Origin of the sequence: Bacteroides mediterraneensis, assembly GCF_900128455.1 — a bacterium.
Lineage (GTDB): Bacteria > Bacteroidota > Bacteroidia > Bacteroidales > Bacteroidaceae > Phocaeicola > Phocaeicola mediterraneensis.
Map to the genome: position 1 here is coordinate 2578257 of NZ_LT635783.1, position 57671 is coordinate 2635927.

At 49.2% G+C, this 57671-nt stretch carries 41 protein-coding genes (2 of these 41 cut by a window edge); 6 read left to right on the plus strand and 35 right to left on the minus strand.

The window, feature by feature from the left end:
- A protein-coding gene (locus BQ7480_RS11010; RefSeq protein WP_072542890.1) for a M16 family metallopeptidase crosses the window boundary here: on the minus strand, positions 1-894 show its 5' portion. Its footprint begins 399 nt before the window's first position; the window shows 894 of its 1293 coding nt (coding positions 1-894); the start codon lies at positions 892-894; its stop codon lies off the left edge, out of view.
- Positions 891-1652, minus strand: a complete 762-nt coding sequence (kdsB, locus tag BQ7480_RS11015; RefSeq protein WP_072542891.1) for a 3-deoxy-manno-octulosonate cytidylyltransferase — start codon at positions 1650-1652, stop codon at positions 891-893. The genes BQ7480_RS11010 and kdsB overlap by 4 nt, the downstream gene beginning before the upstream one ends.
- Before the next feature lie 402 nt (positions 1653-2054).
- Here kdsB and BQ7480_RS11020 point away from each other — a divergent pair, with 402 nt between their 5' ends.
- Together BQ7480_RS11020 and BQ7480_RS11025 are read left to right on the plus strand one after the other, a co-directional pair.
- Positions 2055-2516: an alanyl-tRNA editing protein gene (locus BQ7480_RS11020; RefSeq protein ID WP_072542892.1), complete on the plus strand. Its 462-nt coding sequence runs from the start codon at positions 2055-2057 to the stop codon at positions 2514-2516.
- Positions 2517-2528: 12 nt separating this feature from the next.
- On the plus strand, positions 2529-3452 hold the full coding sequence (locus BQ7480_RS11025) for a DNA/RNA non-specific endonuclease (RefSeq protein WP_072542893.1): 924 nt from the start codon (positions 2529-2531) through the stop codon (positions 3450-3452).
- A 27-nt stretch (positions 3453-3479) separates the two neighbouring features.
- Here the strand turns inward: BQ7480_RS11025 and BQ7480_RS11030 are convergent, their stop codons facing one another.
- Genes BQ7480_RS11030 through BQ7480_RS11045 form a run of 4 tightly spaced genes read right to left on the minus strand, consistent with a single transcriptional unit; the run spans position 3480 to position 9688 of the window.
- On the minus strand, positions 3480-3980 hold the full coding sequence (locus BQ7480_RS11030; RefSeq protein WP_072542894.1) for a hypothetical protein: 501 nt from the start codon (positions 3978-3980) through the stop codon (positions 3480-3482).
- Positions 3981-3991: 11 nt separating this feature from the next.
- Positions 3992-5374: a TolC family protein gene (locus BQ7480_RS11035; protein WP_072542895.1), complete on the minus strand. Its 1383-nt coding sequence runs from the start codon at positions 5372-5374 to the stop codon at positions 3992-3994.
- A 42-nt stretch (positions 5375-5416) separates the two neighbouring features.
- Complete coding sequence (locus BQ7480_RS11040; protein ID WP_072542896.1) at positions 5417-8560, minus strand: efflux RND transporter permease subunit; 3144 nt, start codon at positions 8558-8560, stop codon at positions 5417-5419.
- A 9-nt stretch (positions 8561-8569) separates the two neighbouring features.
- Positions 8570-9688: an efflux RND transporter periplasmic adaptor subunit gene (locus BQ7480_RS11045; RefSeq protein ID WP_072542897.1), complete on the minus strand. Its 1119-nt coding sequence runs from the start codon at positions 9686-9688 to the stop codon at positions 8570-8572.
- A gap of 223 nt (positions 9689-9911) precedes the next feature.
- Here BQ7480_RS11045 and BQ7480_RS11050 point away from each other — a divergent pair, with 223 nt between their 5' ends.
- The gene (locus BQ7480_RS11050) at positions 9912-10808 is read left to right on the plus strand and encodes a helix-turn-helix domain-containing protein (RefSeq protein ID WP_072542898.1); all 897 of its coding nucleotides are present in this window, start codon (positions 9912-9914) and stop codon (positions 10806-10808) included.
- 18 nt (positions 10809-10826) lie between these two features.
- Here the strand turns inward: BQ7480_RS11050 and BQ7480_RS11055 are convergent, their stop codons facing one another.
- The 11 genes from BQ7480_RS11055 to BQ7480_RS11105 all read right to left on the minus strand — a co-directional run bounded on the left by BQ7480_RS11055 (position 10827) and on the right by BQ7480_RS11105 (position 31392).
- Positions 10827-11501, minus strand: a complete 675-nt coding sequence (locus BQ7480_RS11055) for an ABC transporter ATP-binding protein (RefSeq protein ID WP_072542899.1) — start codon at positions 11499-11501, stop codon at positions 10827-10829.
- A gap of 52 nt (positions 11502-11553) precedes the next feature.
- Complete coding sequence (locus BQ7480_RS11060; RefSeq protein WP_072542900.1) at positions 11554-13926, minus strand: ABC transporter permease; 2373 nt, start codon at positions 13924-13926, stop codon at positions 11554-11556.
- A 23-nt stretch (positions 13927-13949) separates the two neighbouring features.
- Positions 13950-15497, minus strand: coding sequence for a TlpA family protein disulfide reductase (locus BQ7480_RS11065; protein ID WP_072542901.1), 1548 nt, complete (start codon positions 15495-15497; stop codon positions 13950-13952).
- Positions 15498-15530: 33 nt separating this feature from the next.
- Positions 15531-17843, minus strand: a complete 2313-nt coding sequence (locus tag BQ7480_RS11070; RefSeq protein ID WP_072542902.1) for an ABC transporter permease — start codon at positions 17841-17843, stop codon at positions 15531-15533.
- Positions 17844-17883: 40 nt separating this feature from the next.
- Entirely contained in the window at positions 17884-20292 is a 2409-nt protein-coding gene (locus BQ7480_RS11075; RefSeq protein ID WP_083581804.1) for an ABC transporter permease, read from the minus strand.
- Between the two features lie 15 nt (positions 20293-20307).
- On the minus strand, positions 20308-22656 hold the full coding sequence (locus BQ7480_RS11080) for an ABC transporter permease (RefSeq protein WP_072542904.1): 2349 nt from the start codon (positions 22654-22656) through the stop codon (positions 20308-20310).
- Between the two features lie 20 nt (positions 22657-22676).
- Positions 22677-25061, minus strand: coding sequence for an ABC transporter permease (locus BQ7480_RS11085; RefSeq protein WP_072542905.1), 2385 nt, complete (start codon positions 25059-25061; stop codon positions 22677-22679).
- Between the two features lie 38 nt (positions 25062-25099).
- On the minus strand, positions 25100-27478 hold the full coding sequence (locus BQ7480_RS11090) for an ABC transporter permease (protein WP_072542906.1): 2379 nt from the start codon (positions 27476-27478) through the stop codon (positions 25100-25102).
- A 55-nt stretch (positions 27479-27533) separates the two neighbouring features.
- Positions 27534-28487, minus strand: a complete 954-nt coding sequence (locus BQ7480_RS11095) for a tetratricopeptide repeat protein (RefSeq protein WP_072542907.1) — start codon at positions 28485-28487, stop codon at positions 27534-27536.
- A 208-nt stretch (positions 28488-28695) separates the two neighbouring features.
- Positions 28696-29946: an efflux RND transporter periplasmic adaptor subunit gene (locus BQ7480_RS11100; protein WP_072542908.1), complete on the minus strand. Its 1251-nt coding sequence runs from the start codon at positions 29944-29946 to the stop codon at positions 28696-28698.
- A gap of 12 nt (positions 29947-29958) precedes the next feature.
- A complete protein-coding gene (locus tag BQ7480_RS11105; RefSeq protein WP_235816734.1) occupies positions 29959-31392 on the minus strand; it encodes a TolC family protein in 1434 nt (477 codons plus the stop codon).
- Between the two features lie 214 nt (positions 31393-31606).
- Here BQ7480_RS11105 and BQ7480_RS11110 point away from each other — a divergent pair, with 214 nt between their 5' ends.
- Both BQ7480_RS11110 and BQ7480_RS11115 read left to right on the plus strand, forming a co-directional pair.
- On the plus strand, positions 31607-32974 hold the full coding sequence (locus BQ7480_RS11110) for a sigma-54-dependent transcriptional regulator (protein WP_072542909.1): 1368 nt from the start codon (positions 31607-31609) through the stop codon (positions 32972-32974).
- On the plus strand, positions 32971-34245 hold the full coding sequence (locus tag BQ7480_RS11115) for a sensor histidine kinase (RefSeq protein WP_072542910.1): 1275 nt from the start codon (positions 32971-32973) through the stop codon (positions 34243-34245). Before BQ7480_RS11110 ends, BQ7480_RS11115 begins: the two co-directional genes overlap by 4 nt.
- A gap of 17 nt (positions 34246-34262) precedes the next feature.
- On the opposite strand, the gene BQ7480_RS11120 is transcribed toward BQ7480_RS11115, so the two are convergent.
- The 9 genes from BQ7480_RS11120 to ruvX form a co-directional block, all read right to left on the minus strand.
- Positions 34263-35414, minus strand: a complete 1152-nt coding sequence (locus BQ7480_RS11120) for a lactonase family protein (protein ID WP_072542911.1) — start codon at positions 35412-35414, stop codon at positions 34263-34265.
- Between the two features lie 13 nt (positions 35415-35427).
- Complete coding sequence (locus tag BQ7480_RS11125; RefSeq protein ID WP_072542912.1) at positions 35428-36189, minus strand: EFR1 family ferrodoxin; 762 nt, start codon at positions 36187-36189, stop codon at positions 35428-35430.
- Between the two features lie 378 nt (positions 36190-36567).
- The gene (rplT, locus tag BQ7480_RS11130; protein ID WP_072542913.1) at positions 36568-36918 is read right to left on the minus strand and encodes a 50S ribosomal protein L20; all 351 of its coding nucleotides are present in this window, start codon (positions 36916-36918) and stop codon (positions 36568-36570) included.
- Between the two features lie 105 nt (positions 36919-37023).
- Positions 37024-37221, minus strand: coding sequence for a 50S ribosomal protein L35 (gene rpmI / locus BQ7480_RS11135; protein WP_072542914.1), 198 nt, complete (start codon positions 37219-37221; stop codon positions 37024-37026).
- A gap of 69 nt (positions 37222-37290) precedes the next feature.
- On the minus strand, positions 37291-37872 hold the full coding sequence (infC, locus tag BQ7480_RS11140; RefSeq protein ID WP_072542915.1) for a translation initiation factor IF-3: 582 nt from the start codon (positions 37870-37872) through the stop codon (positions 37291-37293).
- Positions 37873-37975: 103 nt separating this feature from the next.
- Positions 37976-39916: a threonine--tRNA ligase gene (gene thrS, locus BQ7480_RS11145; protein ID WP_022354171.1), complete on the minus strand. Its 1941-nt coding sequence runs from the start codon at positions 39914-39916 to the stop codon at positions 37976-37978.
- Between the two features lie 74 nt (positions 39917-39990).
- The gene (locus tag BQ7480_RS11150; protein ID WP_072542916.1) at positions 39991-41997 is read right to left on the minus strand and encodes a tetratricopeptide repeat protein; all 2007 of its coding nucleotides are present in this window, start codon (positions 41995-41997) and stop codon (positions 39991-39993) included.
- On the minus strand, positions 41994-42548 hold the full coding sequence (gene def, locus BQ7480_RS11155; protein WP_072542917.1) for a peptide deformylase: 555 nt from the start codon (positions 42546-42548) through the stop codon (positions 41994-41996). The genes BQ7480_RS11150 and def overlap by 4 nt, the downstream gene beginning before the upstream one ends.
- A 25-nt stretch (positions 42549-42573) precedes the next feature.
- Positions 42574-42990, minus strand: a complete 417-nt coding sequence (ruvX, locus tag BQ7480_RS11160) for a Holliday junction resolvase RuvX (RefSeq protein ID WP_072542918.1) — start codon at positions 42988-42990, stop codon at positions 42574-42576.
- Between the two features lie 184 nt (positions 42991-43174).
- On the opposite strand from ruvX, the gene guaA reads away from it, so the two are divergent.
- A complete protein-coding gene (gene guaA, locus BQ7480_RS11165; protein ID WP_072542919.1) occupies positions 43175-44728 on the plus strand; it encodes a glutamine-hydrolyzing GMP synthase in 1554 nt (517 codons plus the stop codon).
- Between the two features lie 59 nt (positions 44729-44787).
- Here guaA and BQ7480_RS11170 read toward each other — a convergent pair whose 3' ends face one another.
- The 9 genes from BQ7480_RS11170 to BQ7480_RS11215 form a co-directional block, all read right to left on the minus strand.
- A complete protein-coding gene (locus BQ7480_RS11170; RefSeq protein WP_072544003.1) occupies positions 44788-46158 on the minus strand; it encodes an MATE family efflux transporter in 1371 nt (456 codons plus the stop codon).
- A 326-nt stretch (positions 46159-46484) separates the two neighbouring features.
- Positions 46485-47486, minus strand: coding sequence for a virulence RhuM family protein/type II toxin-antitoxin system death-on-curing family toxin (rhuM, locus tag BQ7480_RS11175; protein WP_072542920.1), 1002 nt, complete (start codon positions 47484-47486; stop codon positions 46485-46487).
- Positions 47487-47900: 414 nt separating this feature from the next.
- Complete coding sequence (locus BQ7480_RS11185) at positions 47901-50117, minus strand: alpha-L-rhamnosidase-related protein (RefSeq protein ID WP_072542922.1); 2217 nt, start codon at positions 50115-50117, stop codon at positions 47901-47903.
- A 157-nt stretch (positions 50118-50274) separates the two neighbouring features.
- Positions 50275-50709, minus strand: coding sequence for a PepSY-like domain-containing protein (locus BQ7480_RS11190; protein WP_072542923.1), 435 nt, complete (start codon positions 50707-50709; stop codon positions 50275-50277).
- Between the two features lie 104 nt (positions 50710-50813).
- The gene (locus BQ7480_RS11195; protein ID WP_072542924.1) at positions 50814-52082 is read right to left on the minus strand and encodes a sensor histidine kinase; all 1269 of its coding nucleotides are present in this window, start codon (positions 52080-52082) and stop codon (positions 50814-50816) included.
- Positions 52079-52756: a response regulator transcription factor gene (locus BQ7480_RS11200; RefSeq protein ID WP_022353288.1), complete on the minus strand. Its 678-nt coding sequence runs from the start codon at positions 52754-52756 to the stop codon at positions 52079-52081. The genes BQ7480_RS11195 and BQ7480_RS11200 overlap by 4 nt, the downstream gene beginning before the upstream one ends.
- An 85-nt stretch (positions 52757-52841) precedes the next feature.
- The gene (gene glgP / locus BQ7480_RS11205) at positions 52842-55409 is read right to left on the minus strand and encodes an alpha-glucan family phosphorylase (RefSeq protein WP_072542925.1); all 2568 of its coding nucleotides are present in this window, start codon (positions 55407-55409) and stop codon (positions 52842-52844) included.
- Positions 55410-55430: 21 nt separating this feature from the next.
- Entirely contained in the window at positions 55431-57104 is a 1674-nt protein-coding gene (locus tag BQ7480_RS11210) for a glycogen/starch synthase (protein ID WP_072542926.1), read from the minus strand.
- A 237-nt stretch (positions 57105-57341) separates the two neighbouring features.
- On the minus strand, positions 57342-57671 hold the 3' portion of the coding sequence (locus tag BQ7480_RS11215; RefSeq protein WP_022353285.1) for a hypothetical protein. The gene runs 132 nt beyond the window's last position; the window shows 330 of its 462 coding nt (coding positions 133-462); its start codon lies off the right edge, out of view; its stop codon occupies positions 57342-57344.

Consider the following 57671-nt stretch of genomic DNA (forward strand, 5'->3'; position numbering starts at 1 on the left):
GCGGATGTTCGACATCAGCCGGCTGCCGAAATAGCCGCCGAACAACGTGACCAGCACCCGCAATTTCAGATAGTCCGGATGCTTGCGGTCGAGCGAGAAACCTCCCATGCGGAGGGAACTCTGCAAGGCATCCTCCTTCTCCACGAAAATCCGTTTGCGGGTATCCTTCACGATATCCCATGTCCGCTCCACCTTGTCCGACGTACAGCTGCCCCACGGAGCCTCTCCCCAATGGTGCTCAATGCATCGGATAACCTCCGGCGTCACCTTGCCCGACACATACATCGAACAGTTGCCCGAATGATAATGCCGGTGATAAAACTCCTTCAACGCCTCCACCTGGATACGTTCATAATCTTCCAGCTCCGCATACCGGCCCAAAGGATGCGCGGTGCCGAACAACGAACGGTTCAGCTGCTTGCGGGCCAGCACATCCACCCGCTGGTTGTTCACCAGGAACTGCTGGCGGTTGATGTCGCAGATAATCCGGAACTGTTCCTCCGGGAATACCGCCTCCTTCACCATTCCGGCCACAATCTCCAACGTCTGGTCGAGGTATTTGGTCAGCGTGTAAAGCGTGACAAACCCACAGTTGACAGAAGAAGAAAGTTCCAGCCAAGCCCCGTAATAATCCAGCCGCTCGGCAATCTCGCCCGAGGTCATCCGTACGGTTCCTTCGCGCAACATGCGGTTGGTAAACACTGCCTGAAGCGGCTGCGACTGGTCGAGCTGTCCGCTCCGTACCAGCAAGTCGAAACGAATCACGTCTTCATTGCCCGCCGAAAGCACATACAGCGGCATGCCGTTGCGCATGCGGTGCAGTTCCGGCTGCAAGATGGAGAAATGCTCCAGTTGGCGGATGGCAGGAGCCACACTACGGTCGAGCTGCGTCATAGAGCCTCCCCGTGATTGCGCAGGAATTCCTCGGCACGTGCCAGGTCCTGCGGGGTGTCAATACCGATAGTCTCCACCTCACTGAGGCCCACCTTGATGGAATAGCCGTTCTCCAGCCAGCGCAACTGCTCCAGCGATTCGGCCAGTTCCAGTGACGACTGTGGAAGGGCGGTAATCTCTTTCAGTACCGAAGCCCGATAGGCATACAGTCCGATGTGCTTGTAATATGTGTGTCCGGCCAGCCACTCCTGCTTGTCGCGGTTGCGCTGGTAAGGAATGATGGAACGGCTGAAATAAAGGGCATTCATCCACTTGTCCACCACCACCTTCGGCGAATTGACATTCTCCAGCGCATCGAATCCGTCGGCCGGTGTAAACGGTTTCACCAAGGTGGCAATCTGGGTCGTCTCCTCGTCGAAGCACGCCTTCACGGCTTCCAGCTGCGAACGCTGGATGAAAGGCTCGTCGCCCTGAATGTTCACCACCACGTCGTAGCCGCTGCCCACCTTGCAGTAGGCTTCGTAACAACGGTCGGTTCCACTCTTATGGTCGACGGAAGTCATCACCACTTTTCCACCGAAGGCTTTCACGGCCGCTTCGATACGTTCGTCGTCCGTAGCCACGTATGCTTCGTCCAGCACACCGGCCACTTGCTCATAGACTCTCTGTATAACGGGTTTGCCTCCCAGCGGAGCCAGCGGTTTGGCCGGGAAGCGTGTAGATGCATATCTAGCAGGAATAATTCCAATAAATTTCATGATAATAATATTTGAGGTTCATCACGCAAAAATAATAAGATTTTTCCGAAACCTGAAAAGATAATCACCTTTCCCTCCCCCCAAAGACCCTAAACCTGCACTACAGACCATACAAAAATAGTTTTCTCCCACAAATCGGGTCATTCCTGGTCCCGGCTGTTCTTCCCCGAAAAACACTGCCCCGAAAAAAAATGGAAAGTACTGAGAAACAGGGCATCCAGATACGTGAATCAGGTCTCCCCAAAACGCACTTACGTTTTAATCAAAACGCAAGTACGTTTCAAGTAAAACACAAGTGCGTTTGCCTTCAAACGCAAGTGCGTTTTTTTCAGCCCTCAAAAGCCCTCAAAAGTCGACAAATCTCTTCAGATTTTCTATCTTTGCCGCCAAATCAAATAAATTATGGAACAAACCACTCAACTTAACGAACACCACAAGCAGGAATATCCTCCCATGCATACCTGCGAACACATCGTCAACCGCACGATGGTGAATCTTTTCGGATGCGGACGGGCGGTATCGGCCCACATCGAACGGAAAAAAAGCAAACTTGATTTCGCGCTTCCACAGGCTCCCTCGGACGAAGACATCACCCGCATTGAGAATACGGTCAACGAAGTCATCGCCCGTCATCTGCCGGTTACCACGGAATTCACCACCCAAGAAGATGCCGCCGGACGCTTCGACTTGAAACGCCTGCCCGAAGGGGCCTCCGACACGGTGCGCGTGGTACACGTGGGCGACTACGACGAATGTCTGTGCATCGGACTGCACGTAGAGAATACCTCAGAAATCGGTACGTTCAAAATCATCAGCCACGACTACAAGGACGGCATCTTCCGGATGCGTTTCAAACTGGTTTAAACCGCACGTACTATGGCAAAGAAAAAAAGAGGCTCTTCCACCGGCTCGTTAAAAGGGTTCATCCTCCTGCTGCTGATTCTCGGTGGAGGGGTATACTTCTACCAGAACCAGCAAAACCTGCCCGAAGCAAAAGGGCTGGAAAAAGGAATCTCGGAAACCTTGGAAAAGGCCCGGGAAAAAGTATCGCAACGGGGCACCAAGAACGCGACAGAAGAAGCCGCTCCGCCGTCGGCCACGAACCGCATCAGCAGCAAACTGGAGATTCCGGTCGTGCTGAAGAAACGGGAGGAAATCCAGCTGCAACGCACGGGCTACACGGTGTCGTACAATAATTTCTACAAGACGCCCAACTGGGTGGCCTGGGAACTGACCCGCCAGGAAACGAAGGGAGACGAGGAACGGAAAAACCGCTTCGTACCCGACCCGGACCTGCCTGAACCGCGCGTGGAGCATGCAGACTATACGCACTCCGGTTACGACCGGGGGCACATGGCACCGGCTGCCGATATGAAGTGGAGCAAAAAGGCGATGGAAGAATCGTTCTACATGAGCAACATCTGTCCGCAGAACCAGAAGCTGAACCGTGATGACTGGGGCGATTTGGAAGAACTGTGCCGCAGCTGGGCACGAAAATATGGCACGGTGTACATTGCCTGCGGCCCGATTTACGACCAGAAACAGCCGAAGCGTATCGGAGAGCATCGGGTGGCCGTACCCGACCGGTTCTTCAAGGTGGTATTGATTTACAACCGGAAAAATCCCATCGCCATGGGCTTCCTGTTCGACAACAAGGCCCATCATCAGGCCCTGCAGAAATACCTGGTACCGGTCGATTCTGTAGAAAAAGTGACGGGCATGGATTTCTTCTCCAAGCTGCCCGATGACGTGGAAAACCGTATAGAGGCCGAGCTGCCGGCACTGCCTTCAGGAAGATGAAGACAGACCGGCCACCGGTCACTCTGTTTATTCTTCCGCCTTGTATTCTTCAATGCAAAAACGGTCGATGGTGCAATGCACGGAATCGTAGCTGGAACGATAGGCCACCACCTTTACGGCCATTCCATCGTTGGCCTCCAGCAGGTACTCGTTCGTTCCGGTCGTATTCATCCGGTACCACATGCCGTTCTGCCCGTATAATATCCGTAAAGGATTTTCCAACGTATAATCCCAGCTGATACGGTAAAGTCCGGTTTCTCCCTTGTGGAAGGAGAAAGTGCAGGAATTCTCATCGTAGTCCAGGTAATCCAGCGAAGTGACTTCGTCCTTGTAGAAGTTCAATACAGCCGCTTCGTCCAAGGTATCATATTCGAGCCGGATATAATTCTCCGGCTCACATTTGTATCTGAAAGTTTCTCCCAAATGCAGTTTGGGAAGTGGAGTGTAACTGTTCACGTCGTCTTTTTCGCATGCAAACAAGAAAAACAAGGCACACAGGCACATTCCCACATATAGCAATTTTTTCATTGCGCGTTATTTTATTCCTCTTCACATCCCCCACCCAATGCATGGTAGAGGGTTATCACACTTTTAATCTCTGAGTTCCGGTCGGCCACCAGCGATAACCGGGCCGTCAGCAACGACTGGCGGGCCGTCAGTACCTCCAGGTAATTTATCGTCCCATGCTCCATCAACAGCTCCGTATCGTGCAGGGCATCCGATAAGTGCCCCACCTGCTGCTGGTCGAGCTCCGTTTTCCGCCGGGCCGTCTGCCACTGGTTCAGGGCATTGTTCACCTCCGTACCGGCATCCAGCAACGTCTGCTGGAACTGAAGCAAAGCCTCTTCCTGCTGCGCCTTACTGATTTTCAGGTTGGCTATCAGTTGCCCGCGCTGAAAGAGGGGTTGTACCAGGGAGCCCACCGCCTGTAGCAGCCAGGCCCCCGGGTTCGTCACCAACGCTCCTCCGCTGTTGGTCCATCCGGCCGCACCGCTCAACGTCACACTGGGATAGAAGCTGGAACGTGCCTGATTGGTGGCATAAAAGGCCTGCTTGAGCGTGGCCTCTGCCTGCCTTACGTCGGGACGACCGGCCAGCAAATCCAGCGGCACCCCTACCGACAGGGTCTGCGGGAAATTCACCTCGCTGAGTGTGCCGCGTGCAATGTGCTGCGGAGTCCAGAAAAGCAGACTGCAAAGACTGTTCTCCATCTCGGTCACCTGTTGCCGCAAGTCGAGCAAAGACGCTTCCGTATTCAAACGGGAGGCCTCTGCCTGATTCACCGTCGCACGGTCGGCCTGTCCGGCCCGCATCAGGGCATTCAGGCTACGGATGTATTCTTTCCAGCTTTCCACTGTTTCTTCCGTCACAGCCACCTGCTCATCGAGCATCAGCAAAGTGTAATAACTTTCCGCCACCGTGGCAATCAGCTGGGTCTGTACCGCCTGCCGATACGCCTCGCTCTGTTCCAATGCCGCCCGTTCTTTCCGTTTGGCATTGGTCAGCTTCCCAAAGAAATCCAGTTCCCAACTGGCAGAAGCTCCCAACGTGTAGGTTTTGGTGGGTTTGCTCCCGTCGTAACTGCTCAACGCCCCTTCCGGGTCCAGCTGTGCAGACGGCAGGTAGGCCTGCTTGGCCGAAACCAGGGAAGCCCGTGCTTCCTCCACTTTCAGGCGAGCCACGTTCAAATCCGTATTGGCCTCCAGAGCCCGTCCAATAAGCTGTTGCAAAGAAACGTCGGTAAACAATTCCTGCCATTTCAAATCCCCCAGTGAGGAGGTGGTATCCACCTCCTCCGGGAGCGTTCCAAACAGTCCGTCGGTTTGCACTTCCGGCTGCTGGTATTTGGTATAGATGCCGCACCCGGTCAGCATACTGCCCAGGCAAACGAGCATTCCTAAATGACTTATATTTTTCTGCATATCAAAATCGTCTTTAGTAGATTAACTATTTCCGCCCGGACCTCAGGCATCCGTATCCTCTTCTCTATGTCGGCGCGGCATCACCTTTTCCTCAATCACTTGGAACACGGTAAATAACACCGGCACCACAAACAGCAGGGCTACCGTACCGACCAGCATTCCTCCTACCGTACCGACACCCAACGAACGGTTTCCGTTGGCTCCGGCCCCCGTAGCGACAATCAGCGGGAACAAGCCGATAATCATGGTCAGCGCCGTCATCAGAATCGGACGCAAACGGACTCCGGCAGCCGCCACGGCAGCCTGCACAATGCTCATTCCCTGCCGGCGACGGGCAGAAGCATATTCAGTCAGCAAGATGGCTGTCTTTGCCAGCAAACCAATCAACATAATCAATCCGGTCTGCATGTAAATGTTGTTCTCCAATCCGAAGCACTTGGCAAACAGGAAGCTTCCCATCAGTCCGAAAGGCACGGCCAGAATCACCACCATCGGGATAAAGAGACTCTCATACAGTGAGCACAGAATCAGGTAGATGAACACGATACAGATAATGAAGATAATCACGGTATTTCCCGTACTGCCGGATTCCTCACGCGTAATACCGCTGAACTCATACCCATAGCCGGTAGGCAAAGTCTGCGCTGCCACCTCCTCGATGGCTGCAATGGCATCTCCCGAACTGTATCCGTCGGCCGGCATTCCGTTCACCGGAATGGAAGTGTACATGTTGAACCGTGTCAGCGTTTCTGCCCCGTACACCTTGGTCAGGGTGATGAACTGTCCCACGGGTGCCATGGCCCCGCTTTCGGTCCGTACGAACATGTTGTTGAGCGACTCCTTGTCCAGACGGTAATCCTTGCGTGCCTGAATCATGACACGGTACAGCTTGGAGAAACGGTTCAGGTTGGAGGAGTAATTACCACCGATGTATCCGGAAAGCACACTCAACACATCGGACGTGGTGACACCAGCCCGCTGGCACTTCGCAGCATCCACCTCTACCATATACTGCGGGAACTTCGTATCGAAAGTGGTGTAGGCCATGGAAATTTCAGGACGCTTGTTGAGGGCCGCAATGAAATTCTGGGTGTACTTCTGCAAATCGTCCACACTGCCTCCGGCACGGTCCTGCACATACATCTCGAAACCGCTACCCATACCGTATCCCATGATGGTGGGCTGGGCGAAGGCAAAAATCTTGGCCGACTTGATGTCTGCCGTATGCTGATAGATGGCAGAAATCACCGCATTGATATTGTCCTCTGCTTTCTCCCGTTCATCCCAATGCTTCAGCTTGATAATCAGCATTCCTCCCGAAGCGGCCTGTCCGCCCATCATGCTGTAACCTGTCACATTGGAATACGTCTTTATCTGCGGAATCTCACGGATACGCTTGTCAATCATTTCCATCGTCTTGCGGGTCTGTGCCAGACTGCTTCCGGGAGGGGTAGTCACATTGACAAAGACCGTACCCATGTCCTCATCCGGTACCAGTCCCGTCTTTGTGGTCCGCATGAAGAAAACCAACAAAGCACAAACTGCCACCAAGGAAACCCAAGCAATCCATTTCCGCCGCAGGAAGAACGAAACGCCATTTTTGTATTTCAGCACCAAGCGGTTGAACGAGGCCTCAAAGGCATGGTGGAAACGGGAAGAAAAGCTCAATTTCTCGCCCGTCGTCTTGTCCATGTGAGGCGTCATAATCAGGGCACACAATGCCGGACTGAGGGTCAAGGCATTGATGGCCGAGATACCCACTGCCACCGCCATGGTCAGACCGAACTGCGTATAGAACACCCCACTGGTGCCTCCCATGAACGAGGTAGGAATAAATACCGCCATGAACACCAGCGAGGTAGTGACAATGGCTGCAGAGATGCCGTCCATGGCAGCCACCGTCGCCTTATAAGGAGAGCGGTAACCTTCGTCAAACTTGGCCTGCACGGCCTCCACCACCACGATGGCATCGTCCACCACCGTACCAATCACCAGTACCAGGGCAAAGAGGGTCAGCAGGTTCAGACTGAATCCGGCCACATAGAGGAAGGCAAACGTACCCACCAGCGACACGATAATAGAGATTGACGGAATGATGGTGGAACGTACACTCTGCAAGAAGAAATAAACCACCAATACCACCAAAATGATGGCTTCAATCAAGGTCTTCACCACCTCATGCACCGACGCATCCAGGAAGTCTTTCGTACTCATCAGGTCGGTCAGCACCAGCCCTTTGGGCAAGTCTTTCGAGATTTCTGCCATCAAAGCATCCACCTCCTTCACAATCTCGTTGGCATTCGAGCCGGCGGTCTGCGAAATCATACACGTAGCACCGGGGTGGCCCGCAATCTGGCTGTTATAGGCATAAGTCTGGGCACCCAGTTCCACTTCGGCCACATCCTTCAGGCGGAGCACTTCACCTGTCGGCAAGGCCTTGAGTACCATGTTGCCAAACTCTTCTGCCGTTTCATACCGACCCCGGTACTTGAGCGTGTATTGAAATGTATTTTCAGAATCCTCGCCCAGCGTACCTGTAGCCGCTTCCACGTTCTGGTCGTCGAGCAAAGCGATGACATCGGCCGGCACCAGCTGATGCTGGGCCATCTTCTGGGGATTCATCCAGATACGCATGGCATAATCCCCTCCCATCACGTTCACATTTCCGACTCCCGTGATACGGGAAAGACGAGGTTCTACGTTAATCTTGAAATAGTTGTTGATAAAATTTTGGTCGTAACTGTCGTCGGGACTGTACAATGCCAGAATCTTCACCATACTGTTCTGGCGTTTCTCCACGGTAACTCCCACTTTGGTCACTTCCGCCGGCAACAGTCCTTCCGCTTCCGACACACGATTCTTCGTGTTGACAGTTGCCATGTCCGGATCGGTTCCCTGCGCAAAATACACCGTAATGGAAGCCGACCCCGTATTGGTCGCCGTGGAAGTCATATACGTCATGTTCTCTACCCCGTTGATGGCTTCTTCCAGCGGAGCGATAACACTCTTCAGCACCGTTTCCGCATTGGCACCGGTATAAGTGGTCGACACCATGATGGTGGGCGGTGCAATGTCGGGATACTGCTCCATGGGAAGATTGCTCAGACCGATGATTCCCAATATCAGAATCAGCACGGAAATGGCACACGACAAGATAGGCCGGTCGATAAAAGTCTTCAGTTTCATGGCACCCTCCTATTTTTCAGTATGTACGGAAAGTATCTGCGTATTTTCCTGAATCAATCCTGCCCCTTCGGCCACAATCACGTCGCCTTCCTGCAAGCCACTCTCCACAATGTATTCCTGCCCGTTGTTCAGCGGGAAGACCGTCACCTGAGCCGATTCGGCTTTACCTTCCTTGTTCACCTTATACACATACACCTTGTCCTGGATTTCAAAAGTGGCTTCCTGCGGAACCACCATCACATCGTTCTTGGTATAAGGCAGTACCAGCGTAGCCGTACTTCCATTGCGCAACATGCCTTCCGGATTGGGGAACACAGCCCGCAGACTGATGGCTCCGGTCTCCGTATCGATGGTACCGCTGATGGCATCCACCGTACCCTCATGGGCATACGTCGTACCGTCGCTCAGCAGCAACGACACTTTAGGCATGCCCGCCAGCGCCTTTTCCACGCTTCCATACTGGCGGACCAGCGACAATATCTGGTTTTCCGTAAGAGAAAAATACACATAAATTTCCTCGTCGTCGGAGACCGTCAGCAACGGAGTGGTGATGGACGAATTGACCAAGGCCCCTACTCGATAAGAAGACATGCCTGCCACTCCGTTCACCGGGCTGCGTACTACGGTATAAGAAAGGTCGTTGCGGGCATTGGTCTCGGCTGCCTTAGCCTGTGCCAGACTGGCTTCTGCTTCCAGCAAGGAATTCCGTGCCGTCTGGCGGTCAAAATCAGAAACCACCTTTTCCTTGAAAAGTTCCTCCTTGCTGTCCGAGGTCAGACGGGCCGTAGCTACCGCCGCTTCCGCACTCTTCACATTGGCCACTGCCGTCTGCAAGGCTGCCTGATAGGGCACCTGGTCGATAACAAAGAGCACCTGCCCTTTCTGCACCTTGGCCCCTTCCTTCACGCAAATGTCGGTAATCGTACCGCTCACCTGCGGACGGATTTCCACACTCTGCCTTCCTTTCATCACCGCCGAATAGCTGTTGGTGAGAAGACGATTTTCTTTTTTTACGGTCATGGTCTTGTATCCGCCCTCCTGCGAAGTACCGGCCGACTGTGTACAAGCCGTCAGCAGTCCCAGCAAAGTCACAAGACACGTTCCGACAAAAACAAATGCTTTTTTCATCTTGTTCTCTTTTTAGTTGATTTGACTCATTCTGTTGTTATAGCAAGCGCAAATTTAGAAGCCTGCCCTATCAAGACACTTGTCCCAATCCTAAGAACATTTGTCTGAATCCTCTCTTTAGCATTTATTCTGTTTACGATTTCTAAAACATACAAAAAGACTTTCAGACATAGATTTATGTACGTACTTTAGACGCGCAAATACAATACAACCATACAATAAGATGAGAGAATATGCTTTTACCAAATGGCTGAAGCCATTGTCTTCCAAAGGGGAAAAAGAGGAAGGAATGATTTACAACGAGCTGATGGGCCTTTTTCATGTACAAGGCGAAGAGGTTTTCCGGAAGGGTACCATCGATACCCAGCACACGGTTTCCCTGCTCATGCTAAAAGGAGAACTCAGTCTGCAAATGCCCGAGGGGCGCATGGCTATCCAGGCTCCCGCCTACATTGAGTTTATCGAACCTCACCAATGGACCGACCTGAAAACCGATGCCCAGTTTGAAGGTTGCCTGCTCATTACCCGCCGGGAACTCTTCCTGCAAGCGGCAGAATGTATCCGACCGAGGGTTACGCCTTACATTTACCGATATGTACAAGCGCCCTTCCTTACGCTAAAGGAAGACGACATCACCCGTATCCGTGTCCTGTTCGATATCCTGCGGCACACCCTTGCACAGACAGAAAACAATTTTCAGCATGAAATTCTGGAGAACACGCTCCGTTCCCTGGTACTGGAAATCTGGAACATCATTTTCCGTACCTATAAACAGGAAAGCGAAGAAGAGCCCGTCCTCCCATGGGACGAAACGCTTCCCCGCTTTCTTTACCTGATGCATACCCACTGCCGCTTTCATCACACTGTGAGATGGTATGCCGACCAGCTTTGTGTGTCGCCCGACGCCCTGTCGGCCAAACTGAGAAAGGCCTACCGTAAATCGGCCAATCAGCTCATCAATGAAAGTCTGATGGAAGAGGCCAAAATCTGCCTCCTCAATCCGGCCTATACCGTACAGGACGTGGCCGAAAAACTCTGTTTCGCCGACCAGGCCGCATTCAGCAAGTTCTTCAAGCGTCACAGCGGCATGTCGCCCGGTCGGTTCAAGAAACAGTTATAGAAAAACACAACCTGCTCCTTACAGGTTGACTTCCGTCACCACCTGTCCGTCGAAGAGGTTGATCACGCGGTCGGCAAAACCGGCATCGTGCTGCGAGTGTGTCACCATCACGATGGTAGTGCCTTCCTTGTGCAACTCGGTCAGCAGCCCCATCACTTCCCGTCCGTTCTTGGAATCCAGGTTACCGGTAGGTTCATCGGCCAGAATCAGTTTCGGGCCCGACACTACCGCACGGGCAATGGCCACACGCTGTTGCTGACCTCCCGACAACTGCTGCGGGAAGTGCTTGGCCCGATGCGTAATCCCCATCCGTTCCATGGCTGCCTCCACCTTCCGCTTACGTTCTGCCGAAGGCACTCCCAGATACAGCAAGGGCAGTTCGATGTTCTCATATACGTTCAGTTCATCAATCAGGTTGAAGCTCTGGAACACGAAGCCAATCACGCCCTTACGCAAGGAGGTACGCTGCGATTCGGTGTAGCTGCCTACTTCCACCCCATTCAGGTAATACTTTCCTCCGGTGGGGTTGTCCAGCAGTCCCAAGATGTTCAGCAAAGTAGATTTTCCACAACCGGAAGGGCCCATAATGGCCACGAATTCCCCTTCTTTTACTTCGATACTTACATTATTCAATGCCCAAGTTTCCACCTCATCCGTGCGGAACACTTTCTGTAAATTTTCTGTTTTAATCATACGCTTAAAATTTAATTGAATCACATTATCAGTCTCCATTCTTGACTATTAATTAATTATCTTGTTTCATACACTCTACCGGATTTACCCGACTCAATATCCAACCTTGCAGACAGACGATGAGTGCCGAGAGGCCCCACACCACCAGCAACGGCCATACAAAGATACCGGCCGAAAGCGGGACACGGTAGGCAAACTGCTCCAGCCAATGTAGCATGAACCACCCGCCAACGGGCATGGCCACCACATAGGCTACGATAGCATAAAGGCAGAACGGCTTATTGAGCAGCCAAATGATTTGCCCACGTGTGGCCCCATGTACCTTGCGGATACTGATTTCACGTATCCGCTGACGGGTGGCATACCAGGCAATGCCAAACAACCCGAAGCCTGTCAGCAACAGACCGATGACGGCATAGAACGTCAGGATATGCGACAAGGAAAGCACTTTCTGATTGCGTGCCATAAACTCCTGATGTATGTCCGTATATCTGAAAGGCTGGTTGGGATTCATCTCATTCCATACCGTCTCTATCTGCCGCAAGGCCTCCTCACGGCTTTCCGGACGAAGACGAAGCTGCAGATAGAATCCTTTCTGCAAGTCACTTGCCGACAGCAGTGTGATGACAAGGGGCGTTACGGCTTCCTCCAGTGAATTGACGGAAAAATCACGCACCACACCACCTATCACAGCCAAGCTGTCTTGTGTTTCCGTATCGAACTCACGCAAGGCATGTCCGACCACTTCCGTACCCACAGGCACCAACAGCCGGACAAAACTCTCGTTCACCAATGCCGGAGAGACCTGACGCTCCAACAGGCGGGAAGGAGATTCTCCACTCAACTGTTCAATTCGCAAGGTACGCAATAAAGTGGAGTCGCCTTCCAAGGTCAGCAGATTGGTACGCACTTCCTTCCCACCGGGACGCTGCACATTCAACTGACGTATCCAGGCACTGAGTACCGAAGCCTTGGAAAGGGTCATGGATTCAATGCCTTTCACCCGTTTCTCCAGTTCCGCCTTGAAAGGAGCCAGCGGAGCGCCAAAAGCATCTCCTATTTCAATGCAGCCTTCGTAACGTGACGCCCGCTGGCGGGTCAGTTCCATCTGGTTGCGGGCTGTCAGCGTAGCCAGCAACAAACCGATGGAAATCACAAACTGCACTGTTACCAGTACTGCCACAAAGCGCTGCTTGCGCCGGCCACTGTAAAGCGTACGGTATTCCGTGAACGACAAACGTGACAGGCGATAGCTGATGTACCATGCCGGTATTACCGACACCAACAGAATAAACAACAGCAACCACGGCAACATCTGACTACTGAAGAAGAACGTCATGGTCAACCGCGAACCCAACAGGTCATTAAACAGTGACAAGCAGTCGTTCACCAGCAAAATGGACAGCCCGAACGCCAGCACCACCGTCAGGAAAGCATCCCCGAAAAGTTGCAGACGGATATTGCGCAAGGTAGCCCCCATCAATTTCTCCACATGAATCATACGAAGCTGTTGCAGCAAGCGGCTCAAACTCATGTTGGTATAGTTGCAGCAGGCAATGACCAGTATCAGCACGGCTGCCAGCAGACTGATATAGAGAGTCTGCACAGGTGTCTGACTGACAAAATCGAGCGTCTGCTGGGAAGCATCGTCGGGAGTCGTAAAACAAATAGCGTCCAGCGGATCCAAATAATATTTCGTCTGACCGGGCATCAGTGTAGGCACCTTGTCCGCGTTCAGTTTATCAGCCAGGTGACCCGCATCTGTACCCGGAGTCAGCTTCAGCAACGTAAGGCCACCCCAGAAGAAATCAGGATCGTGTGCTATCAGCATGTCAAACTGTAGAAGCGACTGTTCGCGTTCCTTCAGTACTGCCGCCACTTCGTACGTACGGGCCTCTCCAAAGCGGAAATGTGCCTCCACCTGCTTTCCTACCGCTTGTTTCTCTCCGAAAAGGCGACGGGCACAAGCCTCACTCAACGCCACTTTTCCCGGTTGACAAAGTACCTGACTCAAACTACCTTCTTCCGCACGGTAATCAAAAAAACTCGTCAGGGTCGTATCGGCCGACAGCATCTTAAAATCCCCTTCCACCTTCTGCTCGTTCACCTTGCAGTAAAGCAAATCCAGTTTCCCTAACCGAAGAAAGTCCTCCACCTCGGCATAGTTCTGTTTCAGTTGCGGAGGAATCTCGGCTCCAGCAAAAGCCACCCGTTTCCCTTCCGTCATCGGGTCATCCTGCTGCAGGAAAAACATACGGTCACGGTCCGGATTACGCCCTTCCAACCCATGCTCGTGCACAAAGTACGTCATCAGCAAGTTGGTACAGGCTAATCCCAATGCCAGACTGGCTACCGAAACAAGGAAAAACACCTTGTTCCGCCACCAGCTTCGCAAAATCATTTTCAGTGTAACACTCAGTATCATCCATTGTCAATTTTAGTACGTTATTATTCTGTCAGACGGATGCCTTCGATATAGTATCCCCCTTCCACGTGCTCGCCTTCCGAAAAGTCAAACCAACGGGTATCTTCGGGCAGCGGAGAAAAATAGAGCGTGAAATCCATTTCTCCGCTATCAGGCATAAACACTTGCTCGTCTATTGCGAAACCTTCACTGCGCAGGAGCGGATAGTTCACCCCCTTATCCGACATCAAAAAAGTCGCTTTGTCCAGCCGAATCCAATAGTTTGGAATATACCGTGCATGCACGCGAAGCACCGTAGCCGAGTCAGTCAATTCCACCTGACGGATGGTCAACACATCCACTTTCTCTGTTTTCTTCCGCGGATGATGCACCAGTTTGTGACCGTCTTTCCATTCGATACGCATCGGCTGTTTGGGAGCCAACATGCCTTTGACTTTCAGCTTCAACAGCCCTTTTCCATATCCACTCCAACTGTCAACTACCTTTCCCTCCGGAGAAATCAACACAAAATGGGGAATACCTCTGACGCCATAACGGGCATACAATCCATTGGTTTCCTCCAAATCGTTCCAGTTATTCCAAGTCATGGCATGCGCTTTAGAAGCCTCTTCCCATCCTTTCCGGTTCTCAATGCTCAAACTGACCACCTCCAGGCTGTCCTTGTACATCTCGCTGATTTCTTTCAGCTCCGGCTGCGACATCATGCAAGGGCCACATCCCCGGCTCCAGAAATCCAGCAGGACGTATTTTCCGCGAAACCCTGCCAAATGGTGAACCTTGCCTTCCAAATCATACATATCCGCATCGGCAGCTTCCTCGCCCGCCTTGACCACGGTTGGCGGATTCAAAGCCAGGTACACGCTCTTCCCTTCAAAAGTCTCTTTCTGTGCGGCATCCAGACAATCGTACAACTGCTGCACGTCTTCCTTATACGGATAGTCTTTACGGAACTTCACCGACATCCCCATTCGATACAATTCATCCATCCAGACGGCATTAACCGGCGACTGTTTCATAAGTGCGATAGTATGCTGCGTAATCTGATCGCTCAACTTATCCGTCAGTTGTTGCAGACTGTCTACCTTTGCACGAGCCTGTTCCTTGTTTCCTCCCTGTGCAGCCGACCTCATCAGCTCAAACTTCTGCATGGACAACCGCTGAAACTCTTCCCATTCCTTGCGGGAAGCCTGCATCAGCTGCTGCTGGAACTGTTGTTCCTTCACATCGCTCTCTACTTTCCAAGAGTAAATATACGGATTTTCTCCCTGTACGAGCAAACGACTTCCGGGATTCACCCACAAGCTGAGCGACATGGGTGGAAAACTCGTCTTGTCATGTGCCATCAAATCATAGCGTTCCAGCCCGTTTCCGGCGGTAGTCAGTTCAAAACGGAATGTGCCGTTCCGCAACGTGTCGGTAGCCGCCATACTCCCTACATTCCCCTCTCGCTTCATCAAACTGAACACGGTTCCATCGGGAATGTGCTTCAACTGTCCTTCCACCACAAATTTCTCTTGTGCCTGCGCTCCCAATGCACCTAAGAGCAGACAGGCTAATACTTGTTTTCTCATGGTTATTTATTCATTTTAGGTTATTATACTATATTACTCCCGCTTGATTTCTTCTGCCGGATTCACCCGCATCACCCGGAATATTTGCCAGCATGCAGTCAGTCCCACCAAGCACGCAACTACGACAAACAGACAGACTCCCCAGGCCCAACCGTAAACGGACTGCAAGCCGGAATCGCTCAATGCCTGAATCATGGCAAGCCTCAGCACCGGATAAGTCACCCCAAAAGCTATCAGAAAAATCAAGGCATACCCTCGTGCGAACAGCAAACCGATGTTCCATGGGGAAGCCCCATTTATTTTACGAATGGCCACTTCCTTTCGTCGGGTTTCCGCATCCATCACCACCGATGAATATACGCTCAAAACCACTAACAACACACTAATGCCTGCCAATATCCCCATGGCATATTTCATCATTCCAATAGTAGCAGTGTCTGTTTGCCGGACATCACTTAACTTTCGAATGTGTAACGGCAAGGTCTCCGGAACATACTGGCGACACAAAGCAATCACTCGTTTCGTTACTTTATCTACCTCGCTACCGGATGCAATTTTCAGCAAACAAGTAGTTGCCTGAGAAGAAGGGAAGAATACCGACAAGTTCATCCGTCCATCCAGTATCACCTGCTTATACAGTTCATGATACACCCCTGCAATCCGGTAACTTCTTCCATCAAGCATCACCGTACCTTCTGCATGTTCAGCCTGTAACAAGCGGGCAAACGCCTCATTGACATATACATACCCTTCCGCTTCTGCCTCCATCCGTTTCCCAGCCAGCGGAATATGGAAAAAATCAAAATAAGCCGGATCTCCCTGAGCTACAGCAACCCGTACCTCTGAATGATCTGCCTTCTGATAGGAGGTATAAAGATAGGAAGATAGATTTCCATCTAAAGTTTCATCCCCCAGTGTGACCAAACGTTCAATTTCAGGTAAAGCAGCCAGTTCTGAACGAATCTCATCCCAATGTTGACGAATACGTTCCGTATCCAAAGAAAGAGAAAGGCCCCGTTCCTCTTCTGCCGTAGCCAAAGGAGCATAAGTCTTTCCAAACAGTTCTGTATATGACAAATGCACCACCATCACCGCTCCAAGGAAGAAAATGCACACCGCCAGTTGAACCCCAATCATCAGGGAACGAAAAACATGTTTCCCGCGATTGAACTGAATCTGATGAATCAGACTCACTCTACGCACCCGCCACACCGGAATCAATAACAGAGGAACGCAAAGCAACAAGGTACCCAAATACACCAGTGTATGCAGACCGTAGACAGACGAAGCAGACATCCAGACTATATTCTCCAAAGGCAACCAAGTACGGGCCAGCGGAATTGCCACCTCTCCCATTATCAAAGAAAGGAACCAGGCAATGGTCAGCATGATGAACACTTCAGAAAACAGCAACCAGAAGATACCTTTTGAATCGGAGCCCACACATTTACGTAAAGCCAGCTCCCGCTGACGGGCATAAAACATTTGAAATGTAAACTTCAGGAAATTAATCAGTCCCGACAGCAGAATCAAGGAAGAAATGAAGAGCAAGAAAAAACAGGCCAAATCTGTATTCCTGCTTTCCTCCAATTCTTTCAAAGAAAAAGCCTTCACATGCATCACCTCCTCTCCACGTATCCAATTCATCCCCGCCAAACGCTTTTTCAGCGCTTCCGGAGACACCCCCTGCTCACAAAGAGCATAGACTTGCAGCCACGCTTTCGGTTTCAATGACAAAGGGAACCAACATTCTGTCCTCGGCGAGCCGCCCTTTTCATTTTCGGCCACTACATTCACAATCGAATAATCCGTAATACCATTAGCGGAAGTCTGCGAAGCAAGACGGACCACCCGACCGACCGGATTGTCACCGCCAGCTATCCTTCGAGCAAAAGCAGCAGAAACAACGATTTCATCTTCTCTTTCCGGCAAGCGGGAACCATAAAGCAGAGGTAATTTCCAAAACAGAAAAGCTGAAGGATTTGCCGTTTTATAAGTCACCTGATACGGGGTTTCATTCCCATCTATTCCTACCACCTCCACGTCTATATGGGCCTCATAGGAAAAGGCTGAGATAGAATCCAGCATACCTGTAACCTGGCTTTCCAGCCTCCGGACATCTTCTTCATAGAAAGGAATATCACCGGCAAAATCCTTTTTACTAATATTCAGTTGCATAGCCCGTTCGCCTCCTATATAATCAGCCTTTTCACTCATTACGCTTACAAAACGAATCATAAGCGAAAAGACTAAGACGCCTACCGCCAGACACAAAGCCGAGACTATATGCTGAAACTTATATTTCCACAAATTGCGGAAAGCCACTTTCAAATAATGTGCAACCATTTTTTTATATCTCTTAAAGCTACATAACCATGTTATCTCATCACTCCCGCTTGATTTCTTCTGCCGGATTCACCCGGGACACCTGCCAAATACGGAAAGCTACCGTGAGGGCGACGAACAAGGAGACACTCAGGAAGAGGCAAAAATAGAAAGCCACCCCATGCCGGAAGAACACCGTGTACAAGGTACTAAACTGCCTCAACAAGAATTCAACCAACACAAATCCCCACACAGCCGTCACCGTCAGTAAAGTCACATAAAGCCGGGCAAACAGCCAGATTATCTGACGCATTCCAGCACCGTTAATCTTTCGGATAGCCATCTCCTTCCGCCGATATTCCGTGTCGATGGTCACGGCTGAATACACGCCCAACAACGAAATCACCAGCACCACTACCGAAAAGAACAATACAATTCCGCGGAGCTTGAACTCAAGCGCCTGTGACTCACGGATGTCGTCCATGAACGTGCTGACCTTCACTTCCACACTTTCCGGCAACGTTTTTTTCAGTATCTTCCGGACCTCTTGAGATACGGTTTCCGTCTGCCCCTCCTTACATTTCACATAACAATGCCCACAGTAATCGTCGAACCCGCTCAGAAGGAATATAAATCCTTCACTATCATAATACACACTGGACACAAATGTCTGGCACACTCCTTTAACCGTGTAGGCATCTCCGTCATAATTATAAAGCGGTTTCCCCATGATGTCCTTTCCGAGACGACGAGACAAAGCCTCGTCTATCACCAAATCAGACGATTCACGCAGCGTATGTCCCGACCGCATCGGAATGTGCATGAAACGAAAGAAACCGGGAGTTACACGCATCACATTTACATCCACATAACTGTCTTTATTGTCTTTCTCCGTATACATACCCGAACCGGAAACGCCTCCCAAATAATTGATGTCGGCCGGAAGTACCTCTTCGACTCCCGACAAGTTTTTAAACTGATGTATCAGATCCAGCTTCTGCACAGTGTTCATAAAGGAAAAATCCATCGGAACGCTCAAAATCTGCTCTTTCTCCTCCAAGCTCAATGTCCCGAACAAGGTACGTCCCGTTTTATCCGACTGTAGATAAAGCGCCGCTGCCAGTGAGATAAAAACCCAACAGATGAACAACTGCACTCCCAACAACAGATTCCGCAGCCGTCTCTTTCCTCCCCGGTGTACACCGCCCGATACCCCCGCATGCACCTGCGTGCGACGTACCTTCCACACAACTATTCCACACACCCAAGCACATACTCCCAACAGGCCAGCCAGATACTCAAAGCTCTGTACCATCAGCAGAGAAGTATCAAACTGCAAAGACAAACCGGCCATTTCCAGTCTCAACCAGGGAGCCATCACCTCGATGCAGACACCGGTCAACAAGCCGGCCAGCAAAACCAACAAGGCAGACTGTATGAACAGTTGGACGAAAAGACTGCCTCCGGATGCTCCCGTCATTCGCCGGATACTGAATTCACGCATACGAGTAAGAAAAGACCCCACGAGCAGATGAAAGAAATTGAGCAAGGCCACCAGTAAAATCAATACCCCGGCTACCATTGTAGTCCATACCATCGTACGAAGCAGTCCCCCATTCCAGTCCCTATCTCCCATCGGATGAGCTTCCACCGCAAAGCTTGTATCATGCATCCGATGCGTCTGCTTGCTGCGATAAAACCACTCATTGAGTTGCTCCGGAGTAAAACCTTTACGCAGCAACGCATACGTAAAAGAACCGATAATAGCATAACGGGCATCATTCTGAATGATTCCTTCCGAATCGTTGAGAGAAAACATATCCAGATGCTTCATAAAAGCAATACTGTTGTTCTCTGGAATATCCTCAATCACTGCCTGAATGGTATAAACCGTTCCACCGGTACGTGGAGTAGAATCCGGCGAAGTGTACAACCGGCGCATCAGTACCAGCTGTTTTCCTACCGCCTGACGAATATCCCCATATACCCGGCGTGCCATGCTCTCACTCACAACCAATGAATTTGGCATCATCTTAGCTACCTCAGCCGAACCACACAAAATTTGAGGAGTCAGTACTTGAAAGAAGGAAGAATCCGTCTCTGCCACGGCGAAGGAATAAGGTAACTGCTTCCCGTCGGGCATCTCCACGTTGAAAGGACGTTCTATCGGTGAATAATCCACCACACACAACGCCTCAATCCCATCCGGCTTTTGAAGACGCAGTTCCTCGGCCAACGTCGCAGGAGTATAATTCAACACCTTCTCTTCTTTCATGTCACGAATATTGAGTTCGGCAATCCGTTCATAGTTTGCAAAACAATGATTCGTACTGAAAGCATAACGGACCACGTAGAGACAGATACTGAAACACAGCAAGGCCACCCCTACTCCGACCAACGCAATCAGATGCTGTGTCTTGTATTTCCACAAATTACGGAAAGCTACTTTCAAATAATGTGCAATCATCATAAATTCATTCTTTTATTATTCACTTTTCATTACTTCACTCGGATTGATGCGGGAAGCCTTGTGCACCTGCCAAAGCAACGTAGCCACGGAAATCACCGCTACTATCAGGAAGGCTGTCAGGAACAAGCCGACCGTCACCGGAGCCTTCACCACCAAATCGGCGGTATAGTAGTGGATGGCCAGCCAAGCCAACGGAACTGCCACTACGGCTGCCAGCAACAGCATCCCCACATAACGACGGAGCAACAGCACATACAGGTCTTTCAGCATGGCACCGTTCACCTTTCGGATGGCAATCTCGCGGTAACGCTGGCGGATGTCGAACAAAGAAATGCCGAATAACCCCAGACAGGAAATGACAATGGCGATAAAGGCAAAGGCCGAATAAATGGTAGCCACCTGCCGATCGGATTTATACAACTTCTGCACATCGTCCTTCAGTAACGAATACTGGAAATTCTCCGTGCCATACACTTCCTTTTCCAACTTCCGCAGATAATCTATCACCTGAGGAATCCGACCCGGCTGACACGCAATATGATACACATCTCCCTGCATAGTAGGAAAAACCATGAAAAGCATGGGGCGTATCCCCTTGGATATATGTCCGCTATAATAATCCTCTATCACCCCCACAATCGGTCGGGCCGGAAAGTCAGGCGCCGCCTCTTTCATACGAAGGTCCAACACGGTAGCTCCCTCCAAAGAGGTGTATCCCAATGCCCGCATAGCAGCCCGATTCACCACATATCCATCCTCCTCGACAGGCAATCTTCCTTCCACAAGCTTCAGGTTGAACAAGGTAAAGAATCCAGGAGTGGCAAAATTCTGATTCAATGAAACGGTTTCCCCCTTCGCATTCTGAAACTCTGACGTATAGTCGAAATCCAGAATGGAATACACATCAGCCGTCCAACATGAGATATCCGGACATTTGCTCAATGCTTCATCAATCTGCGCAATCCGCTGCTTCCGGGCCTGTATCGATTCATCGGTATAAGAAGCATAATCCGTTGATTCATATATAAGGTTGGCCTGAATCACATTTTCTGTCCGAAAGCCCGGTGGAGTATTCAACAGCAAGTTGAGATGACGATGAAAAAACAAAGCAAGGACAACCAGTACAATGGTCACCGTATATTGCACGAACAAGAATCCCTGACGCAAGCGTATGGATTTCCGGTCATTCCCCGAACAAACCAGCGACATGCCCAACGGGGATTTCCAGCACCGAAATACCGTACACAATGATATCAGCAGCGGCAACCACACCACTAAAGCCAATGAGACCCATACGTCAAACGCCCCGACAGTAAATACCGTATCAAAGACACGATTGACAAAAGGCTGAGCAAGTTCCACCACCGTCCAAGCTAACAGCAACGACAATGCCGACAGCACCAGATTCTCCCAATACATCAATAGAAAAAGTGAACGGAAACCTGCTCCCCATACCCGATGAATCAGGTAAATCCGTAACCGCTTGCCCATCAGCACCGCATACAAATTGAGGTAATTAAGCAGACCGATAAAGAATATAAAGATACACATGGCCGACAAGACATACAACTGAGCGCGGTTGCCCGACACACACATCGTAGGAGAAGTGCGGTACAACAAACGGGACTCCCAATACACATCCTTCAACGACAGAAGGGAAAAAGTGTACATGCTGCCGTCACCCACCCGTGTAGGACGCAACGTCTTGCCTGCCTCATTCAATTTCTGAATATCCACTCCCGGTACAAAACGGACAAACTCCATGGGCATTCTCTCCCAAAGTGCTCCCGGCATTTCGGAAAGAATGGCATCCACCAACAAAAAACTTTTATTCTTCGGCGTGACAAAAATACCGGATATGGTCACTGATTTCCCGGTAGACAAGACAAAGGTTTCTCCAATGGGATTCTGCTTGCCAAACAACTTATGTGCCAGGTGCTCACTCAGCAAAGCCATCCCAGGCTTTGAAAGGGAACTTTCTCCTTGCAAGAGCTGATAATGGAACAGTTTCAAGAAAGTCGTATCGGCCACTATCATATTTACCTGGAAACGATTATCCTTGTAACGTATCATGTCATGATCCAGCAGTGTGACCCGTGAACGTTGCATGACCAGTGAAGGGTCTACAGCCAGCGTATCGCCATTCAATGTGGAAGAGACCAATGCATCGTTCTCACCAATCTGACAACGAGACACATATACATTTTCCCGGTCCACACAATGGGTATCGACCGTCAGTTCCCGATGGATATATCGAAGTAAAATAATACAGCAGGCCAGACTGAAAGCCAGCCCCAACAGATTAATCAGTGTGTACGTCCGTGCTCGGAGCAGGAAACGTAATGCATAGCGTAGTGTGTTCATATAAATTTGTTTCTTTTTTATTATTCACTTTTCATTACTTCACTCGGATTGATGCGGGAAGCCTTGTGCACCTGCCAAAGCAACGTGAGGACTGACAATACCATCACTACCAGGAAGGGTATCAGGAACAAGCCGACAGTGACTGGAGCCTTTTCCACAAAAGTGGCCGTGTAATGCCGAATCACCAGCCAGGCCACAGGAGCCGCTACCACAAAAGCAAGCAACTGAACCAAAAGATACCTGCGTCCCAACAAAAGGTACAAATCGCGGCGTGTAGCCCCATTTACTTTCCGAATGGCGATTTCCCGATAACGGCGACGAATCTCAAACAAGGAAATGCCCAACAAGCCCAAGCAGGAAACCCAAATAGCCATGTACGAGAACAAGGTATAAATATCGGACGTCCGTTCATCGTCCTTATACATTTCTGCCACTTTATCGTCCATCCACTGATAAGTAAAATCATCCGTGTAATACACTTCCTGTTCTATCTTTTTCAAGTATGGCACAAGCTCTTTCTCTCTGCCGGGTACCGCTTTTATCAATGCAGCCCCCAATGAATTGGAGGAAATGACCAGCAGCATCGGAGGAACACCGTCGGTAAGCCGTTGCGGAAAGAAATCTTTTACCACCGCATTTACCGGCATCATGGACGTGCCGTATTCCACCACCTTTCCTTGCACCATGGCCATCCATAATGGCGAGACACTCCGCACAGCCGCTTTTTCCAAGGTGTCATACCCCAAAGTCTTCATAGCTGTCTCATTCAAAGCAATCTGATAATGCTCATACGAATCAATGTCACCTATCTGTCCCTCCTTCACTTTCAATCCGAACATCTTCATGAAATCCGTTGAAGTAAACATGACATACAAAGGAAACTTCTCTCCTTTGTCATTGATTATATCTGTAAAATAACCGCGCAGGAAGTCCCGGGAAGAAGTCATCCAGCTTTCTATGAAAGGACACTCATCCAGTTTCTGATCAATCGCCTCCCGGCAGGCCCATTGTCTTTGCTGTTGCTCGGATGTAAGGCTTTCGTATGCACTGTAGCTATTCTCCCGATACAAGTCAGCAAACAAAATCCCCTGTGTAGTATAACCATGAGGAGTATGCATCAGAAAATCAAAGTGGTGCTGGAAGTAGAAGGCAAGTATTATCAACAACAGGGTAATGGCATACTGTACAAACAGAAAAGCCTGACGATAGACGGACTTGCTTTTCCCGGCCTGATAGAAGCGCATGCAACTGACTGGATTCTTCAGTCCGTAGCGTACATAAAAAACGAAAGAGGCCAACAAAGGCAGCACAACCAGCAGACTCCCCGTCAGTACCCAGTCAAAAAAGGTACCCGGTACCGATTCTCCAAACAGGTGGGTGATATAACGGGAAGAAAGTTCTATGATTCCCCAAGCCAGCAAGATTGCCCCAGCCATCAGCAACAGATTCTCCAGGTACATCTCGACAAAGAGTCTTCCACGGGAAATGCCAAACACTTTCTTCAGGCCGTACATCCTTGTACGCTTCAGCATGGTGACGGAATACAAATTGACGAAACTCAAAATGCCGATCAAAAACAAGAAGATGTCCACACCCGACAAAATATACACATAATTCCGGTTGCCAAACTGAAAGATACGATTGTATTTATCGGCTATGGAAGATTCGAAATAAAAATCTTTCCAGCCTATGTATCTATACCGGCACAACGCACGCTCATCATAAGGATACTTCCGATACACATTCGTTTGCTTGTTCACTTCCTCCAGGTTCAGATGCGGATCCACCCTCATCAGTTCGGTATTCAGCTTGCCCCAGTCAGGCTTCAGTTGACGCGATACCAACAAATCAAAGTTCCATGTAGTCTTGCAGACCGGTTCTTTCAATACTCCTGTCACCGTCAGCGTCCACTTACCGTACATCAGTTTTTTCCCGATGGGCGATTCCTTTCCAAAAAGCCTGCGGGCATACTTCTCGGTCAGAATCGCCACATCCGGACGAGACAGAGCCATACTTCCTTCCACCACCTGATAAGAAAAGAAATGAAAGAATGTGGAATCTACTGCAAGCAAATCCGACTGGAAAGCCCGGTCACCAGAAAGAATGGAGGCGTTCTCCTCCTCCACTACCCGGCACTGTTCGCGTATCCATTTCCGGTCAAGCGCAAATACTCCGTCACTCTCCTGCACCGGATTCTCCCCAGGATATACCGTCCCATCAACGTCCCGAAGCGGCACCACAATGGTTGACAGGTCCTGTCCATGCGCATCGACCGTCAGTTCCCGATGGATGTATCGGAGCAAAATAATACAGCAGGCCAGACTGAAAGCCAGCCCCAACAGATTAATCAGGGTGTACGTCCGTGCACGAAGCAGGAAACGTAAGGCGTAGCGTAGTGTGTTCATATTGTTTTCTTTTCTTATTTCTATATCATTCTTTTATATCATTCACTCTTTATTACCTCTGCTGGATTCTCCTTCGCCGTTTTCCAAATGCGATGCCCGATACAAGCCGTCACACAAAGGGCAACACCGACAAAAATCAGCAGAAATGGAAGGAATCCGATTTCCACCTGACGGTTATAATGCTCTATCCAACGTCTCATCACCCACCAGGCAGCAGGGAAGGCAATCAGCGAAGAGATGACCAACAACAGAGCATATTCCCCGAAAAACATCCCAAGGATATTCCTCACCGTAGCTCCGTTTACCTTGCGGATAGCTATCTCCTTACGGCGCCGCTCGCAAGCTAATGTCACCAGCGAGTAGATACCAAATATCGAAATGAAGATACACACCAGCGAAGAGAACCCAAGCAATGACGACAAGGCATCTTCCGACTTCAGATAATCGTTGTAACGTTCTTCTTCACTATAGAGAAAGAGCTTACGGTCGGGCAGCTCGGCACGCTGCATCTCTTCAATGCGACGGCGACATTCGTCCCACGTACCCGGACGGTATTTAAAAAGGACAAAACAGCGGGCGTGCATCCACTCCACCCGGTCGGTGTTGACAAACATCGTGCAGGGAAGTTTCTCAGTAGGCGATTTATAAGCACAGTCTTTCACCACCCCGATAACGGTCATCGGCTCTGTCTTGCGATCAACAAAAAACAGCTGCTTGCCTACAGCTTCTTCAGGAGTCCAACCCATCCGGCGGGCCGTACTTTCCAGAATGTTCACCTGCCGATAATCCGACTTTTCCGACACCCATTCGCCTGCCAACAGCTGCATACCGTAAAAACGGAAGAAGTCTTCACCTGCCAACACTTCATCAAAAGACAAAGGGTCCTTCAAACGGCCTTCCATACCTGTTCCTCCATCTATCAAGGACGATGAATAAGCTCCCATACCCAACAACGGCCAGTAAACCGGACGTACCACCTCCGTCACCATCGGCAAGGACTTGATTTTCTCGGCCCATACGTTCATGTCCACATTCATCCAAATGCTGACGGCTGCCCGTCCGCGATAGTCCATACCTGTATCCACATTCCGCAAATGGTGCAGTTGCAGCTGCATGGCCACCGCACAGAAGATGAAAGCCATACAGACCGTCAGCTGGAGAATGACACTTCCTTTCCGCCAAGCGATACCCGAAAGCGCATTGCCCGTATGCATATTTCCATGCAATGACCGCTTCTGAAACAGCCATACCCACAGCACCACGATGGCCATCATGACGACCGATACCGACAGGATGTAGAACAAAATTAAACGGTAGATTGAAAAGTCAGCATCCTGAATCAGCGTATACCGGAGAAAGACCGGCATCAGCAACTCTACCAATACCATCCCCACGACCAAGGCCGCCAGAATTGTCAACAAAAAATCAGTACAAAGCAGGATAACCAACGAACGCAGTCCTGCCCCGCAAACCTGCCGCAACCCCATTTCTCTTCTGCGCGTACGGAAACGGTCGATATAAATCGTCAGGTAATTGATAAAGGCACAAACGATAATAAGTCCGCCCACCACAGCAAACCAGGTGATATAACGGAACTGCACCGTCTGGTTGTTTTTAAGGATGAAACCTTCCGTGGCACGAAGGCCCGTCAGCGGCTCCAGGTAGAAACGTGTCAGTCCCGTGTTCTCCTGAAACCTGCTTTTGGTCAGTTCTTCGGGGAAGTGGGCATTCATCTTCTCCAGCAATCGGGAGATATCCGTACCTGGCTTCACTTTGACAAGTGTCCGGTAAGTATAATCGTCCCAGCCTTTCCGTCCGCTTCCGTTGCCCAGGAAGGCGTACGGGAAATTGGTGTGCGCTCCCCAGTCGCTCACTACAGCGCCAATGGTATATTCCTTGTTCCAGTTGGCATTGGTCACGGTTTGGCCAATCACATCCGTAGTGCCAAACAGCTGTTTTGCGGTCTTCTCCGTAATGGCAATACGGCTATCTGTGGAACCGGCACGAAGAAAACTTTCATCCCCCTCCAAGGTACGGAAGTCCAGCATCCGCAAAGCGGTAGTATCGGGCAGAAGCATGGGCAACTCCAGCATCCGGTTATCCTTCAGCACAAAAAAAGTTTCTGTCTCAAACAAACAGTAATCTTCAATTTCCGAGTAATGTTCCTTCAAGTAACGTCCCAAGGCATAAGGCGTGAAGCTCGCGGAAGACCCCCCGAAACTATCGTCATTCACTCCGACCAGATACAGACGGTCTGCATCACGATGAAACGTATCGTACGTCATCTCATAATGTATCCAGAAGGCAGAAAGGGCAAAGCATGCCAAGCCCACGGCCAGTCCTAAAATACTGACCACACTCTGCATACGGTATTTCAGCAAGTTACGCCAGGCTATTTTCAGGTAATGTGCAATCATATCTTTTCACTCATTCATATCAACAATTATAAAATCGGGTATTTTTAATACCACATTATATCGCCTTCAATTTCCAATCAAAAATTGAATCGGTTTCAGAAACCTTCTCCTTATTCTCCACCTTCATGAGAAATTCCAACGCATGGTTATGTCCTTGGGCAGAAGCCTGTTGGAACAAATGTTTTGCCTTGGCATAATCCTTCTCAACACCTTTTCCGAAATAGTACATCAATCCCAGATTGAACTGCGCCGCGGGAGAATTCAATTCAGCCGCCCTTGAAAAAAGTTCAGCTCCTTTCGATAAATCTTTGGGGTATCCATGCCCTTCTATATGAAACACAGCCAGATTAAACAATGCGGAAACATTGTCTCTTGAAGCAGATTTTTCAAACCAGTATATGGCATCGCCCACGCTGGTTGAGGTTCCGTAACCGAAAGTATACATATAGCCCAGATTGTTCATTGCGTCCGTATTATTATACGCAGCAGCCCTTTTATACAGCTTGAACGCTTCCGAATAGCTCTTGGTGACTCCCCAGCCATGCCTGTAAAGGCTGCCCAATCCCACTTGCGCCTGGGAGTGTCCTTGCAAAGCAGCCAGACTGAGATATTTTCTGGCTTTAGAATAGTCGATGTCGGTTCCTATGCCATACGCATACATATAGCCCAGATTGTTCTGAGAATCCGCATTGCCGTTATCTGCCGATTTCAGGAATAATTTCATGGCCTTTTTGTAATTCCTTACCCCTGTCTTCCCCTGATAATATATGTCACCTAAAATAAACTGGCAACGCTTTGCACTGTCAATTCTTGCCAGTTTTGAGTACAGTGTCGCGGCGTCCTCATATTTTTTCTGTCTGTACAAACTGTCTGCCTGCATGTAAAGCGTCTGGACATCTCCCAAAAACCTGGTATATATAGTATTACGGTTTTTAAGCCCCAGTACAATCATTGCCAACAAAAGACAGATTCCCAAAGCAATAGTTATGTGTTTTATTTTCCCTTTCATACATCAATCATTATATTCTACTATAGGATACTCCGGAGAGTCACTGTTTACAATATTCACTATTATTTTCCCAACCTTCTGTAATTCTTCACTTTAATTGTTTTCAGTACTTCCCTGTCAGTACTTCAGTACTCCCTTGAAAGTACTCCAGTACTTCTTAGGCAGTACTCCGGTACTTTCGGGGAAGTACTGGAAGCATCTGGTTCCTTCATTTAAACACCAGCTCTTCCGCGTCGCCAAAGTTATCATATCCTGTGGTAATCACCCAATCGCCGGGCTGCAAACCTTCGGTGATTTCGTATTGCAGGGGGTTCTGGCGCCCGATGACCACCGGAACCTTTCTCGCCCGGGTCTTGTCGGCATTGAGTTTGTAAATCCACTGACCGCCGGTCTGCGAATAGAAATTACCGCGTGGAATCACCAAAGCTTGTTCCGGTTGTCCTAACTCAATCTGTACCCGAAAGCTTTTTCCCAGACGGACGTTCTCGGGCATTTCTCCCGTAAAGACCAAGTCCACATCAAAGGTGCGGTCTTTCACCTCCGGCACCACCTTACTCACTTTCAAAGCATAACGTTTTCCCTGGTAAGTCACAGACGCCGGCAAGCCTACCGTTACCCTATCCACGTAGTATTCGCTCAGGGAAGCATGCACCTTGAACTGCGACATGACCTTCACTTCCGCCAGATTCTCTCCGGCTGCCACCTGCTGCCCTAATGTGACCTTCACAAAACTAAGCTGCCCATCCGACGGCGCACGTACCACCAGCTCTTCCATCCGCTCCAAGGAACGCTCCAGCTTCTTCTGTTCCCGTTCCCGGTCGTTGCGCAACAGTTCCCTGCGGATGACCGTCATGGCCGAATCGCTCTGCAGGCTCTGCATCTTCAGCTGGGTGGAGGCCGTCTTGTAACGGAACTCATCTTCCGACACCTCCAGCTGCGCCTTGCTACGGATGCCCATGCGATATTCTTCCTGCTCCAGGGCAAAGCTTTTCCGTATCTTGTTCAGTTCGTAAGCAGCCTCCAGTGTCTGCTGTTTCAGGGTCAGACTTTTCTGTTCCATTTCAAGGGATTTCTCCTGATAAGAGATGCGCTGCTTTTCCCATTCATCCCGCTGGTCGTCTATCTCACGCAACAGGTTGGGATTGGTCAAGACCAAAATAGTGTCTCCCTGCCGCAGCAAACTGCCCTCCTCGGCCACGATACGCTCTACATTACCCGACTCGCGGGCATTGACCATCAAGGTCAGGATGGGATGCACCACTCCTTCCACGTCCACGTATTCACGGAAAGGGGCCTGCTTCACCTCGGCCAGTTGCACGGAGCCTGCATCAATGCGTAAGCGCTGCGGACCGGAGGCCAGTACAATCACATAAATCAGTCCGGCCAACAGAAGTACGCCGCCTGCCAGATAAAAACGATAGCGCACGTACCAGGGTTTCTTTTTCAATTGTATATCCATAATCGGTTTGTGTTATATTTCAGGTAAAGTTTCAGTCAGCGGACAATTCCGGTAAAAATCATATTGCGTCAGGCTGCGAAGTCCATAATACAGCATCCAATAGGTTTTCAGGGCCTCGATATAATTGCGCCGGGAGGTGTCTTTCTCGGTGGTGGCCGCATTCAAATCGAGCACCGACGATTTGCCCATCAGGTAAAGACGGAGGGCCACTTCATACCGCCGACGGGCTGTTTCATCGGTACGGGAAGCGACTTCCACCTGCCGCGCCTGAAGATTGAACTGCCGCACCATCTGCCGCACGTTCAGTTCAAAGTCGTTCATGCCCTGCTCCACCTGCGTCTTGACCAGTTCAATGTTCGATTTGGCCACACGTACCTTTCCTTTTCCTCTTCCCCAGTCCAATATCGGAATCACTACCGACAGGCTCACGTATTGCTGGTCGAGGGGATTACGATAGGAATCCCGAAGCCGGTCGGCCGTCTGCGAAAGCCCGAACTGAAGATACAAATCGGCCTTCAATCCCCGACTCGCACGGGCGGAAGCCAACTGGCTGCGGCTTTCCAACTGCCTCCGCCGGTAGGTCTCGATTTCCGGACTGTGCAGATGAGCCTGTTCCAGTGCCTTGTCCAAAGGCACCTCAAAAGCCGGCACACTGTCGTGCGGAATCACCTCTATCTCTTCTTCCTCCCGGATACCCAAGAAAGAACGGAAGGTAAGCATCGCGTCTTCCACACTGATACGGGCTTTCATCAGGTTGGTCTCCTCGGTCAATTTGTTCACCTCCAGCTGCAACATCTCGTTCTCCGTAATGTTGCCGATGCGATACCGCCCGCGGGCATAGCGATACAAGGTATCGGCAGAGGCATAATTGGCACGGGCAATCTCCATATCGGACTGGGCAGCGGCTAACGCGAAAAACAGTTCACAGGTTTTCGAAGCAATCAGCTCCAGCGTCTCGCTATATGTTTTCTTGGCTTCCTGAAAACGGACCGGTTCAATGCGGCGGTTCCACTTCAAGGAATTATAGCCAAAGAGCGACTGCTGGTAACCTATCGTGAAAGGCTGGGTGTTATAGGCCGTACTTTTCTCACCCAGTTCATCCATGCGCTGGGCTGCGGTCTGTATGAAAAAGCTACCTCCCGTAAACCAGACGTTCTGGCTGACGGAAAGCGTCAGGTCGGTAGCCAACTGGTTCTGGCGGAGAAACAGTTCCGTACCATCGGGCTGGGTTACCTTGTTAATCTGCCGGTTCAGATAAGGCGATGCCGACAAACTCACTTCAGGCAGATAGTCTGCCCGAAACGAACGGTAACTCCAGTACGCCGCCCGGTAGGTATGCCGGGCAGCTTCGGCCTCCGGAGAACTGGCCTGTGCCATCCGGATGGCCTCTTGCAGTGTCAGCTTCTCGCCCCACACGGTTTGTCCACAGAAAAGCAGACAAGCCATAAGTAATCCTATTTTGTGTTCCATCTTCATACGCATAGTTATCTGTTTTTTTAGTTCCAAAAACCGTGCCATACGGATAACACATTGGTTATACGAGAAATAGCAAAATTCAGCAACTCCAGTTTGCGTGCGCATCCGCACAAAAAGCGTGCGAAAGTGCACATACAGCACAAGCAAAAAAGCATTATCTTTGCGAAAGACACCTTGATATTGTATGGAAGAAAAAGGAAAAATACTCATCATTGACGACAACGAAGACGTGCTCTTCGCGTTAAACCTGCTCTTGGAGCCTTATATGGAACAAATACGGGTCACCACGCAACCTTCCCGGATTACTCATTTCATGACGACTTTCCACCCCGACGTGATTCTGCTCGACATGAATTTCCAGCGGGATGCCATCAGCGGGCAGGAAGGACTAGATTACCTGAAACAAATTCTTCACCTCGACCCGCAGGCGGTAGTGGTGTTCATGACGGCGTATGCGGATACCGATAAGGCGGTACAGGCCATCAAAGCCGGAGCTACCGACTTTATTTCCAAGCCGTGGGAGAAAGAGAAATTGCTGGCCACCTTGTCATCTGCGGTAAAGCTGAGCCGTTCCCGTCAGGAAGTCGGACGGTTGCAGAATGAAGTGCAGGCGTTGAAAGGAGACGACACGCTGCCGGAACTGATTGGCGACTCTCCGGCCATGCAAAAAGTGAAAGAAACCATCTACAAGCTCTCCGATACGGATGCCAACCTGCTGATACTGGGAGAAAACGGTACGGGAAAAGACTTGGCGGCGCGCATGCTGCGCTTCTTCTCACCCCGACGGGAGCAGGTGTTCATTCCCATCGACTTGGGAAGCATCCCGGAACAGCTGTTCGAAAGTGAATTGTTCGGATACGAAAAGGGTGCTTTCACGGATGCCCGGAAAGCGAAACCGGGCAGAATGGAAACGGCTTCGGGGGGTACATTATTTCTGGATGAAATCGGCAACCTGTCCCTGCCCATGCAGGCCAAGTTGCTGACGGCCATCGAAAAGCAGTGCATCACCCGCTTGGGGGCAGTAAGTCCGATACACATCGATGTCCGCTTGATTTGTGCCACCAACGCCAACCTGCACCAGCTGGTGGCGGAAGGGAAATTCCGACAAGACTTGCTCTACCGCATCAATACCGTGGAACTGCACATCCCTCCCCTCCGGGAACGCGGAGAGGACATCCTGTTACTGGCCATGCATTTCTTAAGTCAGTACAACCGGAAATACCGCAAGGAAATCAAAGGACTGACGCGTGAAGCGAAAAACAAACTCTTGAAATATGAATGGCCGGGCAATGTGCGCGAATTGCAGCACACCGTGGAACGGGCCGTCATCTTGAGTGAAAACGGACTTCTGAAACCGGATGACTTCCTGTTTCCGCAGGGAAATACGCCTCGTCCGCAAGCGCTGGCGGAAGAACTGAATCTGGAGAAACTGGAAAAGAATGCGATTGAACGGGCCTTGAAAATAAGTGCAGGAAACATGAGCAAGGCCGCCGAACTGTTGGGAATTACGCGTTTTGCATTGTATCGGAAACTGGAAAAATGGGGCTTATGAAAACGTATGGATACCACCTCATATTGCACATTGTGGGCTTAGTTCTCTGCATCACCGCAGGCGTACTGGCCATCCAGCATGCACTTTTGTTCTGCAGCATTATCTGTGGACTGCTGCTGGTGGGCATCTGCTATCACTTATACCGCATCCAGATGCGTCAGACCGAAACCATGGGTCGCCTCGTGGAATGTATGAAGCAGAATGACCTGGGGCAACGGGTCTGTGCGCCTTTTGCCGACCCACAGATGCAGAAACTGGCCGACGACCTTTCAATGGCGCTGAAGAATCTCCGCACCCGCATATTGGATGAGGAGGTGAAGCACCAATACTATGAAATGCTGTTGAACAAGGTGGATACAGCCGTCCTTGTAGCCGACCGGGACAACCGGATAGAATGGATGAACAAGGCGGCCCGCGAACTGTGGGGGCATTGTGCCTTTCTGCCGGAAGAAATCAGTACCGCCGTTCAGGAAAACCGGCAGGTAGCCCACCTGCAAAAGGGAAATGCCACTTTCGACCTCTCCCTATCTGTCACGCACATCCAGCTGCAAGGACGGACCTGCCGGTTGATCAGCCTGAAAAACATTCACGGGGCCTTGGAATACAAAGAAATGGAAGCCTGGCAGAAACTGATACGGGTGCTGACGCATGAAATCATGAATTCCATCACTCCGATTATTTCCTTGGCAGACACCTTGAACGAACGGAGTCAGGAACATCCCGACGATGCCCGTACACGCACCTATGTGCAGCAAGGATTACAAGTCATCTACCGCCGGGGAAAGGGATTGCTGGAGTTTGTGGAGAATTACCGGAAGCTGACCCGCATTTCTGCCCCCGTCAAGGTGGAAATTCCCCTGGAACAATTCTTTACCGACTTGCAACGCCTTTATCCGGAACCGGAATTTCATTTTGAATATCCGTCTTCTCGCCTTAAATGGCTGGCCGACCGCACACAGATGGAACAGGTGTTCATCAACCTGCTGAAGAACGCCCGCGAAGCTTGTGCCCATCGGACGCATCCAGATATCCGTGTCCGCGTGGAAGCTCATGCGCAGGAGCTGGTCTTCGAAATCTGTGACAACGGGGAAGGCATGCTGCCGGAGGTGACAGAGCGTATCTTTGTCCCTTTCTTCACCACCAAAAGCAACGGTTCGGGCATCGGACTCACCCTCTGCAAACAGATTGTCAGCCTGCATGGAGGACAAATCAGTGTACAAAGCACAGCGGGGAAAGGAAGCTGTTTCCGCCTCTCTTTCCCCGCCGTATAATCAAATTTTATAAAGATTTATTTCATGACCCATTGCAGGCAGACCGGCTTATCAGTGTGGATGGTCTTTCCTGTATCCTGCAAGAGACCGGTTTCTGCATCACGGGCAAATACCTGAATTTCGTTGGTATCCCGACAAGCTACCAGCAAGTACTTGCCATTGGGTGTAATCGTGAAGTTACGGGGATGAATACCCGTCAGCTGATAACCGACCTTCGTCAGGGTTCCGTCGGCAGGAGACACCTTGAAAATGGCCACTCCATCCGCCTTCAGACGGTTGGAAGCATACAAAAACTTCCCGTCGGGTGAAAGATGGATATCGGCACTTCCCTTCGCACCTACCGTATCTGCCTTGATGACCTGCTGCTGCGTCAAGGTCTTTCCATCGTATGAAAATGCCACGACCTCTCCTGAAAGCTCTGTCAACAGATAGGCATGTTTCCCTTGCTTGTCGAAACAAGCGTGACGTGGACCGGAACCCGGTGCCAGTTCAATGTCGAAAGCGGCAGCCTCATCCAACAAATCAGTTGCCTGTGTACCGGAAACCTGTTTCACCGGAAACGCGTGGATACGGTCGGTGCCTAAGTCATTCGCCAAAAGGAACTTGCCATCGGGCGTGAAATACACGCAATGCAAGTGAGGCTGGTCCTGACGTTCTTTGTCGGCTCCTTTTCCCTGAAAAGCAATGGCATGCCCTTCTCCCAGACTTCCATTCGCCAGACGGGGAAAGACGGTGATATTGGCTCCCATGTAATTGGCCGTCAGCACGAATTTCCCGTCCGGACTCACTGTGATGTAACACGGTGACGCTCCTCCGGTCGACTGACTGTTCACCAGCGACAGACTGGCGGTCAAAGTATCCAGAGCTAGGGCGTTGGCCGTAAAACCTTTCTCGGTTTCTCCTACGGCATACACGTGTGTACCGTCCTGATCTGGTATCAGGTAAGAAGGATTCTCGATTCCCGACAAGGCACTGGCCTGTACGGCATCGCCTGTCTCCTGATTGAAGCGATATACTTTCACCCCTTCCTGGTCGGCTTTTGCATAACTGCCCACCAGCATCAGCAACGTGTCTGCCTCATAGGTCACACTTGTTTTCTGCTCACTCTTTCCGGTGCAGGCTCCCATCAGGATACCGCCCACACACAACGACATTAAAATCTGTTTCATCTTAGATTTACGGTTATTTTAATAAAGAATTCAAATACTGTCCCTTCTTCTGCGTCAGCTTGCCATAACATACCGCATGTTTCGGACAATGGTGGTAACAAGCCTGACACATCGCACAACGGCTGCCCCATTGTGGCCGTCCTTCTACCATACGGATATTCTCCAACGGACAACTTTTGGCACAAAGCCCACAACCGATACATGCTTCCGATGCATAAAACTTTTTCGGACGGATCATGAAACGGTTGAACATCGGACGTACCACATACGTTTTCAGCCAAGGCACACTTCCTTCATGGCAATCAAATCCCTCTTCCCGTCGGATAATCCTCCGGCTGAGATCTTCCACTCTACTGGGAGCCTGCTTCAACTTACGAGCCGCCAGTTCCGGTTCATCCACATCAAATCCCGACATACAAACGTATGTGTTGGGCATCATCACCGAAAAGCCAGCCTTGCAACGCCATCCCTGTCGAGCCGCAGCCCGCGCAAACACCTGTGCCGTCTTTCCCGTATCATCGCCACAGGTACAGACAAAATACAGGTAGTCAGGCACTCCCTTCCATTCCAACTTAGCCAGTGCTTCCAATACCACCGAAGGAGGTCCCCACGAATAAACAGGGAACACAAAACCCAGCGTTCCATCTGAAGACTGCGGGAAGTCTGGTTTTCCGCTCAGTAAATCCGTCAATTTATATACAGTATCCTGTAAATACTGCCCCAACTGCCGGGCCACCCATTCCGAATTTCCCGTTCCAGAAAAATAAAAAATCATACGAATCCTATTACGTTCAACGTTCACATACAAATAAGGCGAAGAACCTTGACTCTGATACATCCAAGATTCCTCGCCCTAGAAAAAGGAGAAGCCGTACCCGAGGCGTGACGAAACTCCGAATGACAGGTTTTGAGTGCCCCCCTTCCTTTGTAATCCACCGGCATAAATGCTACCCGAAGGCGTGGCCCGCCATTGGAAGAAGACGCTTGTCTCGGTATTTCTTATAATTTGATGAGTTTCCCGATTCTGCAAGTACGGCTTCAATTTTGTATGACAAATATACGACAATAATTTGAATCTGCAAAGAGATTGCATAAAAAAAGGATGCCATTTATATGGCATCCTTTATACGTTGTCTCCGTTTCCGGAAGAGAATTAAGCAGCTTTAGCTTTAGCAACTACAGCCTTGAAAGCTTCCGGATGGTTCATGGCTAAGTCAGCCAACACCTTACGGTTGATTTCAATACCTGCTTTGTGCAATGCACCCATCAACTTAGAGTAAGACATACCTTCCAGACGAGCAGCTGCGTTGATACGCTGAATCCACAATGCGCGGAAGTTGCGTTTTTTGTTCTTACGGTCGCGGTATGCATAAGTCAGACCTTTTTCCCAAGTATTCTTAGCAACGGTCCAAACGTTCTTTCTTGCACCAAAATAACCTCTGGTTAAACCTAAAATTTTCTTTCTTTTTGCTCTAGAAGCAACGTGATTTACTGATCTTGGCATAGTTTTTTAATTCTTTTTGAATGATAGCGCCGATATTTTACAACCGGACTTGAGGCTAAGCATTCGGTTAATAATTTAAATGATACGTGTACGCTCTCGTGAAGATTAACGCATGCACAGAAGTTCCTTTACCTGATTCAAGTTAGCATTGTCTACTAAGCCCATGTGGCAAAGGTTTCTTTTCTGCTTTTTAGTCTTCTTAGTCAGAATGTGACTGTGAAAAGCGTGCTTTCTTTTGATTTTACCTGTTCCGGTAAGAGTGAATCTTTTTTTTGCACCGGAGTTAGTCTTGATCTTTGGCATCTTGTTAAATTTTTAATTATTATTATTCAACGTGGCAACGCACTATACCGGCGCGTTACGCACTTTTTTTCATTCTTTCGGTTCAACCGGTTTGGCAGCTTCAGGTTTGGCCGCTTTCTTCGGAGCTCCTGCTTTCTTTGGAGACAACGATATCGTCATTCTCTTTCCTTCGAGCAACGGCATCTGCTCTACCTTTGCATAGTCTTCCAAGTCGTTGGCAAAACGGAGCAACAATACTTCACCCTGTTCCTTGAACAAAATGGAACGTCCCTTGAAGAACACGTATGCCTTCACCTTGTCACCATCCTGCAAGAAGCCGATGGCATGTTTCAGCTTGAAATTATAATCATGTTCATCAGTCTGAGGTCCGAAACGGATTTCCTTCACGTTCACCTTCACCTGTTTTGCCTTCTGTTCCTTTGCGCGTTTTTTCAGCTGGTAAAGGAATTTAGAATAATCTATAATTCTACAAACTGGAGGAACAGCATTAGGTGAAATTTCGACCAAGTCGGCTCCATGTTCTTCCGCAAGTCTCAAAGCCTGCGCAATCGGATATACAGCCGATTCAATATCATCTCCCACAATACGTACTTCTTTGGCACGAATCTGTTCGTTGATTCGATGTTGCCCCTTTAACGTGTCATTTTTCATTAAAAATAGTGTCTTCCTTGTTTGTTTTTTGAATTATAAATTAATATTGAAAAATCCGTTTGCAGCCTTCCAAATTCATACGGGGCTGCAAACGGCTGCAAATTTACCATTTATTTATCATATTATGAACTTCTTCTGCAATATTTTTTGCAAAATCTTCGATTTTCATGGTTCCTTTGTCTCCTTCACCCTGCTTACGTACGGCTACTTCACCATTTTCGGCTTCTTTTTCACCGACAACCAGCATGTAAGGGATACGTTTCATTTCATTGTCACGAATCTTACGACCAATCTTTTCGTTACGGTCGTCCACGATGGCACGGATGTCGTATTTCTTCAAATCCTGACGAACCTTGTCGGCGTAGTCGTTGAATTTTTCAGAGATAGGCAGGATGGCCACCTGATCCGGAGTCAGCCACAACGGGAACTTACCGGCTGTATGTTCAATCAATACGGCAACAAAGCGTTCCATTGAACCGAACGGTGCACGGTGAATCATTACCGGACGATGTTTCTGGTTATCAGAACCCATGTATTCCAGCTGGAAGCGTTCCGGCAAGTTGTAGTCTACCTGGATGGTACCCAGCTGCCAGCGACGTCCGATGGCATCCTTTACCATGAAGTCCAGTTTCGGACCGTAGAATGCAGCTTCACCGTATTCTACTTTGGCTTTCAGTCCTTTTTCTTCGCAAGCTTCTACGATGGCACGTTCAGCCTTTTCCCAGTTCTCATCGCTACCGATATATTTTTCACGGTTCACCTTGTCACGCAAAGAAATCTGTGCTTCAAAGTTTTCCAGTCCCATGGAAGTGAATACGATAGAGATGATGTCCATCACGCGGAGGAATTCATCCTTCACCTGGTCCGGACGGCAAAAGATGTGCGCATCATCCTGCGTAAAGCTACGTACACGAGTCAATCCGTGCAACTCCCCACTCTGTTCGTAACGGCAAACCGTACCAAATTCTGCGATACGCAACGGCAGGTCACGATAAGAACGCGGAGAGTTCTTGTAAATCATACAGTGATGCGGGCAGTTCATCGGTTTCAGGAAGTACTCTTCCCCTTCTTCCGGAGTGTGGATAGGCTGGAAAGAATCCTTGCCATATTTCGCATAGTGTCCGGAAGTGACATACAACAGCTTGTTACCAATCGGCGGACACATCACTTCCTGATAGTCGTAACGTGACTGGATGCGACGCAAGAAATCCTGCAGGCGGATACGCAGTGCAGTACCTTTCGGCAACCACATCGGAAGTCCCTTACCTACCGTATCCGAGAACATGAACAAATCCATTTCCTTACCAATCTTACGGTGGTCACGTTTCTTGGCTTCTTCCAGCATCACCAGGTATTCATCCAACATTTTTTTCTTCGGGAAAGTAATACCGTAGATACGGGTCATCTGCTTGCGGTCTTCCTGGCCTCTCCAGTAGGCACCGGCTACCGACAACAGCTTGATAGCCTTGATAGGAGCCGTAGAAAGCAAGTGCGGGCCACGGCACAAGTCTGTAAACGCACCCTGCGTATAAGTAGTGATGTGACCGTCTTCCAGTTCGGAAATCAGTTCACACTTATAAGTTTCTCCTCTTTCACCAAACATCTTCAGCGCATCATCTTTCGAGATGTTCTGACGAACCAGTTCCTCTTTCTTGGCAGCCAGTTCAGCCATTTTCTTTTCAATGGCAGGCAGGTCGCCTTCCTTGATGACAGCTTCACCCGGATCTACATCATAATAGAATCCGTTTTCAATGGCCGGACCGATACCGAACTGAATACCCGGATACAATTCCTGCAGCGCTTCAGCCAGCAAGTGTGCACTTGTATGCCAGAAGGCGTGCTTGCCTTCCTCGTCATCCCATTTATAAAGAACGAAATTCGCATCTTCGTTGATAGGGCGATTCAAATCTACAGTTTCGCCGTTTACACCACATGCCAGCACATCCTGCGCCAGACGGGAACTGATGCTTTCTGCAATCTGCAGACCCGTAACTCCTTCGTTGTATTCACGAACAGAGCCATCAGGAAAAGTTATCTTAACCATAGTCTTTATGTGTTTATCTGTTATTGAGACGCAAAAATATAAACTTTTTAATTAAAGAAGAAAATTGCATTCATTTATTTCTCCTCCACCGCAGTAAATCGCTTGATAATGTTGTACGCAGAGAAGATTCCCAACTCGCCGGCCTTACTCAAATCCTGAATACCCTGACGGTTGTTACCCAGGAAGATATTCGTCAGTCCGCGGTTGAAATACGCATCCGCAAAACGAGGATCCAATTCAATGGCCTTATTGTAATCCACCAGTGCGGCCCGGTAATCTTTCATTACAGCCAGAATATTTCCTCTGTTATAATACGCATACACGAAGTCGGGAGCCAACTCAATCACACGGTCCAAGTCCTCACGCACCTTGTTATAGTCATACGAACGCACCTGCAAGTCCTTGTTGTTATCCACTGTTTCCACTTCATACTTCCGGTCACGCTTGCGGTATTCCAACTGCTTGTAGTAAATCAGCGCACGACTGAAATAGGCCGGGAAGAAAGTAGAGTCACAACGGATGGCATCATCCAAATCCTTCAACGCGTTATCAAAGTCCTGCACCAGATAGAAATCAAGCGCACGCGCATAGTAATGCAACGCATCATTCGGTTCCTTCACGATGGCAGCCGTCTGTTCATCGATGGATGCGAAATGCTGTTTCACCTGTTCTTCCGAGAGCGAAGCCTCGTTGTTCGTAATCAGCAGACGATGTGGAAGAACCCCACGGGCATTCATATCATCAATACCTTTATAATAGTTAATCTGCCGTTTCACTTCTTCAGGACGCTCGTAATAACTCAACGCAAACATCGGCTGCGGCAAGATGGTCACATTCTTGTCCTGTACCCTGCCCCGATAATCCGTCTTGTAACGGTCGTCCTCCGCATCGTTGTCGGCCACCACAATCTTACGGTAGTTCTCCACGTTCTTGTCCGATTTCTTACGCGTCTTGTCCGCCGAAGCCGTCTGCTTCTTTGTTCCGTTCTGCGATTCAATCTGTGCTTTCAGCACCTTGAACTCATCGGCATCCGCGCCTTTCAAGTCGCCCACTTTCCGTCTGGCCTGCGCACGATACTGATAACCGGCCAGGAAGTTCGGATACTCCTTCAGCACCGCCGAATAATCCTCGATGGCCCCCGGATAATCCCCCGTACGGTCACGCAACAGTCCTCGGTTAAACCGGGCCATCAGGTTGTCGGGTTCCATTTTGAGCACAAAGTCGAAGTCCTCAATGGCACGGTTGTCATCTCCCACCTGCGCACGCAACAGACCACGGTTGTAGTGACCGATGAAATTATTCCGGTCCACATCCAATGCCAAATCATAGTCCGACATGGCTCCGCGCAAATTGTTCTGGTGATAACGAGCCAACGCACGATTGATATACACACCCGCATTGCGCACCGAAAGACGGATGGCCTCCGTCAGGTCCGCTTCCGCATCCTTGTACTTTCCACGCTGCAGGAACAGCATACCTCTTGACGACCATGTGTCCGGATTGTAACGGTCCATTTCAATCGCCTTGTCGGCATCCGTCATGGCCTGCAACGTATCCTTCTGCTTCAATGACACCTCCGTACGCATCAGATACGCATCCGTATAACGAGGAGCGATACGAATCAGCGTATCCAAGTCGGCCCGTGCCTGCGCATACTCTTCCTCATGCATCCGGCAAAGTGCCAGGTTGTGCCACAGGCTGATATTCTCCGGATCCATTCCCAAAGCTTTCCGGTAATCCTGGATGGCCCCCCGATAATTCTGCTGCCGGATACGCGAGATACCCCGCACCTGATACGCATTGACCACGAACGGGTTGCGCTGCAACGCTTCCGAACAGTCGGCTTCCGCTCCCTGGTAATCGTCCAGGTTCATCTTGGCCAGCCCGCGATAAAAATACGGTTCTGCCAGATAAGGCTTCACCCCAATCACCTGATTAAAGTACTGGATAGAGAGGACATAATCCTCGAAATAAAGTGCATTTTTCCCGATGGTCATCACCCTGTCCGTATTAATCTGACACAGGGCAACCATCGGGAAAAACATACCTATATATAATATGTATAGGAATCTTCTGATCATCTGACTGTTTTCACTTTATAAGAGCAACGAGCCTTGCCATTCACCATGCCATTCAGTTTACCACGAATCATCTGCTTGCGCAAAGCAGACAGATGGTCGATGAACATGGTACCTTCCAGGTGGTCAAATTCATGCTGCATCACACGTGCCAGATAACCTTCCACCCACTCGTCGTGCGGCTGCATGTTTTCGTCGAGATAAGTGACATGAATCTTGTCCGGACGCTTCACACTTTCATGGATGCCCGGCAAACTCAGACAGCCTTCCTCCATAGATACCATCTCTCCCCCCGTTTCCAGAATGTGAGGATTGATATAGGCACGTTTGAAATCCTTGAACTCCGGCATGTCGTCCGACAACACGTCCAAGTCAATCACCACCACCCGGATGGGAAGCCCCACCTGCGGAGCAGCCAGTCCCACGCCGTCTGCTCGGTCCATCGTTTCAAACATATTTGTAATCAGCTCTTTCAAGCCTGGATAATCCGGCGTAATATCTTCGGCCTCCTGTCGCAACACAGGCTGGCCATACACATAAATCGGTAAAATCATATTCTGTTTTATTAAGTTTTTTGAGTTACATTCTTCTTGATTCCAAATACGACTGCAGAATGATGGTCGCACTGATTTCATCCACCAGCGCCTTGTTCTGGCGAGCCTTCTTCTTCAGGCCTCCGTCCAGCATGGCCTGATGCGCCAGCACGGAAGTAAACCGTTCGTCCACCAGTTCCACCGGAACTTCCGGCAGTTTCTTCTTCAGCTGGGCAAGGAAAGGCTTGATATACTTCATGTTTTCCGAATCCTCGTTGTTCAGCTGCTTGGGATGCCCCACAATGATACGCTCCACCTTTTCCTGGGCCACGTACTTCAGCAGGTAGTCCATCAGTTCGTGCGTCGGCACCGTAGTCAGCCCGTTCGCAATAATCTGCATCGGGTCGGTCACCGCAATCCCCGTGCGCTTTCTGCCATAATCTATTGCCAAAATTCTGCTCATACGCCGACAAAAGTACAAATTTATTCCTTACCTCTTCATATATAATACTTAAAAAAACATACCGCCCTTCCCAACCGTGCAAACTGAAACTCTCTGTTTCAAATAAAATCAGAGGCACACATCGGATTTAGGAAAAATATGCGTACCTTTGCACGCATAGAATACATATTTTACATCACACAATATGCAGGAAAAAATCATTATTCTTGACTTCGGTTCACAAACCACGCAGCTTATCGGCCGCCGTGTGCGCGAGCTGAACATGTATTGCGAAATTGTTCCTTACAACAAGTTTCCGCACGACGACCCGTCGGTTATCGGCGTAATCTTGTCGGGAAGCCCTTTCTCCGTGTACGACGAAAAGGCTTTTAAAGTAGACTTAACCCACATCCGCGGAAAGTATCCTATCCTGGGCATCTGCTACGGTGCACAGTTCATGGCCTACACCTACGGAGGAAAAGTGGAACCGGCCAACACCCGTGAATATGGACGTGCCCACCTGGCTACCTTCAACCACGAAAGCCCGCTGCTGAAAGGCATCCGCGAACATTCTCAGGTATGGATGAGCCACGGCGACACCATCACTGCCATTCCCGACGATTTCGAAATTATCGCTTCAACCGACAAAGTGGATATCGCTGCTTACCAGGCAAAGAATGAAAAACTCTGGGGCGTACAATTCCACCCGGAAGTGTTCCACACAGAAGACGGTACCCAACTGCTGAAGAACTTCGTGGTAGATATCTGCGGAGGAAAGCAGGACTGGAGCGCAGCCTCTTTCATCGAGACCACAGTGGCCAGCTTGAAAGAACAGCTCGGCAACGACAAGGTGGTGCTGGGACTGAGCGGCGGCGTAGACTCTTCAGTGGCAGCCGTATTGCTGAACAAGGCCATCGGCAAGAACCTGACCTGTATCTTCGTAGACCACGGGATGCTGCGCAAGAACGAATTCAAGAACGTGTTGCACGACTATGAATGTCTCGGACTGAACGTAATCGGCGTGGATGCCAGTGAGAAATTCTTCACTGAACTGGCTGGAGTGACCGAACCGGAACGCAAACGTAAAATCATCGGAAAAGGTTTCATAGACGTATTCGACGAAGAAGCCCACAAGATTCACGACGTGAAATGGCTGGCACAGGGTACCATCTACCCCGACTGCATTGAGTCATTGTCTATCACCGGAACCGTCATCAAGAGTCATCACAACGTAGGCGGTCTGCCCGAAAAGATGAACCTGAAACTTTGCGAACCTCTGCGTCTCCTGTTCAAGGACGAAGTGCGCCGCGTAGGTCGCGAACTGGGTATGCCGGAACATCTGATTACCCGTCATCCGTTCCCGGGTCCGGGTCTGGCCGTACGTATCCTGGGCGACATCACCCGTGAGAAAGTACGTATCCTGCAGGATGCCGACGATATCTTCATCCAGGGCTTGCGCGACTGGAAGGTGAAAGATGAAAACGGAAACGAAACTGCCCTGTACCATCAGGTATGGCAGGCCGGAGTTATCCTGTTGCCGGTACAAAGTGTCGGAGTAATGGGTGATGAACGTACTTACGAACGTGCAGTAGCCTTACGTGCGGTAACCAGTACCGATGCCATGACAGCCGACTGGGCTCACCTGCCATACGAATTCCTGGCAAAGGTTTCCAACGATATCATCAACAAAGTAAAAGGCGTGAACCGCGTTTGCTACGATATCTCTTCCAAACCGCCAGCCACCATCGAATGGGAATAATCCAATTAACTCTTTTATAAAAAAACAGCCTCAGCTTTTTCAAGCCGAGGCTGTTTTTTTTATGCTTTCGCCACCTTTTTCCTTATCGTCATCCAGTAGGCCGTCAGCACCAGCAGGCCAGTGACTACCCATGATACCGGATACACAATCATCAGCACATCGTATCCCCTCCATATCGGCGACACCACATACACCCACACCATTCGGAGCAGACAGGTACCGAAGACCGTCAGCAAGGCCGGAGTAAGCGATTTCCCCATACCCCGCAACGAAGAACCTGCAATCTCATAGCTGCTGGCAATAAACTGCAAAGCCAACACCAGGTGCATGCGAAGGATCCCATAGTGATGCACCATCGGCACATTGGAAAAGAATCCCAAAAAGAAATCACTCTGCCAGGCAAAGAGCCAGTTGAACGCCGCACAGAAAGCCAGACTCGACCCCATGCAAATCCAGAATACCCGGTGCACACGGTCCATTCTTCCGGCACCATAGTTCTGCGCAATGAAACTGATAGCGGCTCCGTTGAATCCCTGGATGATAAAATAACAATAGTATTCAAAATTGACGGCTGCCGCCGAACCGGCAATCGCATCGGCCCCGTAACTGTTGATGGACGACTGCACCACCACATTGGAAATGGAGAAAATCATTCCCTGCAAACCCGCCGGTACACCGATACGCAGCATACGGTTCAGTTCCGTGGAATAAATCTTCATCTTGCTGAAATGCAGCCGGAAAGGTTCTTTCTCCCTACACAGCAGCCTGATAATCAGCGCCGCACTTACCGCATTAGAGATTCCCGTCGCCACAGCCACACCTGCCACTCCCATGTGGAAGCAAAGCACGAACAGCAGGTTGAGCAACGTATTGACCACCCCGGCAATGACCAGAATATACAGCGGACGACGCGTATCGCCCATGCTTCGCAGAATCGCCGCCCCGAAATTGAATGCCATGATGAAAGGCATCCCCAAGAAATAGATACGCAGATAGGTCACGGCCTGGTCCAGCACATTCGGAGGGGTTCCCATCCACGTCAGAATCGGCTTGGCTGCCACCTGTCCCAGCAACAGCAGAAATATTCCGCTCAACAGAGCCACCAGCTCCACCGTATTGATGGCGTGGCGTATACTCCGGTCGTCCCGCTGACCGATATGGTTGGAGATAATGGCACAGGCTCCCATGGAGATACCCATGAACAGATTGATGAGCAAGCCGATGACAGGCGCATTACTTCCCACAGCCGCCAAGGCCTCACTTCCCACGAAGTGCCCCACCACGGCCACATCGACCGAATTAAAAAGTTCCTGTAACAAACTGCTGGCTGCCAACGGAAGGGCAAACACCAGAATTTTCTTGAACAACGGCCCGTTGAGCATATCAATCTCGTTGCTCCGGCTCCGTTTCTTATCCACACTGTTATCCATCTTTTTTACCTTCTTCAAAAATGCGCGGCAAAGTTACTGCAAATTTGGAAAAGATGGATGAAATCTCTCTATTCGTTTTCTTTCTGTTTCAATTCGTCCGTAAATTCCTGATAAAGGGCTACGGGACCATAGTGCCACAACTTGGTAGTTTCGTCAGATAGCCGTTTGTAAGTATCCGAACAATAAAAACGACGTAGATTGTTGTCATTGAGTCTGTAGCCCCCGTTTCATTGCGGTTGATGCAGTTTCAAAATTCTTTGACTCCCAAATCCCGATTCCTTACATCCACCTTACGAATATAATCACCCAGCCGTCTATAATTCTCCTTACTCATAGTTGTTCTTGTTAATCAGATTGACTACTACTTTCACCATAATATCTTTTTCTTCTGTACGACTCTCAGCTATCATCAGCGTAAGAGCCACAAGGGTGTTGTCAGCAATGCGCTTACTCCCATCCGGATTGTAGAGAATACCGTTACCAGCCATAAACCACAGGAAAAGGGTGGCAGCAATACGTTTGTTGCCATCACTAAACGAATGATTTTTCGTGACGAGATAAAGCAGCATAGCCGCTTTTTCCTCCACAGAAGGGTAAAGCTCCTGTCCGCCAAAAGTCTGGTATATTTGCCCGATGGAACTTTTAAAGGAATCATCCTTCTCATGGGCAAACCACTGACTTCCACCGAATTTTTCCTTCAGCTCTTCTATGGCCTGCATGGCTCCCTCATAGGTAGCATGGAACTTTACTTCGTTAGTGGTCTGCTCTACCGCCAGTTGCTGATAATCGTATCTGTCCAACGTTCCGAGAGCATAAGCGTAATCGGAAACCACTTCTACCAGATTAAGCGCATCTCCCGATGTCAGTGCTTCCTGTGCCTTGACTGTACGGCCCAAGACCGTTACCAATTGCTTTAATTCAGTATAACGCTGTTCGGTCAAAGCCTTGTTGACGGCATAGCCTTTCACCAGATATTCTTTCAACACTCTATTAGCCCAACGGCGAAAGTCTACACCTTTTTTTGATTTGACCCGATAACCAACAGAAATGATGACATCAAGGTTATAGAAACGTACCTCATGTGTCTGGCTTTTACCTTCTATCGCACCATGTTCTGTGGTTGTCGCAAAATTTGCGACAACCACTTCGCCTGCAAGCTCTTCTTTTATGGCATTCGCTATATGCTTACGGATTGTTTTTGAATCGCGCCCAAATAGTTCAGCTATCTGATAGGCATTCAACCATACCGTATCTTGATCTATTCTGACCTCAAGCCGTGTTTCTCCATCTTCCGAACGATAGATTACTATTTTGTCATTCAATTCCATACCCTAACTTCCTAAACAGATTCAACAAATCCTTCTTGCTTTCTTCTTCCTGTTTCAACAAGTCCTTCATTTCTACTTGCAGCTCTTTTATCTTACCAATAGTGACATATCTGCAAATGTAATGATTAAGCATGAGAAAAGCTACAGTTGTATTCAAAAGATTCCGTCCAACCTTTTTCCAAACCCTCAAGTCCTTCATCCGAAAACCTCCTGTCATTTTTTACGTTTTCTCAGGCAGAAACCTACGTTTCCCTTACGGAAAACATACGGCTCCGCACCGGGAAACGTACGGTTCCCGATAGGGAAACATAGAAAACGTAAAGACATATTCCCCATAATATACCAGCGTTTGAATAAAAAAGGCCGGAAGCCTCCCGATTCCCAGCCTTCAACATATCATCATCAAAAACGGGCCTAATCTGCCTGCATCTCAAACCGCCATTCTCCGGCAGAAAGCCTCAACTGCCGTTCACTTTTCGGCTCGCCGTTCACACGCCAGCTACGAAATTCGGCAAGAAGCTCCACTTCGGCAGACGTACCTTCCGGCACCCGAAGATACATGGTTCCGCCGTGAGCCGACTTGTCCATTTCCAGCACGATGCGGCGGCCACCCGACAAGGGGACCTGCGTACGGATGAAATTCAAATGTGCCGGATGAGGAGCCACCCGAAAAGTCCGAAAGGCTGGTTCCACAGTTTCTATGCCGGCAATGTACTGCGAAAGAATGGTCAGCGGACCGCCGCTCCAAGCATGGTTGTAAGTACCGCCTCCGAAACCTTCACTGCCGATGCCCCAGCCTTCCCACAAGGTGGTCAGCGGGCTTTCAATCATGGCGCGGTAACGCAGCTTCATGCGGTTCAAGGCGTCCTGATAATAGCCCATTGTACAGAGGGCCTCCAACACGTATTTCTCCATGTACGGACTGGCGTGATACCACTCGGAGAAAAAAGGACGGATGACCGGATACAGTTCTTCGGGCAAGACACCCGACACGACAGCCAGCGCCTGTGCACGGTCGTCGGGCTTTCCCTGATAATCCGGAGAAATGTAATACTTGCCGTTCCAGAACGTGCGGTGGAATACTTTCCGCAAGCGGTTGGCAGTAGTGTGTGCCCAGGCGGCTTCTTCCGACTCGCCAGCCAACCGATTCATCTCTTCGTATCCCTTCAGGGCAATCACGTACCAGAGATTGAACAGCAACGTCATATCCTTGTTCTCTCCCCAGTCGCCCCAGGTCCATCCGCCGGAACGAGGTACGACCAATCCCAGGGAATCCGTTTTCCACACATGAATGTATTTCTTTACCCGAGGAAGTACGTCGAGAATCGTCTGACAATCGCCCGTGCCCATGTAGTAGGTCCAGAAACCATAATGGCTCACACTGGCCAGCATCTGCATAGGCAGTTCGTCCTTGTAGTTTCCGGCCGGTACGGGGGCAAAGATGGTGCTGTCGCCCCGCTGCCATCCCATCAGTTCATGAATCCCCTTGCGGGTCAGTAGGTGAGCTTTCTCGTCGAGGGCATAGAAGGCCTCGCCCAGTTCGTTCACCACGTCGCCCCACCACTGGGCACGTTCGCGGTCGGGACAGTCCATGTACGTGTCGCGCATGGTGATGTACAGCGTGCGTTGCGCCTTGTTCCACAAACGGGTCAGCATCGGGTCGTCGCAAGCGAAACCGCCGGCAAAAGAGGTATCGTATCCTGTTTCACGGTACTTCACGTCGAGCACCTCCACTCCTTCGGGAAATTCATACTGCACATAGTGGCCGTTCATCCAGCCCTTGCATTCAAACTCCTGCTCGCCTTCCCGGGTGCGATATTCGGCAAACACATTGGGAGCCGAACCGCCCCGGTAGTTATCTGTACGGATACGGATGCACTTGCCGGCCGGAGCTTTCAAACGGAGGTAAGGGGTGACCTGTGCATTGTAAGGCAGATAGGTCCGCAACAGGGTATCGCCCTGCATCTCGGTGCGTGCGTAGAGTTTCAGGCCATAGTCTTTCCAGAACGGTATCGGACGGTCGACCAGCCGGTTCCAACCCGCTTTCTTCAACGAAATTTCGGTGGCTTTCTCCCATTTCTTATCGTCATAGTCGGGCGACTGGAAAGGAATGTCTTTGGCTGCATTGAACCCGATGTTCGATTCTGCCAGACGAAAATTAGGCTCCTCTCCTTGCGGCACATAATAGGCCGGATGCATCCTCATCCGCCATTTTGCATCGGGTTCCACCTCCTTTCCGTCGCAGGACAGAGAGAAGCTGATGCCTGCTGTAGGAGAATTGCGGTGGCTGAAACCGTCTTTGCCAAAATACCACACCAGCACAGCCACGGTATTCTTTCCGGCTTTCAGGGCGGGAAGTGAAGCAATGACATCACAGTAAGTATCCGAAGGGTTTGGCCCACGTTTCAATCCTCCTTCCGCCACTTGCAGTTCACCGTTCACCCAGAGCCAGTATTTCGTATCGGCAGCCAGACGCAGTTCCAGCGAACGAGGCGTTTCGTCTAATGTTACCGTATTACGAAAACACCACCATGTGCCGGGAGCGGCCGGCTCTTTTCCTTTCATGGTCCATACCTGTGCCTGGGCATAGAGAGAAAAGAGACAAACTATCACACATAACCACTTTTTCATGCTATTTGATTTTTTACTCTACAAAAATAACAGACCTGAAAAGAAAACCATGACAAAAACAATGGTTTTTCTTCCAAAACAAAGGAAAACACTATACACAAACAGCCCGCTCCTCTTCTCAGAGAAACGGGCTGCATATCATAGAAATAGTCTGGAATCAGTCGTCGATATCAATCACGCGCATCTGACTGTCGAAAGTAATTTCCCAACGGTTGGAGAGTTTTACTTCATATTCATTGCGCTTACGTTCAATCTGGATGATGGAAGCATCCGGGTAGTTGGTCTTCACATACGTACGGATGGCAGCAGGGATAATCTGTGAAGGAATGGCCGACTTGCATTTCACTTCTGTCCACTCACCCGATTTGTCAAATTCCACTTTTTCACCATTGGTGAAAATCACATCGTACGATTTGCTGAACAAATCACTGTCTTGTTTGGCCAATGCCACTTTTTTACCTTTAAAGTAAGTAGTGATGAACGTCTGGGCCTTGGTAGGCAACTGTCCCACCTGGATGGGCTTTTCGTTATCGGCCATTGCCACGGTTGATACAGTGAACACACACACGAGCAGGAAAACTAACTTTTTCATAATGTCTATTTTTTTAGGATGAATACTTTAATGATTTATTGTACTGCAAAGATGAGAGGCAATTCTGAAAAGATTCTGAAGAATTACCTTTTTTCGACAAAAAATCAAGAAAGAATGGTGAAAATATGCATTCCGTCCTCAAAACGATAGGAAAGACGGAGCCGATACGCCTTGCAAATGGAATCGACCAACGCCAGACCAAGTCCTGTGGAACCTTCTTTCTTCCCTTCCTTATAGAAGCGTTCAAAGATGCGGTCTTTGTCCAGGGGAGCTTCTCCGGTATTGCGAATTTCAAAAGAAGAGTCGGTGAAAGTGAGTTCGATTGTTCCCCCTTCACTTGTATGCACAAAGGCATTCTTCAGCAGATTGGTCAGCAAGACCGTGGCCAACGACTCGCTCATCTCCAGGCGAAAACAGTCTTCTACGTGTATATTTACTTGCACACAGCGGTATGCATATACTTCCTTATAATCGTCCAGATAGTGCAGCAGCAGTTCGTTCAGACATATCGGCTTCACATCCGTAAACTGGCGGTTCTCAATCTTGCACAAAAGCAACAACGACTTGTTCAGACGGGTCAGATTCTCCAGTGTGCGGTGGGTTTTCATCAGCTCCGAAAGCTGCTTCTCGGTCAGGGTGTCATCTTCCATCAGCATTTCCAGGCGGTTGCGACAGATGGCCAGCGGAGTCTGCATCTCATGGGAGGCATTCCCGATAAAGAGTTTTTGCTGCTCATAAAGCTGCTCACTGCGTTCGGAGAACAGATTGGCCGCTTCATTCAGCTTCCGGAATTCCACAATCCGCAACGATTCATCGAGCGGTTCCCGTTTGCTTCCCAGCCGATAGTTCTCCAGCCATTTCAACAAAGTGTACAGCGGACGCATATTGCGATGGAACACCCAGGCATTGACGGCCAGAATCATCAGCAGCAAAAGTACATACAGAAAGACAATCCATCCCAGAATGGCCCGCTGAAGGTCGTACTTCTCAATGGTTGGCGTGTAAACCACCAGCTCCATATAACCCCCGTCATCCTTTTGGAAAATGGTCATCAGAATGCGGGCAGGCTCAGTCTCGCCTTTTGCCGTAATGTACACCATTTCATCCCGATAGGAGATTTTTGGATACGAGGCCGCATATTCTGCACTTACGTCATAGAGGAAATACTGGTTGTTCGAACCGTTACTCGTATCCGGCATCTTTTCACCTGAAAGTGAACGGATTATCAGCGATTCCGCATAGTCACTCAGGGAATCGTCTACCTCGTCGTTCACTTCCTCCATGACGGCCAAATAGAACAGCACGGCCCAACACGTCAGGATGACCACCAGAATGGCAGACATGCGCCACATGACCAGATGAAACAGTTTCATTCTTCTACCAGTTTATAACCTATACCATATACGGCTTTCAACTCTACCGTAGCTCCCGCATCTTTCAAATGCTTGCGCAGATTCTTGATTTGGGCATAAATAAAATCAAAATTATCCACCTGATCGATGTGGTCTCCCCACACCGACTCGGCCAACGTGGTCTTGTTCACCAACCGTCCGGGACGCAACATAAAATAAAGCAGAATATCGTATTCCTTACGGTTCAAATCGATTTCCGTCCCCCCCACAATGACTTTAAAATGGTCGGGAATAATTTCCACATTGCCATAGGTCACCTTCCTCTCGCCTTCACGCTGGTTACGACGGAAGAGACTTTTCAAACGGGCATGCAGTTCGGCCAGGTGATAAGGCTTCGGCAAATAATCGTCCGCGCCTAGGTCGAGTCCTTTCACCTTGTCCTCCAACGAATCCTTGGCCGAGAGAATAATCACGTTGGTGCGCTTGCCCAAGGCTTGCAGCTCTTCCAGCAAATCAAGTCCACAACCATCGGGTAACATGATGTCCAGCAAGATGCAGTCGTAGTCATAATCCTCCACCTTGCGCAAAGCGGTCTTATAATCGGGGGCCTGGGATACCACATAACGTTCTTTTTCCAACGACCGAGTGGTGATTTCACGAAGATCCGCATCGTCCTCTACAATCAATATTTTCATGGCATAGCATTTTTAAAACAAAAAAAGCCATTCCAGACCTTCTGAGGTATCCGGAATGGCTTATAATTATCTGAATAAACAGTTATTATTCATTGAACCAACGTACATAGCAGAAGTCCTGGCGATGAGGCAGCGCGTCGTTCTTCGGGAACATACGGTAAGCTACCTTAAAGCTACCCGCGTTCGACAAACCGGCTATCATTTCAAAGGTAAACAGATTGCCTTCGCGTTTCACCATCTTCATCGGATTGACTGCATAGATGTATTCGCGTCCTTCCGCATTGGTGTAAGTTACTACCTGTTCTACACCGATGGCATCGTCCAGACCCTTTTCATCAATCACGCAAGTAAGCTTATAGTCTTTACCGCTTTCTACGTTACCGTTGCACAAATCCTGACATTTGTTGAATGAAACCACCTGAATTTCGTCCCACTTGGCAGCCACTTCTTCCTTCCATGCAGCAATTTTCTTCACTTCTTCATAGTTGTTGGCTTCCAATGCATGATAACGAGTAGCTTCCTTGGTATAGAATTTCGTAAAGTAGTCATCCAGCTGACGTTTCATGGTATAATGAGGAGCCACCTGAGCGATAGAGTTCTTAATGGTTCTTACCCAGCCTTCAGAATATCCTTTCTTATTTCTAGCATAATACAACGGCAGGATTTCTGTTTCCAGAATACTGTAGATAGTAGCTGCATCCAGCTGATCCTGATGTTCCTGATTCTGGTAAGTACGTTTCTCGGTCAATGCCCATCCGGCACCTTCACGATAGCCTTCCAGCCACCATCCATCCAAAACAGAGAAGTTAACCACACCGTTCATCAGGGCTTTTTCACCAGATGTACCGGAAGCTTCCAACGGACGTGTCGGAGTATTCATCCAGATATCTACACCAGAAACCAGACGACGGGCCAGCTTCATATCGTAGTTTTCCAAGAAAATAATCTTACCCAGGAATTCCGGACGGTTAGAGATTTCTACAATCTTCTTGATCAATCCCTGACCGGCACCATCGTGCGGGTGAGCCTTACCGGCAAACAGGAACTGAACCGGATAGTCCGGGTTGTTGACAATCTTAGACAAACGGTCCAAATCAGTGAACAGCAGGTGTGCACGTTTGTAAGTGGCAAAACGACGGGCAAAACCAATCAACAAAGCATTCGGATTAATCTTATCCATCAACGAAACCACACGCGACGGGTCACGCTGGTTCTTCAACCACGTGTCACGGAACTGGTCGCGGATATAATTAATCAATTTGTTCTTCAAAGCCACACGGGTCTTCCAGATTTCTTCATCGGGCACATTGTAAATGCGTTCCCAAATCTTCGGATTAGACTGGTCGTGCATGAAGTTCTTGTCAAAATATTTGTTGTACAATGCTTTCCATTCAGAAGCACACCAAGTGGGGAAATGTACACCGTTAGTAACATATCCAACGTGGTTTTCTTCCGGGAAGTAGCCTTTCCAGATACCTGAGAACATTTCCTGAGAAACTTTTCCGTGCAACCAGCTCACACCGTTCACTTCCTGGCAAGTGTTGCAAGCAAAGGTAGACATACAGAAGCGTTCATTCGGGTCACCCGGGTTGATACGTCCCAAATCCATCAAATCCTGCCAGCTGATACCCATACGCTGCGGATAACCGCCCATATATTTGCCAAACAGGCCTTCATCGAAGTAATCGTGGCCAGCCGGAACCGGAGTATGTACAGTATACAAAGAAGAAGCACGAACCACTTCCAATGCTTCATCGAATGTCAAACCGCTTTCCACGTAATCACACAGACGCTGTACGTTACACAATGCAGCATGTCCTTCGTTGCAGTGATATACGTCTTTCTTGATACCCAGTTTCTTCAACAGCAGCACACCACCGATACCCAACAGGATTTCCTGTTTCAAACGGTTTTCCCAGTCACCACCATACAGCTGGTGAGTGATGGAACGGTCGAATTCGCTGTTCATTTCATTATCGGTATCCAGCAAATACAAAGGTACACGACCCACATTGACTCTCCATACGTATGCATGTACGTAATAGTTCAAATACGGTACATCCAATACCATCGGCTGGTCGTTTTCATCTTTCACACGTTCCAACGGCAGACTGCCGAAATTCTGTGCCTCGTAGTTGGCAATCTGCTGTCCGTCCATTGAAAGGCTCTGAGTGAAATAACCGTAACGATACAAGAAACCGACACCACACATGTCTACGTTGCTGTCTGAAGCCTCTTTCAAGTAGTCACCAGCCAAGATACCCAAACCACCGGAATAAATTTTCAGTACGTGAGTCAAACCATACTCCATACAGAAGTAAGCGACAGACGGACGACTTTTATCCGGCTTTGCAGACATATATTCGGTGAATCTATCATAAATTGCATTAATCTTGCCCAGCATTTCCTTATCTACAGACAATGCCTCCAGTTTCTCGTAGTTCAAACGTTCCAACAAGGCAACCGGATTCTGCCCTACAGCGCGCCATAATTCCGGATCCAGTTCTTTGAACATTTCAGTGGCATCGTCATTCCATGCCCACCAAATGTTGCGAGCCATCACTTCCAGCATCTTCAATGATTCCGGAATACGGGATTTCACATTAATTTCCCTCCACACAGGAGTATTAGCATAGTTTGTCTTGATTTTCATATCACTAATATTTTATATAGTTCATTTTTTATAAGAGGTGCAACGTTCTTTTGCCTTACGCAAAGCGATGTCATACGCTTCATAATAATAGCGGATAAAATGTTTCCATAATGCCTTTTCCGCAATCCCGGACGCGTTTTCACGAATCACTTCAATTTCAGATTCCGGAAGGTTGGAGAATTCTGTAATGGTATCTCGAATCACATCTGCCACTTCTGAATAATTGTAATCAGTACGGTGAATCACTTTTACCCCATCCTGCAATGTTCCGGGATGTCCTTTCAAGGAATTTACCCACAAGCCAAATCCGGCCAAGTCCGTAGTGATGGCAGGCACTTTGAATGCCACACTTTCCAACGGAGTATATCCCCAAGGTTCATAATAAGAAGGATAGACACTCATGTCTGCCCCAATTACCAAATCATAATAGCCTTCGTTCAGAATGCCATCCTTTCCATTCAAATAGCAAGGTACAAAAATGACTTTCACTTTTGAATCTGCTGCATTGGACATATTCAGATACTTCAGCATATCCAATACTTGGTCGTGACTCATATTGTGCAACCAATGCGTAATGAAAGGACATTCCAACGGAGTATCGTATTCTTGGTCGCTTTCCAGACGCTGCTTCAGGTCTTCACGCGCCTCGCCTACCCAGCCCGGCACATTGACAAAAGCCAAAACTTCACGCGTCAGGTTCTTTTCACGTGTCAAACGGTTCAAGGCTTCCAAATACACATTGATTCCTTTATTCTTAAACTCATAACGCCCGCTGGTTGCCACAATCAATGTGTCATCATCCAAATGGGTACCCAACAGCTTGTTGGCCAAATTCAAAAGCAAGGCTCTTGCATACTTCCGTTTCTTCCCGAACATTTCACCTTTCGGAACGAAATCGTCCTCAAAACCATTCATCAACACCACATCGGCTTCCTTCTCCAGTAATTCCTTGCATTCATTGTTCGTAATATCGCTCACCGTCGTAAAGCAATCCACATAATGCGCAGTCTGCTTCTCAATGGAATGCTTGGACTCCACATTCAGTTCACGGGCCATCTGGTCACCGTTATAAGCGAATAAGTAATCATAGAGAGGTTTATTGTTTCCGGCAATGGAACGTCCGATGGTAGTTGCGTGTGTAGTAAAGATTGTGGCTATTTCCGGTACATGTTTCTGCAGATAGAGTGCCCCCAGTCCTGTCATCCATTCATGGGCCTGATAAATCACCTTATCGGTCATTGTCAGATTATACCTATAGAAACTTTCGGCGACTTTCCCGGCTGCGTATGAAAACATGGAAGCTTCATCATAATCCCCATAAGCATGCAGAGAATCTACATGAAAGTCAAGCCATGCTTGCGTATAAATATCATTTTTGTCCTTATAAAAAGGAGTAAAATCCACTAGAATTGCAATGGGGTTTCCAGGAACATTCCAGCGTCCCACACGAATATTCAACCCATCTTTTTTGATTGCATGTTCCCTCCATGCCTGAAGAAGTTTAGGTTCCTCCACAAACAGAGGATTCTCTTTACCCAGCCAGACATCTGGCCCTATAAAAAAGATTCGATCAGGGAAAGTATTCTGCAAGGTCTTTGCTCTTGTAGACAATACAGTGTAGATGCCACCCACTTTATTACATACTTCCCAACTAGATTCGAAAATATAATCAGGTGTTAGTAGCTGTTTCATCATCGTCTTTAATATCTTCTAAATCAACCGCGAAGATACAAAAAATATTGAAACGGAAGAAAAAAACGAAATTTTTTATGGTCACAGTGGGGATTCTGTCAGTACCTTCTAACAAGAAGCATTATAATAACATGAATATCAAATAGATAATAGATTTGTAAATGTAGCAGAAATTTCAAAAAAATTTCCCCGTGATACAGCCAGACCATACCACGGGGAAATGTAACGATTAATTAATTTTTAAGCTAAAGCAGAACCCATCAAGAAGGTAGCAGCCAAAGCTACAATGGCATACAATTCAGGGAATACAGCCAAAATCAAAGTATTACCAAACACGTTGTGTCCTTGACCGATGGCTGCGATACCGTTGGCACAAACCTGTCCCTGACGGATAGCAGAGAACAAGGCTACCAATCCCAAGCCAATACCTGAGCCCAATACGGCACAAGCCTGAATGGCTGTGATTTCCGGAGTCAATACTCCAAAAATACTTTGGAACATAAAGTAACCGGCAAAACCGTACAGACCCTGTGTACCTGGAAGCGCGGTCAATACCAGAAAGTTACCAAA

Excerpts from the sequence above, each read along its gene's own strand:
- def (WP_072542917.1), bottom strand. The coding sequence starts at position 42,548 with ATGATTTTACCGATTTATGTGTATGGCCAGCCTGTGTTGCGACAGGAG.
- BQ7480_RS11210 (WP_072542926.1), bottom strand. The coding sequence starts at position 57,104 with ATGATGAAACAGCTACTAACACCTGATTATATTTTCGAATCTAGTTGG.
- BQ7480_RS11080 (WP_072542904.1), bottom strand. The coding sequence starts at position 22,656 with ATGAACACACTACGCTATGCATTACGTTTCCTGCTCCGAGCACGGACG.
- BQ7480_RS11055 (WP_072542899.1), bottom strand. The coding sequence starts at position 11,501 with ATGATTAAAACAGAAAATTTACAGAAAGTGTTCCGCACGGATGAGGTG.
- BQ7480_RS11065 (WP_072542901.1), bottom strand. The coding sequence starts at position 15,497 with ATGAGAAAACAAGTATTAGCCTGTCTGCTCTTAGGTGCATTGGGAGCG.
- BQ7480_RS11170 (WP_072544003.1), bottom strand. The coding sequence starts at position 46,158 with ATGGATAACAGTGTGGATAAGAAACGGAGCCGGAGCAACGAGATTGAT.
- BQ7480_RS11125 (WP_072542912.1), bottom strand. The coding sequence starts at position 36,189 with ATGATTTTTTATTTTTCTGGAACGGGAAATTCGGAATGGGTGGCCCGG.
- BQ7480_RS11150 (WP_072542916.1), bottom strand. The coding sequence starts at position 41,997 with ATGATCAGAAGATTCCTATACATATTATATATAGGTATGTTTTTCCCG.
- BQ7480_RS11085 (WP_072542905.1), bottom strand. The coding sequence starts at position 25,061 with ATGAACACACTACGCTACGCCTTACGTTTCCTGCTTCGTGCACGGACG.
- ruvX (WP_072542918.1), bottom strand. The coding sequence starts at position 42,990 with ATGAGCAGAATTTTGGCAATAGATTATGGCAGAAAGCGCACGGGGATT.
- BQ7480_RS11195 (WP_072542924.1), bottom strand. The coding sequence starts at position 52,082 with ATGAAACTGTTTCATCTGGTCATGTGGCGCATGTCTGCCATTCTGGTG.
- infC (WP_072542915.1), bottom strand. The coding sequence starts at position 37,872 with ATGAAAAATGACACGTTAAAGGGGCAACATCGAATCAACGAACAGATT.
- BQ7480_RS11025 (WP_072542893.1), top strand. The coding sequence starts at position 2,529 with ATGGCAAAGAAAAAAAGAGGCTCTTCCACCGGCTCGTTAAAAGGGTTC.
- BQ7480_RS11035 (WP_072542895.1), bottom strand. The coding sequence starts at position 5,374 with ATGCAGAAAAATATAAGTCATTTAGGAATGCTCGTTTGCCTGGGCAGT.
- BQ7480_RS11200 (WP_022353288.1), bottom strand. The coding sequence starts at position 52,756 with ATGAAAATATTGATTGTAGAGGACGATGCGGATCTTCGTGAAATCACC.
- BQ7480_RS11105 (WP_235816734.1), bottom strand. The coding sequence starts at position 31,392 with ATGGCTTGTCTGCTTTTCTGTGGACAAACCGTGTGGGGCGAGAAGCTG.
- BQ7480_RS11115 (WP_072542910.1), top strand. The coding sequence starts at position 32,971 with ATGAAAACGTATGGATACCACCTCATATTGCACATTGTGGGCTTAGTT.
- BQ7480_RS11030 (WP_072542894.1), bottom strand. The coding sequence starts at position 3,980 with ATGAAAAAATTGCTATATGTGGGAATGTGCCTGTGTGCCTTGTTTTTC.
- BQ7480_RS11110 (WP_072542909.1), top strand. The coding sequence starts at position 31,607 with ATGGAAGAAAAAGGAAAAATACTCATCATTGACGACAACGAAGACGTG.
- BQ7480_RS11050 (WP_072542898.1), top strand. The coding sequence starts at position 9,912 with ATGAGAGAATATGCTTTTACCAAATGGCTGAAGCCATTGTCTTCCAAA.
- BQ7480_RS11100 (WP_072542908.1), bottom strand. The coding sequence starts at position 29,946 with ATGGATATACAATTGAAAAAGAAACCCTGGTACGTGCGCTATCGTTTT.
- BQ7480_RS11120 (WP_072542911.1), bottom strand. The coding sequence starts at position 35,414 with ATGAAACAGATTTTAATGTCGTTGTGTGTGGGCGGTATCCTGATGGGA.
- thrS (WP_022354171.1), bottom strand. The coding sequence starts at position 39,916 with ATGGTTAAGATAACTTTTCCTGATGGCTCTGTTCGTGAATACAACGAA.
- BQ7480_RS11075 (WP_083581804.1), bottom strand. The coding sequence starts at position 20,292 with ATGATGATTGCACATTATTTGAAAGTAGCTTTCCGTAATTTGTGGAAA.
- BQ7480_RS11020 (WP_072542892.1), top strand. The coding sequence starts at position 2,055 with ATGGAACAAACCACTCAACTTAACGAACACCACAAGCAGGAATATCCT.
- BQ7480_RS11070 (WP_072542902.1), bottom strand. The coding sequence starts at position 17,843 with ATGGTTGCACATTATTTGAAAGTGGCTTTCCGCAATTTGTGGAAATAT.
- BQ7480_RS11095 (WP_072542907.1), bottom strand. The coding sequence starts at position 28,487 with ATGAAAGGGAAAATAAAACACATAACTATTGCTTTGGGAATCTGTCTT.
- BQ7480_RS11185 (WP_072542922.1), bottom strand. The coding sequence starts at position 50,117 with ATGAAAAAGTGGTTATGTGTGATAGTTTGTCTCTTTTCTCTCTATGCC.
- BQ7480_RS11090 (WP_072542906.1), bottom strand. The coding sequence starts at position 27,478 with ATGATTGCACATTACCTGAAAATAGCCTGGCGTAACTTGCTGAAATAC.
- rhuM (WP_072542920.1), bottom strand. The coding sequence starts at position 47,486 with ATGGAATTGAATGACAAAATAGTAATCTATCGTTCGGAAGATGGAGAA.
- rpmI (WP_072542914.1), bottom strand. The coding sequence starts at position 37,221 with ATGCCAAAGATCAAGACTAACTCCGGTGCAAAAAAAAGATTCACTCTT.
- rplT (WP_072542913.1), bottom strand. The coding sequence starts at position 36,918 with ATGCCAAGATCAGTAAATCACGTTGCTTCTAGAGCAAAAAGAAAGAAA.
- BQ7480_RS11190 (WP_072542923.1), bottom strand. The coding sequence starts at position 50,709 with ATGAAAAAGTTAGTTTTCCTGCTCGTGTGTGTGTTCACTGTATCAACC.
- BQ7480_RS11060 (WP_072542900.1), bottom strand. The coding sequence starts at position 13,926 with ATGATACTGAGTGTTACACTGAAAATGATTTTGCGAAGCTGGTGGCGG.
- guaA (WP_072542919.1), top strand. The coding sequence starts at position 43,175 with ATGCAGGAAAAAATCATTATTCTTGACTTCGGTTCACAAACCACGCAG.
- BQ7480_RS11040 (WP_072542896.1), bottom strand. The coding sequence starts at position 8,560 with ATGAAACTGAAGACTTTTATCGACCGGCCTATCTTGTCGTGTGCCATT.
- glgP (WP_072542925.1), bottom strand. The coding sequence starts at position 55,409 with ATGAAAATCAAGACAAACTATGCTAATACTCCTGTGTGGAGGGAAATT.
- kdsB (WP_072542891.1), bottom strand. The coding sequence starts at position 1,652 with ATGAAATTTATTGGAATTATTCCTGCTAGATATGCATCTACACGCTTC.
- BQ7480_RS11045 (WP_072542897.1), bottom strand. The coding sequence starts at position 9,688 with ATGAAAAAAGCATTTGTTTTTGTCGGAACGTGTCTTGTGACTTTGCTG.